61 protein-coding genes and 1 pseudogene (1 of these 62 only partly in view) are annotated in these 56,418 nt (G+C 41.9%); 25 read left to right on the top strand and 37 right to left on the bottom strand.

What is annotated here, in order from left to right; genetic code table 11:
- Both nfuA and OIZ54_RS17975 read left to right on the top strand, forming a co-directional pair.
- Positions 1 to 529: the 3' portion of a Fe-S biogenesis protein NfuA gene (gene nfuA, locus OIZ54_RS17980; RefSeq protein ID WP_096042447.1), read on the top strand. It extends 47 nt beyond the left edge of the window; only the last 529 of its 576 coding nucleotides appear in the window; its start codon lies beyond the left edge, outside the window; its stop codon occupies positions 527 to 529.
- 6 nt (positions 530 to 535) lie between these two features.
- On the top strand, positions 536 to 805 hold the full coding sequence (locus OIZ54_RS17975) for a hypothetical protein (RefSeq protein WP_029774191.1): 270 nt from the start codon (positions 536 to 538) through the stop codon (positions 803 to 805).
- 9 nt (positions 806 to 814) lie between these two features.
- Here OIZ54_RS17975 and OIZ54_RS17970 read toward each other — a convergent pair whose 3' ends face one another.
- Complete coding sequence (locus OIZ54_RS17970; RefSeq protein WP_264390986.1) at positions 815 to 2,086, bottom strand: MATE family efflux transporter; 1,272 nt, start codon at positions 2,084 to 2,086, stop codon at positions 815 to 817.
- 42 nt (positions 2,087 to 2,128) lie between these two features.
- Here OIZ54_RS17970 and OIZ54_RS17965 point away from each other — a divergent pair, with 42 nt between their 5' ends.
- A complete protein-coding gene (locus tag OIZ54_RS17965; RefSeq protein ID WP_264390984.1) occupies positions 2,129 to 3,154 on the top strand; it encodes a polysaccharide deacetylase family protein in 1,026 nt (341 codons plus the stop codon).
- A 3-nt stretch (positions 3,155 to 3,157) separates the two neighbouring features.
- Here the strand turns inward: OIZ54_RS17965 and OIZ54_RS17960 are convergent, their stop codons facing one another.
- From OIZ54_RS17960 to OIZ54_RS17900, 13 genes are all read right to left on the bottom strand, one after another.
- Positions 3,158 to 4,189 (bottom strand): protein-glutamate methylesterase/protein-glutamine glutaminase, encoded by a 1,032-nt coding sequence (locus OIZ54_RS17960; RefSeq protein WP_055255281.1) that lies wholly within the window; start codon positions 4,187 to 4,189, stop codon positions 3,158 to 3,160.
- Positions 4,190 to 4,197: 8 nt separating this feature from the next.
- Positions 4,198 to 4,821 (bottom strand): chemoreceptor glutamine deamidase CheD, encoded by a 624-nt coding sequence (gene cheD, locus OIZ54_RS17955; protein ID WP_029774194.1) that lies wholly within the window; start codon positions 4,819 to 4,821, stop codon positions 4,198 to 4,200.
- Entirely contained in the window at positions 4,805 to 5,635 is an 831-nt protein-coding gene (locus tag OIZ54_RS17950) for a CheR family methyltransferase (protein ID WP_054983326.1), read from the bottom strand. The genes cheD and OIZ54_RS17950 overlap by 17 nt, the downstream gene beginning before the upstream one ends.
- Before the next feature lie 60 nt (positions 5,636 to 5,695).
- Positions 5,696 to 8,401 (bottom strand): methyl-accepting chemotaxis protein, encoded by a 2,706-nt coding sequence (locus OIZ54_RS17945; RefSeq protein ID WP_264390982.1) that lies wholly within the window; start codon positions 8,399 to 8,401, stop codon positions 5,696 to 5,698.
- Positions 8,402 to 8,449: 48 nt separating this feature from the next.
- Positions 8,450 to 8,935: a chemotaxis protein CheW gene (locus tag OIZ54_RS17940; protein ID WP_055255280.1), complete on the bottom strand. Its 486-nt coding sequence runs from the start codon at positions 8,933 to 8,935 to the stop codon at positions 8,450 to 8,452.
- Entirely contained in the window at positions 8,932 to 11,019 is a 2,088-nt protein-coding gene (locus OIZ54_RS17935; protein ID WP_264390979.1) for a chemotaxis protein CheA, read from the bottom strand. Before OIZ54_RS17935 ends, OIZ54_RS17940 begins: the two co-directional genes overlap by 4 nt.
- Before the next feature lie 14 nt (positions 11,020 to 11,033).
- The gene (locus tag OIZ54_RS17930) at positions 11,034 to 11,396 is read right to left on the bottom strand and encodes a response regulator (protein WP_029773320.1); all 363 of its coding nucleotides are present in this window, start codon (positions 11,394 to 11,396) and stop codon (positions 11,034 to 11,036) included.
- An 8-nt stretch (positions 11,397 to 11,404) separates the two neighbouring features.
- Positions 11,405 to 11,677 (bottom strand): STAS domain-containing protein, encoded by a 273-nt coding sequence (locus OIZ54_RS17925; RefSeq protein WP_264390977.1) that lies wholly within the window; start codon positions 11,675 to 11,677, stop codon positions 11,405 to 11,407.
- 163 nt (positions 11,678 to 11,840) lie between these two features.
- Entirely contained in the window at positions 11,841 to 12,458 is a 618-nt protein-coding gene (locus tag OIZ54_RS17920) for an SCO family protein (protein WP_264390976.1), read from the bottom strand.
- Positions 12,455 to 13,384: a heme o synthase gene (cyoE, locus tag OIZ54_RS17915; protein ID WP_264390974.1), complete on the bottom strand. Its 930-nt coding sequence runs from the start codon at positions 13,382 to 13,384 to the stop codon at positions 12,455 to 12,457. The genes OIZ54_RS17920 and cyoE overlap by 4 nt, the downstream gene beginning before the upstream one ends.
- 11 nt (positions 13,385 to 13,395) lie before the next feature.
- The gene (locus OIZ54_RS17910; RefSeq protein ID WP_264390973.1) at positions 13,396 to 14,385 is read right to left on the bottom strand and encodes a COX15/CtaA family protein; all 990 of its coding nucleotides are present in this window, start codon (positions 14,383 to 14,385) and stop codon (positions 13,396 to 13,398) included.
- Between the two features lie 30 nt (positions 14,386 to 14,415).
- The gene (locus OIZ54_RS17905) at positions 14,416 to 14,910 is read right to left on the bottom strand and encodes a transmembrane cytochrome oxidase associated protein (RefSeq protein ID WP_264390972.1); all 495 of its coding nucleotides are present in this window, start codon (positions 14,908 to 14,910) and stop codon (positions 14,416 to 14,418) included.
- Positions 14,900 to 15,640 (bottom strand): SURF1 family protein, encoded by a 741-nt coding sequence (locus OIZ54_RS17900; protein WP_264390971.1) that lies wholly within the window; start codon positions 15,638 to 15,640, stop codon positions 14,900 to 14,902. The genes OIZ54_RS17905 and OIZ54_RS17900 overlap by 11 nt, the downstream gene beginning before the upstream one ends.
- Positions 15,641 to 15,654: 14 nt before the next feature.
- On the opposite strand from OIZ54_RS17900, the gene OIZ54_RS20305 reads away from it, so the two are divergent.
- Positions 15,655 to 15,966 (top strand): DUF2909 domain-containing protein, encoded by a 312-nt coding sequence (locus OIZ54_RS20305; RefSeq protein WP_085065488.1) that lies wholly within the window; start codon positions 15,655 to 15,657, stop codon positions 15,964 to 15,966.
- On the opposite strand, the gene OIZ54_RS17890 is transcribed toward OIZ54_RS20305, so the two are convergent.
- The 5 genes from OIZ54_RS17890 to lexA all read right to left on the bottom strand — a co-directional run bounded on the left by OIZ54_RS17890 (position 15,866) and on the right by lexA (position 21,125).
- Positions 15,866 to 16,741, bottom strand: a complete 876-nt coding sequence (locus OIZ54_RS17890) for a cytochrome c oxidase subunit 3 (RefSeq protein ID WP_004588217.1) — start codon at positions 16,739 to 16,741, stop codon at positions 15,866 to 15,868. The two genes, OIZ54_RS20305 and OIZ54_RS17890, sit on opposite strands and share 101 nt — an antisense overlap.
- A gap of 35 nt (positions 16,742 to 16,776) precedes the next feature.
- A complete protein-coding gene (locus OIZ54_RS17885) occupies positions 16,777 to 17,307 on the bottom strand; it encodes a cytochrome c oxidase assembly protein (protein ID WP_004588216.1) in 531 nt (176 codons plus the stop codon).
- Positions 17,307 to 18,899 (bottom strand): cytochrome c oxidase subunit I, encoded by a 1,593-nt coding sequence (gene ctaD / locus OIZ54_RS17880; protein WP_096042455.1) that lies wholly within the window; start codon positions 18,897 to 18,899, stop codon positions 17,307 to 17,309. Before ctaD ends, OIZ54_RS17885 begins: the two co-directional genes overlap by 1 nt.
- Positions 18,899 to 20,035, bottom strand: coding sequence for a cytochrome c oxidase subunit II (coxB, locus tag OIZ54_RS17875; protein WP_264390968.1), 1,137 nt, complete (start codon positions 20,033 to 20,035; stop codon positions 18,899 to 18,901). The genes ctaD and coxB overlap by 1 nt, the downstream gene beginning before the upstream one ends.
- A 472-nt stretch (positions 20,036 to 20,507) precedes the next feature.
- The gene (gene lexA / locus OIZ54_RS17870) at positions 20,508 to 21,125 is read right to left on the bottom strand and encodes a transcriptional repressor LexA (RefSeq protein WP_004588213.1); all 618 of its coding nucleotides are present in this window, start codon (positions 21,123 to 21,125) and stop codon (positions 20,508 to 20,510) included.
- Between the two features lie 177 nt (positions 21,126 to 21,302).
- Here lexA and OIZ54_RS17865 point away from each other — a divergent pair, with 177 nt between their 5' ends.
- Positions 21,303 to 21,743, top strand: a complete 441-nt coding sequence (locus OIZ54_RS17865) for a PaaI family thioesterase (protein WP_004589367.1) — start codon at positions 21,303 to 21,305, stop codon at positions 21,741 to 21,743.
- A 10-nt stretch (positions 21,744 to 21,753) separates the two neighbouring features.
- On the opposite strand, the gene OIZ54_RS17860 is transcribed toward OIZ54_RS17865, so the two are convergent.
- Positions 21,754 to 22,134, bottom strand: a complete 381-nt coding sequence (locus OIZ54_RS17860) for a hypothetical protein (RefSeq protein WP_004589368.1) — start codon at positions 22,132 to 22,134, stop codon at positions 21,754 to 21,756.
- A 231-nt stretch (positions 22,135 to 22,365) separates the two neighbouring features.
- Here OIZ54_RS17860 and OIZ54_RS17855 point away from each other — a divergent pair, with 231 nt between their 5' ends.
- Together OIZ54_RS17855 and OIZ54_RS17850 are read left to right on the top strand one after the other, a co-directional pair.
- Positions 22,366 to 22,617: a Rho termination factor N-terminal domain-containing protein gene (locus tag OIZ54_RS17855; protein ID WP_029773325.1), complete on the top strand. Its 252-nt coding sequence runs from the start codon at positions 22,366 to 22,368 to the stop codon at positions 22,615 to 22,617.
- 143 nt (positions 22,618 to 22,760) lie between these two features.
- On the top strand, positions 22,761 to 23,477 hold the full coding sequence (locus OIZ54_RS17850) for a hypothetical protein (protein ID WP_121638119.1): 717 nt from the start codon (positions 22,761 to 22,763) through the stop codon (positions 23,475 to 23,477).
- On the opposite strand, the gene OIZ54_RS17845 is transcribed toward OIZ54_RS17850, so the two are convergent.
- Positions 23,452 to 23,802: a VOC family protein gene (locus OIZ54_RS17845; RefSeq protein WP_264390965.1), complete on the bottom strand. Its 351-nt coding sequence runs from the start codon at positions 23,800 to 23,802 to the stop codon at positions 23,452 to 23,454. The genes OIZ54_RS17850 and OIZ54_RS17845 overlap by 26 nt on opposite strands.
- Positions 23,803 to 23,928: 126 nt before the next feature.
- Here OIZ54_RS17845 and OIZ54_RS17840 point away from each other — a divergent pair, with 126 nt between their 5' ends.
- The 3 genes from OIZ54_RS17840 (at position 23,929) to OIZ54_RS17830 (ending at position 26,684) form a co-directional block, all read left to right on the top strand.
- Positions 23,929 to 24,588: an endonuclease gene (locus tag OIZ54_RS17840; RefSeq protein ID WP_256851684.1), complete on the top strand. Its 660-nt coding sequence runs from the start codon at positions 23,929 to 23,931 to the stop codon at positions 24,586 to 24,588.
- A 108-nt stretch (positions 24,589 to 24,696) separates the two neighbouring features.
- Complete coding sequence (locus OIZ54_RS17835) at positions 24,697 to 26,316, top strand: S41 family peptidase (RefSeq protein ID WP_248451803.1); 1,620 nt, start codon at positions 24,697 to 24,699, stop codon at positions 26,314 to 26,316.
- The gene (locus tag OIZ54_RS17830) at positions 26,316 to 26,684 is read left to right on the top strand and encodes a hypothetical protein (RefSeq protein WP_004589374.1); all 369 of its coding nucleotides are present in this window, start codon (positions 26,316 to 26,318) and stop codon (positions 26,682 to 26,684) included. The genes OIZ54_RS17835 and OIZ54_RS17830 overlap by 1 nt, the downstream gene beginning before the upstream one ends.
- Positions 26,685 to 26,744: 60 nt before the next feature.
- Here the strand turns inward: OIZ54_RS17830 and hmpA are convergent, their stop codons facing one another.
- The 3 genes from hmpA to OIZ54_RS17815 are packed head-to-tail and all read right to left on the bottom strand — an operon-like array spanning position 26,745 to position 29,448.
- The gene (hmpA, locus tag OIZ54_RS17825; RefSeq protein ID WP_264390964.1) at positions 26,745 to 27,926 is read right to left on the bottom strand and encodes an NO-inducible flavohemoprotein; all 1,182 of its coding nucleotides are present in this window, start codon (positions 27,924 to 27,926) and stop codon (positions 26,745 to 26,747) included.
- Positions 27,927 to 27,946: 20 nt separating this feature from the next.
- Positions 27,947 to 29,179 (bottom strand): NnrS family protein, encoded by a 1,233-nt coding sequence (locus OIZ54_RS17820; RefSeq protein ID WP_264390963.1) that lies wholly within the window; start codon positions 29,177 to 29,179, stop codon positions 27,947 to 27,949.
- A complete protein-coding gene (locus OIZ54_RS17815) occupies positions 29,179 to 29,448 on the bottom strand; it encodes a hypothetical protein (RefSeq protein ID WP_264390962.1) in 270 nt (89 codons plus the stop codon). The genes OIZ54_RS17820 and OIZ54_RS17815 overlap by 1 nt, the downstream gene beginning before the upstream one ends.
- Before the next feature lie 160 nt (positions 29,449 to 29,608).
- On the opposite strand from OIZ54_RS17815, the gene norR reads away from it, so the two are divergent.
- Positions 29,609 to 31,165 carry a nitric oxide reductase transcriptional regulator NorR gene (norR, locus tag OIZ54_RS17810; RefSeq protein ID WP_264390961.1) on the top strand — a complete coding sequence of 519 codons (1,557 nt, stop codon included), beginning with the start codon at positions 29,609 to 29,611 and terminating at the stop codon, positions 31,163 to 31,165.
- Here norR and OIZ54_RS17805 read toward each other — a convergent pair.
- Entirely contained in the window at positions 31,158 to 32,057 is a 900-nt protein-coding gene (locus OIZ54_RS17805) for a LysR family transcriptional regulator (RefSeq protein ID WP_264390960.1), read from the bottom strand. The two genes, norR and OIZ54_RS17805, sit on opposite strands and share 8 nt — an antisense overlap.
- Positions 32,058 to 32,174: 117 nt before the next feature.
- On the opposite strand from OIZ54_RS17805, the gene OIZ54_RS17800 reads away from it, so the two are divergent.
- Positions 32,175 to 32,741: an NADPH-dependent FMN reductase gene (locus OIZ54_RS17800; RefSeq protein ID WP_029773331.1), complete on the top strand. Its 567-nt coding sequence runs from the start codon at positions 32,175 to 32,177 to the stop codon at positions 32,739 to 32,741.
- 3 nt (positions 32,742 to 32,744) lie between these two features.
- On the opposite strand, the gene OIZ54_RS17795 is transcribed toward OIZ54_RS17800, so the two are convergent.
- The gene (locus OIZ54_RS17795; protein WP_024033928.1) at positions 32,745 to 33,188 is read right to left on the bottom strand and encodes a TerB family tellurite resistance protein; all 444 of its coding nucleotides are present in this window, start codon (positions 33,186 to 33,188) and stop codon (positions 32,745 to 32,747) included.
- Positions 33,189 to 33,286: 98 nt separating this feature from the next.
- Between OIZ54_RS17795 and OIZ54_RS17790 the strand changes: the two genes are divergently transcribed.
- Positions 33,287 to 33,661 carry a hypothetical protein gene (locus tag OIZ54_RS17790; RefSeq protein ID WP_004589382.1) on the top strand — a complete coding sequence of 125 codons (375 nt, stop codon included), beginning with the start codon at positions 33,287 to 33,289 and terminating at the stop codon, positions 33,659 to 33,661.
- 1 nt (position 33,662) lies between these two features.
- Here OIZ54_RS17790 and OIZ54_RS17785 read toward each other — a convergent pair whose 3' ends face one another.
- On the bottom strand, positions 33,663 to 34,256 hold the full coding sequence (locus OIZ54_RS17785; protein WP_029773333.1) for a hypothetical protein: 594 nt from the start codon (positions 34,254 to 34,256) through the stop codon (positions 33,663 to 33,665).
- Between the two features lie 43 nt (positions 34,257 to 34,299).
- A complete protein-coding gene (locus tag OIZ54_RS17780; protein ID WP_264390959.1) occupies positions 34,300 to 35,286 on the bottom strand; it encodes a hypothetical protein in 987 nt (328 codons plus the stop codon).
- A gap of 340 nt (positions 35,287 to 35,626) precedes the next feature.
- On the opposite strand from OIZ54_RS17780, the gene OIZ54_RS17775 reads away from it, so the two are divergent.
- On the top strand, positions 35,627 to 37,138 hold the full coding sequence (locus OIZ54_RS17775) for a DUF3360 family protein (protein ID WP_024033931.1): 1,512 nt from the start codon (positions 35,627 to 35,629) through the stop codon (positions 37,136 to 37,138).
- An 83-nt stretch (positions 37,139 to 37,221) separates the two neighbouring features.
- Here the strand turns inward: OIZ54_RS17775 and leuD are convergent, their stop codons facing one another.
- From leuD to fabR, 5 genes are all read right to left on the bottom strand, one after another.
- Positions 37,222 to 37,821: a 3-isopropylmalate dehydratase small subunit gene (gene leuD, locus OIZ54_RS17770; protein ID WP_004589386.1), complete on the bottom strand. Its 600-nt coding sequence runs from the start codon at positions 37,819 to 37,821 to the stop codon at positions 37,222 to 37,224.
- Positions 37,821 to 39,221 carry a 3-isopropylmalate dehydratase large subunit gene (leuC, locus tag OIZ54_RS17765; protein WP_024033932.1) on the bottom strand — a complete coding sequence of 467 codons (1,401 nt, stop codon included), beginning with the start codon at positions 39,219 to 39,221 and terminating at the stop codon, positions 37,821 to 37,823. The genes leuD and leuC overlap by 1 nt, the downstream gene beginning before the upstream one ends.
- A gap of 54 nt (positions 39,222 to 39,275) precedes the next feature.
- Positions 39,276 to 40,352, bottom strand: coding sequence for a 3-isopropylmalate dehydrogenase (leuB, locus tag OIZ54_RS17760; protein ID WP_264390956.1), 1,077 nt, complete (start codon positions 40,350 to 40,352; stop codon positions 39,276 to 39,278).
- Positions 40,349 to 41,902, bottom strand: a complete 1,554-nt coding sequence (gene leuA / locus OIZ54_RS17755) for a 2-isopropylmalate synthase (RefSeq protein ID WP_004589389.1) — start codon at positions 41,900 to 41,902, stop codon at positions 40,349 to 40,351. The genes leuB and leuA overlap by 4 nt, the downstream gene beginning before the upstream one ends.
- Before the next feature lie 405 nt (positions 41,903 to 42,307).
- Positions 42,308 to 42,928 carry an HTH-type transcriptional repressor FabR gene (gene fabR / locus OIZ54_RS17750; protein WP_004589390.1) on the bottom strand — a complete coding sequence of 207 codons (621 nt, stop codon included), beginning with the start codon at positions 42,926 to 42,928 and terminating at the stop codon, positions 42,308 to 42,310.
- 127 nt (positions 42,929 to 43,055) lie between these two features.
- Here fabR and OIZ54_RS17745 point away from each other — a divergent pair, with 127 nt between their 5' ends.
- Positions 43,056 to 44,189: an acyl-CoA desaturase gene (locus tag OIZ54_RS17745; RefSeq protein WP_054983308.1), complete on the top strand. Its 1,134-nt coding sequence runs from the start codon at positions 43,056 to 43,058 to the stop codon at positions 44,187 to 44,189.
- A gap of 13 nt (positions 44,190 to 44,202) precedes the next feature.
- On the top strand, positions 44,203 to 45,633 hold the full coding sequence (sthA, locus tag OIZ54_RS17740; RefSeq protein WP_264390955.1) for a Si-specific NAD(P)(+) transhydrogenase: 1,431 nt from the start codon (positions 44,203 to 44,205) through the stop codon (positions 45,631 to 45,633).
- Between the two features lie 68 nt (positions 45,634 to 45,701).
- On the opposite strand, the gene hemE is transcribed toward sthA, so the two are convergent.
- Positions 45,702 to 46,766, bottom strand: a complete 1,065-nt coding sequence (hemE, locus tag OIZ54_RS17735; protein WP_024033935.1) for a uroporphyrinogen decarboxylase — start codon at positions 46,764 to 46,766, stop codon at positions 45,702 to 45,704.
- 524 nt (positions 46,767 to 47,290) lie between these two features.
- Between hemE and OIZ54_RS17730 the strand changes: the two genes are divergently transcribed.
- The gene (locus tag OIZ54_RS17730) at positions 47,291 to 47,761 is read left to right on the top strand and encodes an Rsd/AlgQ family anti-sigma factor (protein ID WP_004589394.1); all 471 of its coding nucleotides are present in this window, start codon (positions 47,291 to 47,293) and stop codon (positions 47,759 to 47,761) included.
- 58 nt (positions 47,762 to 47,819) lie between these two features.
- On the opposite strand, the gene fkpA is transcribed toward OIZ54_RS17730, so the two are convergent.
- Positions 47,820 to 48,566, bottom strand: a complete 747-nt coding sequence (gene fkpA, locus OIZ54_RS17725) for an FKBP-type peptidyl-prolyl cis-trans isomerase (protein ID WP_004589617.1) — start codon at positions 48,564 to 48,566, stop codon at positions 47,820 to 47,822.
- Between the two features lie 204 nt (positions 48,567 to 48,770).
- Here fkpA and OIZ54_RS17720 point away from each other — a divergent pair, with 204 nt between their 5' ends.
- A complete protein-coding gene (locus OIZ54_RS17720; RefSeq protein ID WP_264390952.1) occupies positions 48,771 to 49,769 on the top strand; it encodes a WD40 repeat domain-containing protein in 999 nt (332 codons plus the stop codon).
- Entirely contained in the window at positions 49,756 to 49,968 is a 213-nt protein-coding gene (locus OIZ54_RS17715; protein ID WP_089348931.1) for a SlyX family protein, read from the top strand. Before OIZ54_RS17720 ends, OIZ54_RS17715 begins: the two co-directional genes overlap by 14 nt.
- Positions 49,969 to 49,991: 23 nt before the next feature.
- On the opposite strand, the gene OIZ54_RS17710 is transcribed toward OIZ54_RS17715, so the two are convergent.
- Positions 49,992 to 50,195, bottom strand: a complete 204-nt coding sequence (locus OIZ54_RS17710) for a YheV family putative zinc ribbon protein (protein ID WP_004589620.1) — start codon at positions 50,193 to 50,195, stop codon at positions 49,992 to 49,994.
- A gap of 132 nt (positions 50,196 to 50,327) precedes the next feature.
- Here OIZ54_RS17710 and OIZ54_RS17705 point away from each other — a divergent pair, with 132 nt between their 5' ends.
- The 6 genes from OIZ54_RS17705 (at position 50,328) to OIZ54_RS17680 (ending at position 55,981) form a co-directional block, all read left to right on the top strand.
- A complete protein-coding gene (locus tag OIZ54_RS17705) occupies positions 50,328 to 52,247 on the top strand; it encodes an ATP-binding cassette domain-containing protein (RefSeq protein WP_264390950.1) in 1,920 nt (639 codons plus the stop codon).
- Positions 52,234 to 52,656, top strand: coding sequence for a TIGR02444 family protein (locus OIZ54_RS17700; protein ID WP_264390949.1), 423 nt, complete (start codon positions 52,234 to 52,236; stop codon positions 52,654 to 52,656). The genes OIZ54_RS17705 and OIZ54_RS17700 overlap by 14 nt, the downstream gene beginning before the upstream one ends.
- A gap of 562 nt (positions 52,657 to 53,218) precedes the next feature.
- Positions 53,219 to 53,365 carry a hypothetical protein gene (locus OIZ54_RS17695; protein ID WP_167381755.1) on the top strand — a complete coding sequence of 49 codons (147 nt, stop codon included), beginning with the start codon at positions 53,219 to 53,221 and terminating at the stop codon, positions 53,363 to 53,365.
- A gap of 111 nt (positions 53,366 to 53,476) precedes the next feature.
- Positions 53,477 to 54,469 (top strand): hydrolase, encoded by a 993-nt coding sequence (locus tag OIZ54_RS17690; RefSeq protein WP_264390948.1) that lies wholly within the window; start codon positions 53,477 to 53,479, stop codon positions 54,467 to 54,469.
- Positions 54,466 to 54,720 (top strand): YheU family protein, encoded by a 255-nt coding sequence (locus tag OIZ54_RS17685; RefSeq protein ID WP_004589625.1) that lies wholly within the window; start codon positions 54,466 to 54,468, stop codon positions 54,718 to 54,720. Before OIZ54_RS17690 ends, OIZ54_RS17685 begins: the two co-directional genes overlap by 4 nt.
- A gap of 64 nt (positions 54,721 to 54,784) precedes the next feature.
- Entirely contained in the window at positions 54,785 to 55,981 is a 1,197-nt protein-coding gene (locus OIZ54_RS17680) for a dipeptidase (RefSeq protein ID WP_096740415.1), read from the top strand.
- 353 nt (positions 55,982 to 56,334) lie between these two features.
- Here OIZ54_RS17680 and OIZ54_RS17675 read toward each other — a convergent pair.
- A pseudogene (locus tag OIZ54_RS17675) lies at positions 56,335 to 56,418 on the bottom strand (elongation factor Tu); the annotation flags it as partial.

The following is a 56,418-nucleotide window of genomic DNA, read 5'->3' as shown; positions in this document are numbered from 1 at the left end:
AGCAGATCAAGCACAACAAACTAATATTCGTGTGTTTGTTGTAAACCCTGGTACATCACAAGCGGAATGTGGTGTTTCTTATTGCCCAGAAGACGCCGTAGAAGACAGCGATATTCGTCTTAACTTTAATGGTTTTGATGCCGTAGTAGACACAGAAAGCGCTCCTTTTTTAGAAGAAGCTGAAATTGATTTTGTTACCGACAAAATGGGCACTCAGTTAACTTTAAAAGCGCCTAATGCAAAGGCACGTAAACTAGGCGATAACGCATCGCTAAATGAGCGTGTTCAACACATGCTAGAAACCGAAGTAAACCCACAGCTAGCTAACCACGGTGGCCAAGTAAGCCTAGTTGAAGTAACCGCTGAAGGTATTGCAGTACTTCAATTTGGTGGTGGTTGTAATGGCTGTTCTATGATCGATGTAACGCTTAAAGAAGGCATCGAGAAAGAAATGATTGCAAAGTTTGATGAAATCACCGGTGTTGCCGACATTACCGAGCACCAAGCGGGCGATCACTCTTATTACTAAGCAATAATGTTAAAGCCGCTTATTTATCGCTTAGGGAGTAACCCTAAGTTGAGTTTAACGCGCTTTTTTCGCGGCTTAGCACTGTTTGTGCTAGCCGTGATATTTATTGCCCTTGGCTACTACACCCACTTTAGCTTACAAATTATAGGTGTGGTTATTTTAATCCCGGCATTATTTTTTGCTGCATGGGGTTATAGCGGTATTTTTGCCAATCGTTTCTCGCAAGTTTTAAAAGATATGGGGCCAAAAGATCACGACCCCGACCTATGGAAATGACACGCTCGCTTAATCTAGCAGCTGATTAGTTGCTTTTAACTGCAAATACTTAATAATTAACGTAACGCCGCGCATAAGCATAAAGCAACTCATAGCCAGCCATAACGCATTATTTTGCCACTCTATAAACACCCAAAACACCCCGAAAAAGCCAACAGCAGCTGAAAGAATCATACTGTTACGCATATTTTTTGCCCGTGTAAGCCCTACAAATACGCCATCAAACAAAAAGCAGCTCATTGCTAACATAGGCAATACTATTACCCACGGTAAGTAATTTGTCGCAGCTTCTATCACCGCGGGTACATTGGTTAAAAGCTTAATAATAGCGCTGCCAAATACAGCAAAAAATACGCTGTATAACACGCCAAAAAGCATACCCCAAAACACACTTATTTTTACCCACAATCTAATGTTATTAACGCTTCGCTGGCCTTTAGCTTGACCAACTTTGGCTTCGCTTGCATAGGCTATTCCATCAAGTGCAAAGCTTACTAACATTAAAAAATTAAGTAACACGGCATTTGCTGCAAGCGTTGTTTCGCCTATGCGGGCGCCATAAAAGGTCATAAAGCTAAAGCATAATTGCAAAATTAAAGAGCGAATAAATATATCTCTATTTAAACTAAGTAGCTCTGCCATTTTGCTAACACTGAGCCAGTTGGGCACGCTTAGCTCCACGCCTTGCTTTTTAGCGAGCTTAATCACTAGTAGCAACGCAAAAGCCAACGCGCTGTAATCTGCAATTAACGACGCCCACGCTGCTCCCGCTACTGCCCAGTCTAAATACACCACAAAATATATATCGAGCACTATGTTGGTAATATTGGTCACTAACAGCAAGTAAAATGGCCCTCGCCCATAATGTACGCCAAGCATCCAGCCAAGCAGCACTAAATTACAAAGTGCGGCAGGGGCACTAAATATACGAATACTAAAATACTGATATGCTTGAGCAAGAACCTCGCTATTTGCGCCTGATAAAAATGCAATGGCTTGTTTTATGAAGGGCGATAAGGCAATAAGCGCTAACGCCACACACACGGCGAGTAATAAGCTGCGTTTTAAAAGCGCTGCCAACTGTGTTAAGTTATTTTGCCCGTATGCTTGGGCCACTAACCCTGTGGTGCTCATACGTAAAAAACCGGCGAGCCAAAATAAAATAGAAATAACAGCTGAGCCAAGTGCGATGCCCGCTAAGTAATGTGCGCTACCTAAGTGGCCAATAACAGCGGTATCAACAATTCCTAACAGTGGGACAGTAATATTTGATAATATCATTGGACCCGCTAGCAACAGCAAGCTTTTATGGTGTGCCTTATTATGTTTAAGAAATTGTTTCATTTAGTTTTAATTACTCTCATTTGTTTATCAGTACGTGCTCATGCGGCGGTTATTTTACAGTATCACCATGTAAGCGAAACCCTTCCGGCTGTGACCAGTGTAAGCGCAAATACGTTTACCAAGCATTTGAGCTACTTAAAAGAGCATAATTTTAATGTTATTGCACTAAATGAGCTAATAAGCGCTATACAACAAGGCAAAACCTTACCTGAGAAAACAGTCGCTATCACCTTTGACGATGGTTACAACAATAACTACGAACAAGCAGCGCCTATTTTAGAAAAATTTGGTTACCCCTATACTATTTTTGTAAACCCTACCCTTATTGATGAAGGTAAAGGCTACGTAATGGGGTGGGATAAATTAAAAGAGCTCGCAGGCAAAGGGGCGTTAATTGCCAATCACACTACCCAGCATGACTACCTGCATATTAAGCTAAAAGATGAGAGCGATGCACAGTGGCAAGCACGTATAAAACAAGATATTTTGCATTCTCAACAGCGTATTAAAGAAGAAATAGGCCACGATTATAAATACCTAGCGTACCCGTATGGTGAGTTTAATAACAAACTACAAGCGCTTGTAGAAGAGCTTGGCTTTATTGGCATTGGTCAGCACTCAGGCGCTGTAAATAAAAACGCTAACTTTACCCGCTTACCGCGTTTTCCAGCCTCTGGCTTTTACAGTAAATTAGATACGTTAATTACAAAATTAAACTCTCGGGCGTTTAGTATTAAAACCCTAGATTACCAAGACAGTGTAACCTCACAAAACCCACCAACGCTCAGCATTGAATTTGAAATGGGTGATTTTCATAAAAGTCAGTTTGCGTGTTATGTATCAAGTGTTGGGCAGGCTAAATTAACTTGGATAAACGACACAACTGTAAAAATTGACTCGCCAAAGGCGCTAAATAAAGGCCGTTCACGCTTTAATTGTACCGCCCCTTCTATTGAGCACCCTGGTAGTTACTATTGGTTTTCGCAGCCGTGGGTTATTCAGTAGCAATTACACCTTTATAGCCTGATGCAATAAGCGCTGGGTTACTTTATCAAGTGCAACAATTTCGTGGGCGGCACCTAAATCAACCGCCGCTTTGGGCATTCCCCACACCACAGAAGAAAACTCATCCTGTGCAATGGTGTAACCACCCGCTTGTTTAATGCTAAGCAAGCCCTTTGCTCCATCGCTCCCCATACCGGTTAGTAGCGCTGCCACAATGTTTTTTGCACCGCACTCAAGTAACGAGTTAAATAATACATCTACCGCCGGTTTATGGCGGTTAACAGGCTCAGAATCATCAAGCTCGCAATATAAACTTGCCCCTCTTTTTTTTATGCTTAAGTGTAAACCACCTGGGGCTATATAAGCCCATCCCGCAGTGAGCTTGTCGCCGTGCTGCGCTTCTTTTACGTTAATTGCACAGGTGCGGTCCATACGCTGGGCAAACGAGGTACTAAATACCGGAGGAATATGCTGGGTAATCACAATCGCAGGGCAATTGGTCGGCATTTTTATAAGCACTTCTTTTATTGCTTCTGTGCCCCCTGTTGAAGCCCCTATCGCTATTACCTTGTTTAATAAAAATTGTGCATTGCTAGGTAAAGGCTCGCTCACTGTGCTTACCTTTTTAAAACTTCTTACCCTTGCACCTGCTGCCACGCGCACTTTTTGCTGCACAACATATGCATATTGACTCATTTGCTGCTTAACATTCACGGTCGGCTTGGCAATAAAATCCACGGCACCAAGCTCAAGCGCTTCTAAGGTGATAGGCGAGCCTTGCTGGGTTAGTGTAGAAATCATCACAACGGGCATAGGTCTTAAGCGCATTAGGTTTCTTAAAAAGCTAATGCCGTCCATTTTTGGCATTTCTACATCGAGGGTAAGCACATCTGGATTGAGCAATTTAATCATTTCTCGTGCTTGATAAGGGTCTTCAGCACAGCCAACAACCTCGATATCGCTAGCCTGAGATAATATTTCGCTCAGCAAACGCCTTATCAGTGGTGAATCATCTATTATCAGAACTTTAACCATTACGACTCCTAAAACAGCTCTATGTTAGTCTCGGTGGCTTTATCTTGTTGCTTAAGGTTTTGCAGGTAGCGCACTTCGCGTTTTTCAATTGTGTTGTTGTGCAAATTCTTCAGCTTTTTTACGTGGACTTTGCCCGTATGCGGATGAAAAAAAATTTTTCGAGGCCACGGCCCCCCCATATCTTGTGCGACAAGATTGAGCGACTCTTCCTGAATATACGCATTGGCAAAGCTAATATTACCTATCCCTATGTCGGTCATTGCGCTAATTATTTTGCCGCCACCAAAGAGTTTTATTTTTAAATTTTTTCGCGCAGCACCACCTTTGAGTACTTCGTTGATCAGGTATTCCATTGCCCAATTTCCGTAGCGGCAGCTCAAACTATGGGCACTGTTTAATTCTAGGCCTTTTTTTACCGGCAACATAAAATGATTTACGCCACCTATACCGGCTTTTTCATCGTAAACACACGCGGCTATACACGACCCAAGCACTGTAGAAATAAGCTCATCATTTTTCGATACATAAAATTCGCCAGGTAATATTTTTGCCACCACGCTTGTGCGCCCTGCATCCCAGTAACGTTTTATATGTTCAAACCCTGGGAGCACCGGCCTAAACTGTGCGTGCATTGTGTTGCTTTTGATACATGGTTTTCCCTAAATTTTTAAACTCAGAATGCTCTTTTCCCATACTCTCTGAGTGTCCTAAAAACAAATAACCGTCACGATTAAGTGCATTTGCATAACGTTTAAACAAGGTGTCTTTTGTTTCTTTATCAAAATAAATAACCACGTTACGACATAAAATTAAGTCAAACTGCCCTTTCATAGGCCATTCTTGTAAAAGGTTAAGGCGTTTAAAAAAAATGTGCTTATTTAACTGTGGTTTTACTTTATATGTTTGCCCATCTTTGCTTTTTAAAAACCACTTTTTAAGTACATTGTTTTCTAAGCCATTTACATTAGCCGCGGTATAAATACCCGCTTGTGCTTTGGCTAATACATTAGAATCTAAATCGGTTGCTAAAATTTTTACATCCCAAGAACTTGGGAATAAATCGGCAAGGGTTATTGCTAAGCTGTAAGGCTCTTCGCCTGTAGAGCAACCCGCTGACCATACGCGTACTCGTTTTGTTACTTTGTTACTGCTAAGTAACTGCGGCACTATGGTGTTTTTTAAAAACTCAAAGTGGTGGGGTTCTCTAAAAAAGGAGGTTAAGTTAGTGGTAATAGCATTAATAAATGCGTCAAACTCAGCCTCTTTATTATTGTGTAAGTACTCTAAGTATTGAGAAAAGTTTTTAAGTTTATGCTCTCTTACCCTTCTTGCTAAGCGGGAATACACCATTTCGCGTTTATGATCGCCAAGCACAATTCCGCACGCGTTATAAACTAAAGTGGCAATGTCTTTAAAATCTTTATCGGTACATAAAAATTCTTTCATTGTCATACCATCCCTTGTAAAGCAGGCTTGCTAGGGTATTAACTAGCAAGCCAGTAATGACTAAAACTCTTCCCATTCATCTGCTGAGTCTAGAAAGTTTTCGCCTTTGGGTTGGGTATTTTTTAAATAGCCACTAGGTTGGCGCGCAGGGGGCGCTGAGCGTTCAAAGTGTGTATTTGGCAATGTGTTCATGCCTTGCTGCCCGAGTGAAAAAAAGTGCAATAACTGACGCATCTCGTTTGCTTGCTCAGCCATTGACTCGCCCGCCGCAGACGCTTCTTCTACAAGGGCCGCATTTTGCTGGGTCATTTCATCCATTTGGGCAACCGCTTTATTAACTTGCTCAATACCTGCGCTTTGCTCTTCAGAGGCTTCGGTTATATCCGAAATCATTTGCGTAACACGTTGTACGCTTGAAACAATTTCTCTGAGTGTTTCGCCCGACTCATTTACAAGCACAGAGCCATCGGTCACTTTTGCAACGCTGTCTCTAATAAGCTCTTTAATTTCTTTGGCTGCTCCAGCTGAGCGCTGCGCTAAATTACGCACCTCACCAGCAACAACGGCAAAGCCACGGCCTTGCTCACCCGCTCTAGCTGCTTCAACGGCGGCGTTAAGTGCCAGTAAATTAGTTTGAAAGGCAATTTCATCAATCACGCCAATAATGTCTGCAATTTTTTTACTCGACTCGTTAATGGCCGACATACTCGTTACAGCTCTATTAACTACTTCACCACCTTGAATTGCTTTCTCGCAGGTTTCTTCGGCTAAATCGTTAGCGACTTTTGCGTTATCTGCATTTTGTCTTACGGTACTGGTCATTTCTTCCATACTTGAGGCGGTTTCTTCAAGTGATGAAGCTTGTTCTTCGGTACGCTGGCTTAAATCGGCGTTGCCTTGCGAAATTTCCTCTGCGCCACTGGCTACTAACGTGGCCGATGAGTTAATTCGATTAATCACATCGGTCAATTTATCTGCTGTGGTATTAGCATCTTGCTTGAGCTTATCAAACGAGCCTTGATACTCTTTTTCTATGCGTTTTGATAGGTCGCCATTGGCCATTGCATCAAGCATTTGCGCGGTATCACTAACGGCATCATCCACAATTTCAACTAAGCTGTTTAAGCCCTGCGCTAAGCGTAAGAAAAAGCCTTCTTTACCTTTTTCCTCTACTCGGGTTTCTAAATCGCCATTACCTGCATCGCTGACTAATTGTGCAATTTCTTTTTCTATTGCAACTTCGCCCGTTCTATCTTCCCACTCAACTACGGTGCCTATGCGTTCTTGTTCTGGTGTAAAAATAGGGTTTGCAACTAAACCAAAGGTGCGCCCGCCTACTTTTATTTCGGCTCGGTAAGTTGTTGTAAGTTTAGCTAGTAGGTTTTGTTGATGAGCCGGATTTTTATGGAATATATCTATGTTTTGCTGCATTAAATTGGTGCTATCAAAGTTTGGCAGCTCCTTTTTCAAATCATCTTCGGCAATACTCATCATCGATTTAACCGCGTTGTTCATGTATACAATTACATTTGAAGCATCGGCTATCATGGTGTTTGTTGCTACGGTATCAAGCGCTTGTTTTACTCTTAAGTTTTCTTGTGCTTCAGCACGTTCTTGCTCTGCTTTTGCTACGCTATCTGTAATATCTTCCCACTCAACAATGGTGCCTAAATGCTTACCTCCATGGTTTATCCACGGTGTAGCAATTAAACTAAAAATAAGCCCCGCTAAACGTAACTCAGTTTTATAAGGTTGTTTTAAGTTTTTTAATAGTTCGCGTTGATGAGCTGGGTGCTTATGAAAATCATCAACACACGTGCCTATTAAATTATCAACAGAAAAACTAGGTAGCACACCTTGCAACTCAGTTTCTCGCGCTTTGAGCATTAACTTAACCTGATCGTTTACAAATACAATATTTAGGTCTTTATCGGCAATCATTACATTGGCTTGGCAAACAGTTAACGCACTTGCTAAATCGGCAGCCTTTTTAGACTCGCGCTCTAGCTGTTTTTGCGCGGTGATATCACTGGCGTATTTAATAACTTTATAAGGCTTGCCGCTTAAATCGAAAATAGGGTTATAAGAGGCTTGGATCCATATTTCTTGCCCTTGTTTGCCTATTCGCATGTACTCGCCCGAGTCGTACTCGCCTCGTCCTAACTTATCCCAAAATTGTTTATACTCGTTTGTTTTAGCGTATTCTGGGTCGACAAATAATTTATGATGCTGGCCTTTTATTTCGCTAAGTTGATAGCCTAAACCATTTAAAAAATTGTCATTGGCAGTAATAATTGTGCCATCAAGATTAAACTCAATCACCGCCTGAGATTTACTAATTGCCTCAAGCTGGCCTTGCGCTTCAGCGGCCTGTTTCTTTTGTTCGGTAATGTCGGTAGCAAATTTAATTACTTTTAGCACTTGCCCTTGGCTATCAATAATTGGGTTATAGGTAGCTTGGATCCATACTTCTCGCCCTCCATTAGCAAGACGCTTAAACTCATTAGAAATAAACTCACCACCGCGCAAGCGTTGCCAAAAATTTTTATACTCGCTGCTTTGTGCTTCATCTGGTTCAACAAACATAGAGTGGTGCTGCCCTTGCACTTCCTCTAAACGGTATCCCATTGCATTTAAAAAGTTTGAATTAGCCGTAATTATTCTGCCACTGGGTTCAAACTCAATAACCGCTAATGATTTATTTAATGCATTAACGATTAAGTCATTACTTGATTCTGACTGCTTCGGATTACTAAACCATCCCATGCCCATCACCACCTTTATGTTTGTTTTTGTTGCTACATAGCGCTTTGGCTATATATCCATTGTTCTTTGTAAATCTATCAACGAGACCATTTTTTCGCCCACGTTCACCAACCCTGCGACATATTCACAATTACTCGAATCAGACAGGCTAGGAACGGGCTTGGCGTCTTGCTCTGCAATGCTGTAAACATCTGAAACCGCATCTACTGCGATGCCCATTATTTTTGAATCATTTTCAAAAATAACTTTTACAACAATAACAACCGTTAATGGTCCATATTCAGTGCTTGGCAAGCCAAAACGTAAGCGTAAATCTATTATTGGCACTATGGTGCCGCGAAGGTTTATCACTCCTTTAACAAAATCCGGCGCGTTGGGTAGTACGGTAATTTTTTCCCAGCTCCTGATCTCTTGCACGGTTAATATATCTACGCCGTATTCTTCGCCAGCCATAATAAAGGTTAAAAACTGCTTAACGCCTTGCTGTTGCCCTAAATCAATTTTGTTGTTTAGCTCGCTTTGCTCACTAATCATGAAGCCTCCAGAGGTGTTTTAGATTCTATGATTAGCTCTTGGCTACCTGGTTTTTTAAGCCCTGATAATTTTATTAAGCCGCTAATATCAACAATTAACGATACACGCCCGTCGCCTAAAATAGTTGCTCCAGACACCCCATCTACTTTTTGGTAATTGGCCTCTAAACTTTTTATGACTACCTGCTGCTGCGAAAGTAAGTCATCTACCAGCAAACCCACTTTTTGGTTGTCGGTTTCAACAACCACCAGCAAGGTTTTGTCTAATGACTCTATGGCGTTTTGATGATTAAAAATTTGATATAAGCGTAAAATAGGAATGTATTCGTCACGCAGCCTTAGTACATCTAAGTCTTTACCCACTCGGCTTACTTTAGTGATATCAATCTGTAGTGATTCAACAATAGAAATAAGTGGAATAATATAAGTATGCTGGGCAACTTTAACTAATTGACCATCTAAAATGGCAAGCGTAAGGGGCAGCCTAATTGTAAAGGTAGAGCCAACGCCAGGCGCTGATGAAACCTCAACCGAGCCATTTAAAGATTGAATATTGCGCTTAACAACATCCATTCCTACACCACGCCCAGATAAGTCGCTAACCGCATCGGCGGTAGAAAAGCCGGGCATAAAAATAAGCTCGTTAATTTCATCATCTGTTAAATTACAATCAGCGGTGATCAGCTCATTAGCAATGGCTTTTTCTTTAATTTTTTGCGTATTTAAGCCTTGCCCATCGTCCATTATTTCTATCACGATATTGCCGCCTTGATGAAAGGCATTTAAGGTCACGGTGCCCACTGGGTCTTTACCTGCGGCAACCCGCTGTTCAATTGTTTCAAGGCCATGGTCGAGCGAATTCCTGACTAGGTGCACCATAGGGTCAGATATTTTTTCCATTACCGTTTTATCTAGCTCGGTTTGCTCGCCTAATAATTTTAACTCCACCTGTTTATTTAGTTTTTGCGCTATATCGCGCACTAAACGCGGAAACCGGCTAAATACAAAGTTAATCGGTAACATACGAATACGCATAACATTTTCTTGCAGGTCTCGGGTATTGTGCGCCAGTTGTGCCAAACCTTCTTGTAATGACGTAATGGTTGATTCGCTAATTTCTTGCTCGCTCAACTGATTTAACATGGCTTGTGTTATCACCAGCTCACCGACCATATTTATTAACGAGTCTACTTTGTCTATTCCTACTCTTATGGAGGTAGACTCTGGTGCTGATGTTGGCTTTTTATCGGCTGTGGGTTTGCTTTTAGGTTTGTCGGGTGCTTTTTGAGCATCGCTAATAGGCGGTGTTTGAGCTGTGCTATCGCTGCTCTTTTCATCAGCGTTTGCGGTGTGAGAAGTGTCTTCATCAAATAACCCGCCACAAAGCTCTATTTTTATATCGGCATCATCTTCTACCCATTCAAATACCTCTTTAATAGCGGCTTCTTTTTCGCTGGTATTTAAAAAAAAGCGCCAGTGTAAGTAGCACTCGTCACTGCTTAAATCTTTAATATCTGGGATATCGTCTAAAAAGGCCTGTGTTTCAAGCTCGCCGAGTTCAGCTAGTTCGCTGATCATAAATAAAGGCTCGTTGCCTGTTTTAAAAAGGTGATGATGCGGTTTAAAATCAATTTGAAAGGTATTTACCTCAGCAGCAGCCGTGACTTCGCTTGCCTCGCTTGGGGCTGAATCGGCTTGCATTTCCAGTACAATTTCAAACTGTTTTTTTAAGGTTGTAGCGTGTGATAAATCAGGCTCTTGCTCTGCTTGCAGCTCACCGAGCAACCCACGCAAGCAATCAACAGCTTTAAGCATTAAATTAACGTGCTCGGTGGTGAGTTCGCGCTCACCTTGGCGTATTTGATCCAGTAGGGTTTCTAGCACATGGGTAAACTCAGCAACAGAGTTAAAGCCAAAGGTGCCACTGCCCCCTTTAATTGAGTGCGCAGCTCTAAAAATAGTATTTATTGTTTCTAAGTCTTCTTCGCCGGGCTCTAAATTTAATAGCTCGGCCTCCATTGTATCTAGGCCTTCAAAACTTTCTTCAAAGAACACTTCAAAAAATTGACTTAAATCTATACTCACGCCGCACTCCTCAGTTAACGAATTACTTTTTTAAGTACCGCTAGTAACTGATCCGGGTTGAAAGGCTTTACAATCCAGCCTGTTGCGCCAGCTGCTTTACCTTCTACTTTTTTATCTAATCCTGACTCTGTGGTTAGCATAAGTAGCGGCGTAAATTTGTAATCAGGAAGGCCTCTGAGCTCTCTGATAAGCGTAATGCCATCCATAATGGGCATATTTACATCTGAAATTACCGCATCAAAACTTTGCTGCTTGGCAATCGCGAGGGCTTCGCTGCCATCTTTTGCTTCGGTAACATCAAAACCTGCGGTTTTAAGCGTAAAGCTCACCATTTGACGCATTGACGCAGAATCATCAACCGCTAAAATTTTCTTCATATAAACCTCTAACCTTTACTTTCAAGTGTTAAATATTTACTTAAGCCAAGTTGATTAATGGCGTTTTGAAGTGCATCACTGCTGCCTACCCATACAATTTTATGGTGTATGGTAAGTAGGTGTTTTTGTAAGGCACACAAAAGTTGAATTGACGCGGTATCGGCTGAAACAACCTCACTGACATCTAAACAAATATCGTTGTTACTATTGAGTTCTTGTAATAAATCTTGGTGAAGAGTCTCTACTTGCATAATCGCAAGTTCGCTTGGAAGTTTTAGCATTTTTTCAGGACTTTCCCTGTCAATTCAATTCATAACAAAAGCTTAGCCTTAGTTATTAAAATTGCCATAAAAGGCTCAAAAAAATTAATAAAACTTTTAAAAGTGGCGCTAAAAAGCAAAAAAGGAGCCTAAGCTCCTTTTAAAATGCGTGAAAAGTTTAAAACTAGTTTTTATAGTAATCCGCTATTTGTTTAAATTCGCTAATGAGTTGAGTGGTATTAATAAGGGGCACCTTTCCTTGTTGGAACTCAGGCTTAAATATGGCTCTTACCGCTCCATTTGCATCAACTAAAGCCACCGAAGCACTATGATCGACCGCATATTCTGATTCTTGCGAGTCACTAATGGCATAAATTAGACCAAGCTCTCTAACCACTGGGAATAGGTTTTTGTGCTCACCCGAAACAGCTAAAAAGTCAGGATTAAAATAATCAATATACGCTTTGCGCTTTACCGGCGTATCGCGTTGAGGGTCTACCGACATAAACCAAATTTGCAGTGGGTATTCGTTATGTAACTTTTTATACACGCTGTTTAGTTTAGCAAGCGTTAATGGGCAAATATCTGGACAACTGGTATAGCCTAAAAACACTAAGTTCCACTGCCCCAAAAATTGCGCTTTGGTGACTAACTCACCGTTTTGGTCGTTAAGTGTAAAATCAGAAAGAGGCTTGGCTTGCTCATACACTAAGGCTTGCACATCGGGCGCACTATTTTGCTCTGAGCAAGCGACTAGTAAAAACGAAAAAATTACAACTAAGCTAATCCGTAACTGCTTCATAAAGGGAGCCATTTATCTATAAATAAGATCACGAAGAGTACCATTAAATGCACAATTGAAAAGCGAAATAAGTCCATTGCGGTGTCATCGCTAGGGGCTAATTTAAGCTTAACCGCTTTATACAAAAAGAGTGCATTGAGCACACATGCGCCGACTAAATAAATACCGCCCGACATACCAATTAAATAAGGTAATACACATACAAGCGCCAGTAATATGGTGTAAGCCACAACACAGGTTTTGCAAAAATCGATACCGTGAGTCACTGGCAACATAGGAATTTTAGCGCGTTCGTAATCGCTTTTGCGTGCTATTGCCAGTGCCCAAAAATGCGGTGGGGTCCACGTAAATATAATCATTACGAGTAACCATGGCGCGGCTGCCATTTGATTGGTTTCAGAAACCCAACCCAATAAAGGCGGCATTGCGCCAGCTAAGCCACCAATTACAATGTTTTGCGGTGTGGCACGCTTTAAAAAAGAGGTATAAATAAAAGCATACCCAACTAATGCAAACAAAGTAAGTACGGCCGTTAGAGTGTTTGCCCAAAGCATTAGCATTATAAAACCAGCAACCCCTATCACGCCTGCAAAGCTTAGCGCATGGGTTTTACTAAGCCGGCCTTTGGCTACAGGGCGGTGGCGTGTACGCGCCATTTTTGTATCTATTTCGCTATCAACAACATGATTTATTACCGCCGCAGCGCCAGAGAGCAAACCAATGCCTAATAAACTAATAAATTGTACTGCAATGCCTCGCCCTACATCAGGCGCCAGTGCCAAGCCAACCCAAGCAGTAAGTACCAACATAGCCACTACTTTAAACTTGCTAATAGCTAAGTAATCTTGCAGTAAATTATAAGCACGTTGAATAAAAGGGTGTGCGCTAATAACCCGTAGTTCTTTTTTGTCGAGTGTGAGTGCCATAATTATTCCCCTTAAGTGCGTGCTTTTAGGTAGTAACACAACCTAACCATAGTCAATAACAAGATAGCTGCCATTAAATTGTGCGCCAGCGCCACTCCAAGCGGAAAGTGCCAATGTACCACCGCAAGCCCCAAACTAATTTGGCAAAGTAGCGCAACAAGCACGCTGACAGTACAGTGTTTTATTTTTGCAGATTGCGCCTGACTGTATATACGCCACATAATCAGCGCTAACACAATGCATGTAACTAGCGCCCAAATTCTGTGTAGTAGATGAATAGACATACGCGCCTGTTGCGATAGCACTCCGTACTCATAATTACTGTGCTCAAGCGGCAGCTGAAACACACTACTGAGTGAAAATGGCTGCGCATAACTACACAGCGGTAAGCCATTACAGTGTGGCGCTGCATAATTTGCTGCAAGCCATCCTCCTAATGCAATTTGAATAACCAACACAGTCAATGCAACTAAGCTCAATGAAAAATAGCGTTTAGCGCTACTATCTCCGCCGTCTATGGGTTTAGTAGTTAAACGCAGGTATAAAAGAGTGATTAGCGATAAAATACTAAATCCCCCCAGCAAATGCCCCATTACAATGAGCGGTTGTAAGTTCATTGTAACGGTCCACATACCCAGCGCAGCCTGAAATATAACTAACAACAATAAGGCTAGCGGTAATTTAACCGGCGTGTTTGAGTAATGGCGCTTTACAAAAGCCAATACAAATAGCGCTAAAATAAGCAATCCCAGCGCGCCTGCAAAGTAACGGTGGATCATTTCTTTCCACGCTTTGGCGGTTTCAAACATCATATCTGGGTAACTTTGGGTAGCTAGTGCGATATCGGCTTCATGCTTTGGTACAGTTAAAAAGCCATAGCAACCGGGCCAATCAGGACAGCCAAGACCTGCGTCACTTAAACGTGTATAAGCACCTAGCCCTACCACCAACAGCGCAAGTAACCCCGTTGCAAGTACCCAGTTTTTATAATTTTTATACATAGGAATCTCCCATTAACAATGCGCTATTAATTAGCTTGAACGAGAATAATTAAGCAGTTTTTTTAAATCTTTTAATAAACCTTTTTGCACTAAACGGTTTTCTTGTGGCAGCTCTTTAAACGGATACTCAAGCACCACTAAACCCATATGATCGATTAAATATAGGCTAGCGGGCTGCAAATTTTGTTGCGCGTTAAAGGTTTTCCAAGGAATGTTTTTAACTTTAGGCGCTCCCATTACAGCCATATCAACCTTGCCCTGATTTTTTCCTAAGGCGATATATAAGTTATTAAGCGCATTGAGCTGCTCATTGCACGAAGCGTTACATTTATTGGAGTAATTAAGCGCAATTGTCCATTGCTTAGGGTTATGTTGCTGCCAGTTTTCAAGCTTTACTTCGTGCTGTAATAACTCGCCATTATTGGTAATGGCGCTCGGCAACCAGTCTAGTTTTAGCGCACCGTATGCAAGTACTAGCGGTACAGCGCAACATACAACAAACAAAGCCAAGGGGTTATTTTTCATTGTTAGTCCTCTTTTTACTGGCAAAAATGGCCACCACTACACAGGCTAAGGCTATTAAAAACCATTGCACTGCATACGCTTGGTGCTTTTGCGGACTCATCACCACCGCTTTATAATGCGGTATAGCTAGCGCATCTCCTGCACCTTGACGATAAGCCATAAAATTAAATAACGATTGATTACTCTGCTCACTTAGCTTTTGTAAATCTATTGATTGAATTCGTTTTTGAAGGTCTTGTTTTGTCGAATCGGTTTGTAAGTTAAAGCTCGTTAAGTTTTGCTCTTTTATCTGCGCTTTAAGCGTAATATTACGTTTAGGAAGTTGAATGTTAGGTAGTTCGCTGCGTGAAATAGGTGCTTTTACCCACCCTAAATTAACGAGTAAAGCGTCACTTGCTTGGCTTGGCTTAAATAACACCAATAAATCGTAACCAACTTGCCCTTGGTAAACTTGGTTATCTAAAAGCCAGTATTGCTGATTTATTATTTTTCCGACAAGCTTAACCACTACACCTGTTTTATTCCACTTTGAAGGCATTGCCTGTAATTGCTGCCAGCTCATTACGCCTTGGGTTTGCATGTTAGCTATAGCTGTTAGCTGTTGCTGCTTTTGCTCAGCCCTTGCTAATTGCCAATACCCTAAACGTACACATACCAGCACCACAGCTACCACAACGCAAAGTGCGATAAATGAGCTAAGCTTTTGTTTACGCCTTAAAATTAACTGCATAAAGGGTCAACCCAGTGATTATTAAAATTATTATTGTGCTGCTGTTACTATTTATACTTTTCAACTTGTTTAGAGCGCTATTTATTATGGTGACCGATAAATCTGGCGGTCGGCCTATGTCGCATTTTTTAGGCCGTCGCGTGCTGTTTTCTGTGGTGGTTTTGGTGATGGTGATAGCCGCTGTAAAACTTGGTTTTATAAAGGCTAATCACTCACCATTAGCCGTTACAACACATACACAAAAACAAATAAACACAGCCACACCACATCAACAAAATGCCAGTACCAAGCCGCTGCTTGAAACGCAAAATGTTTATCTTTCGTAAAGTGGCCTTTTAAAATACGCACAAATACAACAAATAAAATGATGGCGCCAAGGGTCACATGCATGCCATGAAAACCTGTCAGCAAAAAGAATGTATTCCCGTAAATGCCTGCATCTAGTGTTAAGTTTAAGTCGTTGTAGGCATAAATATATTCTTCTACCTGCAATGCTAAAAAGCACACACCCAATAAAATGGTTGCCCCTAGCATCACCTTTAGCGGTTTACGTTTATTGTTTTCAATGGCTACGTGAGCAAAATGCAAAGTAACCGAAGACGCTAATAAAATAAGCGTATTAATAAGGGGTAAGCCTTGCCACCCCATAGCTTGCGTGGTTTCACCTGCTGGTGTGGTTAGTAGTGGCCATACGGCCTCAAAGGTAGGCCAAAGCACCTCGTTGGTCATCGCATTATTCCCAGCGCCGCCAAGCCAAGGCACCGACAATATGCGGGCGTAAAATAATGCGCCAAAAAAGGCCATAAAAAACATAACTTCAGAGAATATAAACCAGCTCATTCCTTGTCGAAATGAGCGGTCCATTTGCGCTGAATATAAGCCCTGGTCAGACTCGCTAATTACATTTTTAAACCAGCTAAAAATCATATACAGCAGCACTGCAATGCCTGCATATAGCAGGTACACACCGCTGCCCCCTTCACTTTCTAAGTTCATGACTGTTAAAGCCGCACCCACTGCAATAAAAAATAACGCCACCGCGCCCACTATGGGCCACGGGCTTTGCTCGGGTACGTAGTAGTTTTCATAATCTTGATTCATGTTACTTGCTCCTAGTTTTACACTAGACATGCAGGCTAGTTATTACTTGCTACTAGCTGCTCACTAATATCAAATACGGTGTACGATAAAGTTAGCTCTTCTACATCGCTCGGCAGTGCGGTATCAACATAAAAAAGCAGCTTAAACTCAAGCTCTTCACCCGCTTTTAGGGGTTGTTGATCAAAGCAAAAGCACGCTATTTTATGTAAGTACTTGGCTGCCTTTCCGGGCGATACAGAAGGTACCGCTTGCATTACTTTATCAATATCACTGGTGTTTTTTGCGCTAAACATTACCTCTCGCATGGCACCTGGTTTCACATCAACACTGTATTCTTTAGATTTAACAATAAACGGCGCACCACTTTGCGCATGGGTTGTAAAGCTCACACCTATTTCTCGATTTTGTGCAACCTGTGTACTTTGTTTAGCTTGCTCAAGTGATGGCTTGCCATTAAGCCCAGTTATGTCGCAAAACACGTCATATAAGGGCACTAAGGCAAATGCAAAAGCAAACATACCTATACAAATAAGAATTAGGCGCTTTAATAGCGGTGCATGTGTCATTATTTAATTTCCGGCGGCGTAGAAAAAGTATGATACGGCGCAGGAGAGTCCACTTCCCACTCTAAACCTTCAGCACCATCCCATACTTTTGCAGGGACTTTATCGCCCCCTCTGGCACATTTAATTAACACCGCCACAAAGAGTAACTGCGATAAACCAAAGGCAAACCCACCTATGCTTATGATTGCGTTAAAATCAGCAAACTGCAGGGCGTAATCGGGAATACGGCGCGGCATACCTGCCAGCCCTACAAAATGCATAGGGAAAAACAATACATTTACGCTTACCAGCGATAACCAAAAATGCCACTTAGCCAAGGCAATGTTGTACATGTTGCCCGTCCACTTAGGCAGCCAATAATAAGCCCCCGCCATAATCGAAAATATTGCCCCCGTAACTAACACGTAATGAAAGTGCGCCACCACAAAGTAAGTATCGTGATACTGAAAATCAGCAGGCGTTATAGCCAACATCAGCCCCGAAAAGCCCCCTAAAGTAAACAGCACAATAAAGGCAATACTAAATAGCATGGGCACTTCAAAACTTATTGACCCTCGCCACATAGTGGCTACCCAGTTAAATACTTTTACCCCTGTAGGCACCGATATCAGCATGGTCGCGTACATAAAAAATAGCTCGCCAGCAACGGGCATACCGGTCGTAAACATATGATGCGCCCACACAATAAAGCTCAGTAATGCAATAGAGGAGGTTGCGTAAACCATTGAGGCATAACCAAATAGTTTTTTACGTGAGAATGTAGGCACTATGGTCGAAATAATACCAAAGGCGGGTAAAATCATGATGTACACTTCGGGATGACCAAAAAACCAAAATATGTGCTGAAACATCACCGGATCGCCGCCACCTGCCGCATCAAAAAAGCTGGTTCCAAAGTATTTATCGGTGAGCACCATAGTGACCGCTCCGGCCAATACGGGCATAACAGCAATTAATAAAAATGCGGTTATTAGCCATGTCCAAACAAATAATGGTAGTTTCATCCATGTCATGCCTGGGGCCCGTAAATTAACAATGGTCACAATTACGTTTATTGCGCCCATAATTGAGCTAATCCCCATAATGTGCACTGCAAACACAAACATTGCAGTGTTGTCGTTACTGTACGTTGTTGAAAGCGGCGCATAGAACGTCCAGCCAAATGCGGGGCCGCCTCCAGGCATTAATAACGAGGCCAATAAAATTAAAAAAGCGAAGGGTAAAATCCAAAAGCTCCAGTTGTTCATTCTGGGCAGTGCCATATCTGGCGCGCCAATCATGAGCGGTACCATCCAGTTAGCAAGCCCTGTAAAGGCTGGCATTACAGCACCAAACACCATAATTAAACCGTGTACTGTGGTCATTTGGTTAAAAAAGTGTGGGTCTACCAATTGTAATCCTGGCTGAAATAACTCAGCCCGAATAACCATGGCCATTGCACCGCCAATTAAAAACATAGTCAGCGAAAAAATTAAGTACATGCTGCCAATATCTTTATGGTTTGTTGTGTATAACCAACGTTTAAAACCTTTGGCTGGGTGGTGGCCGTGGTGAGCGTCATTGGCGTTAGGTTGTTCTACTATGCTACTCATTAGTTCGCCTCCGCATCAAGTGCTGCCTGAATTTCACTAGGTTGGATGACATCACCCGTTTCATTACCCCACGCATTACGTTTATAGGTAATTACCGCTGCAAGTTGTTTAATTGAGAGCTGCTTTGCAAATGCTTGCATTGCAGTTCCTGGGCGGCCATGAATCACTACATCAATGTGATCTTTTATATCACCCAAAACAATGGGGCTGCCTTTTAGCGCAGGAAATACGCCCGGTAAGCCCATACCTGTGGGTTGATGACACGCAGCGCAACTTGCCATATACACTTGCTCACCTAGTGTCATTAGCTCTTCTTTAGGAATTGTTGTCTCAAGCAGTGCTGCATCAGCAAGTGCGGCTTTTTGCTTAGCTTGCTTAGCATCTGCAAGCCATGCGTTAAAGTCCTCTTGCGATTTAGCTTCAACCACCACGGGCATAAAACCATGATCTTTACCGCACAGCTCTGCACACTGTCCTCGGTAAATACCTTCTTCGTTAATGTTGGTCCACGTTTCGTTGATAAACCCCGGATTGGCATCTTTTTTAACGGCAAAATCGGGTACCCACCAAGAGTGAATAACATCATCAGAGGTCATTAAAAAACGCACCTTTTGATTAATTGGCAGTACTAAAGGTTTATCAACCTCAAGTAAGTAATTAGGGTTTTTATTAGTAAGGTTGGCTATTTCGTCTTGAGGGGTAGATAAAATAGAGTAAAACTCTACGTCTTCGCCCATGTATTCATAATGCCACTTCCACTGTGACCCTGTAATTTTAATGGTTAAATCGGCCTTACTGGCATCTTCCATCGCAATGAGGGTTTTAGTGGCAGGGATTGCCATGGCAATTAAAATAACAAACGGAATGGCAGTCCAAAGAATTTCTACTTTGGTACTTTCATGAAATTGGGCAGGAACTGCCCCTTTAGATTTACGGTGATGAATCAGTGCCCAAAACATTATTGCGAACACTATCACCCCAATCACACAACATATTAAAAATATGGTCATGTGTAGCTGATATACATTATTACTTATATCGGTTACGCCCTTGCGCATATTGTATTGGCTATTAGCCAGCACTTGCTGCGGGAACATAATCAACACAAGCCACAAGGTAGAGGTCAGTTTACCCATGTGACGGCTCCTTTGATGCTATTGCGAATGCAAAGCGAAGAGGCATACGGCTTAAACGCCAATTCGTTATTTTTATTTTTTAACCAATCTTATTTTTGATTGGTATCGCTAGGACAACAAAAGGTTTGTGTATATTGTGTGTTCTCATAACTAAAAAGCTGTGAGTTATTGTTAGTCCAGCACATTAATGATTAGCTAAAAAACGTACAACAAGCAAGTTTTAGTATAAAAAACAATCAAGTGATATTTTAAGATTGACTAAATGACGGCGTATTAAATTGTTATTTAACAGCCAAGACACGAGCAAAATTAAGGGATGTAACACGCTTAGGGAGATAAAAGTATGAGTGAAAAAAAGTTTACAGCCTAAATAATTTTAGGGCGCTTTGAGATGGTGGAAGGTCTGTTTTTAAAACAAAAATGCACACTTAAAAGTGCGCATTTATAAATATTACTTAAAAATAGTTAAAAATTACATCCAGTCGGCATTTCTTATTACGCCAACAGCTAACCCTTCAATATTAAAAGATTCGTTTTCAAGGTCTACTTCAATTGGCGTAAACTCTTCGTTTTCGGCGTGTAATAATACTTTTCGGCCTGCTTTTTCTAGGCGTTTTACGGTTACGTCTTCATCTACTCGTGCAACCACAACTTGGCCGTTTTCTGCAGTTTGAGTACGGTGTACGGCAAGTAAGTCGCCATCCATAATACCTATATCTTTCATACTCATGCCGTTAACACGCAGTAAAAAGTCGGCGGCTGGTTTAAACATAAGTGGGTCTATTTTACAGTGACTCTCAACATGTTCTTGCGCCAAAATAGGCGAACCCGCTGCAACTCTACCTATTAATGGTAGCCCTAGTTGCTCAGGCTCTTCTTCTTCAACCAATTGAATACCACGGCTTGCGCCTGGTTTCATTTTAATAACACCTTTTTTGGCAAGCGCTTTTAAGTGCTCTTCTGCGGCATTGGCACTTTTAAAACCGAGTGTTTGCGCAATTTCGGCACGTGTAGGAGGCATACCAGTGTCTTTAATAAAAACTTTTATTAGTTCGAGTATTTGAGCTTGGCGTTTAGTTAATGGTCGCATACAACTGGTTTTCCATACAGTACATTTAACTGTGAGTATATACAGTTAAATAAAAATCGCAAATTTAAATTGTGCTTTAAAATAGCTAAATACACCGCGCCTGGATAAATTTTAGGTAATTACAGACGTTCAGTATTTAAAATGCTATAAATTTGCTTTCAATATAAAGGAGTAATTATGAGTATTTGGCATCAACCCATCACATTAGAGCTTTGCAAACAGTTAGATGAGGGAATAAACGGCCAAGGCACGCTAATGAAAACCATGGGCATAGAAATAACCGAAATAGGAGATGATTACCTAGTGGCTACCATGCCTGCTATTCCTGAGCATCATAATCCTATTGGTATGGTACATGGTGGCGCAAATGTGGTACTTGCCGAAACCGTAGCAAGCTACGCCGCTAACTTTGTCGTGGACTTTACAAAATTTTATTGTGTTGGACAGGAAATTAGCGCCAGCCACTTAAAGGCCTCTCGAAATGGCACTTTAACCGCCGTTACTCGTGCATTTCATATTGGTAAGCGCAGTTCTGTATGGGAAATAAAAATAACCAATAGCCGCGGCGAGCTTTGCTGCGTATCAAAAATGACCGCAGCGGTTGTCGAGCGCAAATAATTAACTATGGCTACTTTTCGATAGGGTAAATCGTTATTTCCATACCAGCGCCAATGGCAGATATACGTAGCAATGTATCTGCATGTAGAGCTTGGTTAAAACACTTAGGCGACGTGCCCGACTCAAAGCCTATATCAAACGTTCTGCGCGAACAGCTTAGCCACTGTTTAAGCGCATTACGTGAACACGACTCTATTAATTCACATAAGTGGTTGATTGCTTTGTCTGGCGTGGTTATATCACCTGAGGCTTCAATACGCGCCAATTGACGATATTCGTCTTTGTCATAATGCAAAACCATCGCGTTTTTCTTTAAGTCTGCCACTAGGGCGCTAATATCTTGTTTAGACTCAAGCTCTAGATCTACATTTAAAAATTGAATTTCCGACATTGTCTGCTTTTTACCCTCTTATAGTTTCATCGCAAACTTTAACGCAGTTTTACTTTTATACCAAATCAACAAAGCGCTAAACATGGCTTTATTCATAGAAAATACCTGTTTAAACGCCATTGGCACCTAATTTGCCTTATAAAACGAGTTAGGCTAGTTACGCTTAATTTTACCGTTTATGTATGAAAGTTATACACACACTGTGTAATTAAACGCTTCAGGAGGACAATTATGGTAGATCATGGCCCGCAAATTAAAAACGACGATCAGTACGATGCGCTTCGAGATGAAGGCATGAGCAAACAAAAAGCCGCGCGCATTGCTAATAGCAATACTCATAAAACCGCAGTTAAAGGCGGCAAAGCCTCAAAGTATGAGCAGCGCACTAAAAAGCAGCTGTACAATAAAGCTAAAGAGCTCGGCATTAGCGGCCGCTCTAAAATGAGTAAACAAGGGCTAATAAATGCCTTACGTGAGCATTAAACACAGCCTCACTGATTTTTTACCGCTCCTTTTTATTATTTTTATAAAGTTAGAGTAAGCTTATGAATAACTGCGACAAAATGCCGCAGTAAAAGCATGGGCTGCTGTAATACACTAACGCTAAAAATAATAAGAAGCACAAAATGAGAAAACAACTATTTAAGCGCGCTCGAAAACTACATAAGTGGCTAGGCTATTTACTTGCCTTACAAATTTTAGCTTGGCTGTTAGGCGGCTTAGTAATGAGCGCGATACCACTTGAATACGTACACGGTAAGCACCTTGCTAAGCGCACACTTACAAACCCATTTACTCAAGCAGACTACCCTACATCACTCGATAATATTACTGCCCAAGTGCCTAACCCCACGCAAATAGTGTTTGAGCACTTTTTAACGACCCCGCTTATTACTGTTATTAATACTGACGAGCAGCAAAGCTTTAATGGTTTAACGGGCCGCCCTTTTCAGCCACCTACTAAAATACAAATTACCGCTAATGCACAAGCGCATTTACTCATCGACGCTAAGCCAATTAGCACAACGCTTTTAAAACAAGGCACTCGAGAGGTGGGATACAAAACAAATGTGTGGCAAGTACAATTTAACGACACCTTTAATACCACGCTGTATTTAAATGCAATTAACGGCAAAGTTATCACCGTTCGCAGCACACTATGGCGCATATTCGACTTTTTTTGGATGCTACACATAATGGATTACGACGAGCGAGAAGATTTTAACAACCCGCTTCTCATCAGTTTTGCAGCCACCAGCGTACTATTTTGTTTATGCGGTATTATTTTATTAATACAAAACGTTAGGCTAAAAAAACTTACACGTGTTGGTCAATCAAAATAGGGTTGCCGTCTGGGTCGGTCATAATAAAACTTTTATCACCCACAGGCTCAACCTGGATATGAGCGCTTTGAAAATATTCGCTAAGCGTATCAACATCCTTAAACTCTGTAACGGTTTGTGCGTTTTGATCCCAGCCAGGATTGAAGGTCAGCATGTTTTTATCAAACATACCCGAGAACAAGCCAATTAAATGCTCACCGTTTTTCATCACTAGCCAGTTTTGCTCTATCTCACCTGCAAACTCGCTAAAGCCCAGCTTTTCGTAAAACGCTTTTGAGGCTCTAATATCTTTAACCGTTAAACTTATTGAAAAAGCACCTAGCATAGTCATCTCCTCGCTATTTTTTATATCAGTATAGAGTGTACTAAGCATTGCGGATTAAAATTTGTTCAGGCTTTATCTTTTAGCAGCAAAACTTTAGACTAGCGCCTCCTGTAGTTCACGTATGTGATGGATATGCTTAAATTTATTTTGGCCTTTGTGGCTTGTTGTATTTGTTTTTCTGCATCGAGTGAAGAATTTACCCGTTTTTCAACGGCTAAAAGGCACTTAATTAAAACCCTACCCGAAAACGCCAAAAGCCTTTACTGCGGCTGCGACATTAAAAAACAAGGTAAAAAGCTAATCCCCGACCCTAGCAACTGTGGTTATATTCCACGTAATACGTTAACTTCCTCTGGCAAGGTTAATGTACGTGCACTGCGTATAGAGTGGGAGCATATAGTGCCGGCGTGGGAATTTGGTCACCAGCTACAATGCTGGCAAAACGGTGGTCGTAAAAACTGTCGAAAGGTCAGTGCTAAATTTAGAAAGATGGAAGCCGATATAAACAATTTAGCCCCCGCAATTGGCGAAATTAACGCAGATCGTTCTAACTATCGCTTTGGTATGCTTAGCGAAAACGCTACCCAATATGGCCGCTGCCAAGTAAAGGTTAACTTTAAACAACGCGTTGTAGAGCCTCCTTTTTATGCCCGTAAGCGCATTGCCGACACCTACGCCTATATGCAAAAAACATACGGCTTAAAAATATCAGCTAAACAACAAAAGCTATTTGATGCCTGGCAAAAACAAGCATTTGCAGATAAAAGCAGCGCAAGTAAGCTGTAGCACACCTAAATGTATACACTCATTTACATAATTTAGAACCTAATACGTTGAATAAATGAGCGGGTGTTGTAGTATTTTAAACAACTTATTTACAAAAAGTAGTTTTGTATGTTTAAAAATAATAAAGCAACACTCGCTATTATTGCTGCACTTTCAAGCCTAACGCTTGTGGGCTGTGGCGGTGGTAGCAGCATGAATGAAACGCCCGACCCAGTCGTCACACCTCCTGCTAGTTCAGCCCCAACTTGGACGGCAGGTGTATTTGAGCCATCGGAGGAGTTAAAAAACTTTTGCGAAAACCCACGCACAGGTAACGATCCGTTTAATAATAATGAGCCTTACCCAGACCAAGCCGGTTCGGCCCTTTACGAAAAGCTTTGGCTTCGCTCGTGGAGCGACGAAACCTACCTTTGGTATGATGAAATAGCCGATAACGACCCTGAAAACTTTGCTACAGTGGCCGATTATTTTGCCCAACTAAAAACCGAAGAACTAACCGACTCTGGTGCTAAAAAAGATAATTTTCATTTTTCAGAGCCTTCTGAGGACTACTTTCAAGAAGCGCAATCAGGTGTAACCTCAGGCTATGGTATAAATTGGGCATTTATTGGCGACCCAGCTGATAGAATTTTACGTGTTGCCTATCTAGAAGACGACTCACCAGCAAGCCAAATTGGTTTTCAACGTGGCGATACTGTACTTGAAGTTGATGGCGTAAGCATTAATACCAGCACACAAGCAGGCGTAGATACCTTAAACGAAGGATTATTTAGCCCCACTAATGGCGACTCGCACACCATCGTTGTGCGCAGTAACGATGGCGCTGAAAAAACCTTTAACGTAACTGCCGGCAACATAGAGCAAACACCTGTACAAAACGTAAAAACCATTACTACTGCAAATGGCACTAGCGTAGGGTACATGCAGTTTAATAGCCATATAGGTATTGCCCAAGAAGGCTTAATTGCTGCAGTTAATAAATTTAAAACCGATAACGTAGAAGAGCTTGTTATCGACTTTAGATATAACGGAGGCGGTTTATTAGCGCTTTCTTCGCAGCTGGCTTACATGGTGGCGGGCAGCGCCAACATTCAAAACCGGATTTATTACCAAACTCAGCAAAACGATAAACAACCGGTAGAGTCGCCTTTTCCATTTATAGATGAAGAAATTGATTACTCAACTTTTTTTAGCACTGGCGAAAGCCTCCCCGATTTAAACCTATCTAAGGTGTATGTGCTTAGTACATCGGGTACGTGTTCAGCCTCAGAAGCCTTTATTAATGGCTTAAAAGGCATTGACGCCGAGGTAGTGCTCATTGGCGACACAACCTGCGGTAAACCATACGGTTTTACCCCAACACATAACTGTGGCACCACCTATTACACCATTCAATTTAGCGGTATTAACAGTAAAGGGTTTGGTGAATATGCAGCAGGCTTTACGCCAACGCCTACACCACAGTTTGATGCTGATGTAAAAGGCTGTGTAGTCAGTGACGACTTTGATAATCAACTAGGCGATCCAAACGAAGGGATGCTCTCTACTGCGCTTTATCATATTGATAATAACGGCACGTGCCCTGTTAGCACCGCCTCTGCAAGTATTAAAACGCAAGTACAAAGCGCTGCTGGCGATAGCAAGCAGCTATTACCTTTAAACGCACCTAATAACGTTAACCGTGGCAATATGGATTTAACCTGGCCTACGTTAAATAAGGATAAGTAATGGCTAAACTACTGGCAATATTAACCTTATTATTTATTGGAGGCTGTAACAGTATGAGTAATGCCACTGCTAAGCCTGCACTACTTACCGAGGTAAACCCAGGCGTTATAGCCACGCTCCAGCAAGCGATTATAAAAGCAAAGGGCGGCACACTAGTTACACTGGCCGACACCGTTTTTACTAAACGCAGCGAGTTATTACTAAGCCATGGAAATAGTAAAGACTCTAATGGTATGCCCATAATGGGCGCGCATAATATCAAGCCAGAAAAGTTTGTTTTACAAATAATCGGCAAGCAGTGCGTGCTTTATTATCCTAAAAAAGATATGTCTATTGAGCTTAAAAACGTAAGTTGTAAAGCACAATAAAATACTATTAAAAAGGCACACAGCATTAATACTGTGTGCCTTTATCGTTTTTCACTTGGTTTATAAGTCTTGATGCGGACCAAACACTTCGTAATGAATATGCTCGTTTTTAACACCTAGTGCCAGTAACTGGCTTTTCACAAACGCCATAAACCCAGCGGGGCCACATAAGTAAAAATTACCATTTGTAAGAGGTAGCTGTGTTTTTATGGCAGTTAAGTCCATTAACCCTGTAAAATCAGCCCCTTCACTACTTTGATTAAACCACGTAATAGTTTGCAAGCTGTTATAAGCCGTACTTAATTCATTTAAATAGTGTGCAAACGAGTGCTGCTGCGTATTTTCGCACGCATGTAAATACATAATATTTTGCTTAGGGTTATCGCTTAATAGCGTTTCGAGCATCGCAAGCATTGGGGTTTGCCCTACACCTGCTGAAATAAGCACTGTAGGTTGAGTACTATTTCGTAAAAAGAAATCACCTGCAGGCGGGTACAGTTCAACTACGTCGCCTTGAGCTAGTGAGTGTAAATAATTAGACACCATGCCAGGCTTTGGCTGTAGCTCTTTTTTAACGCTAATACGGTAGTTTTTACCGTTACTTTTTTGCGAAATAGAATACTGGCGAATTTCTTCATATTCAGCGCCCTCTGGCTTAACTTTAATACCTAAATATTGGCCAGGTTTATGGGTAATAACCGCTTCGCCATCAACCGGCGTAAGTGTAAAGCTTGTTACTAGCTCAGATTCAACTTGCTTGTTGGTTATTTCAAATTGGCGAGTACCGGCCCAACCACCCAGTGTGTTTTTACTGTGTTCATACAAAGCCGCTTCTTCGGTAATACAAATATCAGCAAGCAGTGCGTAAGCTTCACGCCATGCGTATTCTACATCTGGCGTAAACTGCTCTGGTATTAGCTCTTTTAAGGTGCCAATTAAGTGAGCACCAACAATGGGGTAGTGCTCTGGTAAAATATTTAAACTGGTGTGCTTATGGTTAATGCGCGCTAATGCCTCTTTTAACACCGCTAAGTTATCAATATTTTGGGCGTATGCCGCTAAGGCGTTAAACAAAGCAAATTGCTGGCGGCCAGTGTCTTGATTCGCCATATTAAAAATATTTTTAAGCTCTGGATTATGGCTAAACAAACGCTTATAAAAATGATCGGTAACAACCGTGCCGGCTTGCGCTAATAACGGAACGGTGCTTTTAACAATCTCAATGGTTTTATCAGATAACATAATGTATTCCTGTAGGTAAACTAACCACGACGCCCATCAACACGACGGCGCATTAATATAGGTGTGCAGTAAATTAAAAATAATAAAAAAGCCATTAACCACAGCAAGGCACTGATCTGCCAGGCAAAGTGTGGCCCAATAATTAAGGGGAGTATGGAGCGAGTAATAGCTGCCACCAGCACAAGCGCAAAAGCAACAGATATATATTTAGGTGTATTAAGGGTACGCCCTGTATGCCCAAGCGATACACGGGTCATCATGGCTAAAATCATCATCCCTATTGTGCCAATAGTGATAAGGTGGAGCGCATCTTTAAAATGTATTACGCTTGTGTAAAAGCTAAATGCAATCATCATTAAGCCAACACCTAAAGCAAGATAAGAAAAATGCAAAGACCATAATAAAGGCACTTTTAGCACTTTTGCGTCCCACCAAAACCCAGATCGAATTAAGTGAAGCGCAGCCACTATTGCAACAATAAATGCAGGGCTAATTGAGCTTAAAAATAACTTGCTGATAAAAAATAAAGTAATTGCCAATATTGATAAATACAGTAGCGCTTTATCAATTTTAGGAGTGCGTGTTTGCTCGCTAAGCAATAAACCTTTAGCAGTAAAAAAGGGAAGTACCCGCCCTGCAACAATGCCGACCAGTAAACTGACAACCAGTACCGCAGTGTCAACCACAGCTAATGCAAGCTGCTTGTTGTTATTTAAAACAAGGAGTAAATAAAGTGTATTGAGGACGCACAACACGCTTAAAATAGCTAAAAACTGATAGTTATTTTTACTGCGTGCTGTAAATAGCATATTAGCCAGTGCCGTAATTGCACCTACCCACCATGCTAGCTGTAGCAAAATGACAAGCCATAAATTAGCGTTAGCAAAATTTGGCATCTCTATAAAAAACGCTAAACGCGCACTTACCCATATTAAAGTAAGTAGCATAAGTGCTTTGCCACTTATACTTCCAACGCCCGTCCATGTTTGTGCCGCCGTAAGTAAAAAACCTACAGCAACCACTCCTGCAAAGCCAAACAGCATTTCATGCGCGTGCCAAAGTGTAGCCGGTATGGTTAAGTGCCAACTAGCATAGCCCGTTAAAATAAGTAGCCAATACCCTATCGATAAAAATGCCAGCAAACCGCCGGCTAAAAAGTAGGGTCTAAATGCAAGCATCCATAACGGCCATTTTGTTACTTGATGAATAGCTATGTGCGCTGGCATTGGCTCTGCTAAATTTAGTGGGCGCATTAGCGTACTTCCTGCCCTAAACCATATTGCGCAACACAACGCAGCACATAACTAACTTTTAAAATAGCTGCCACTACAATCGTACTAATATGCGCTGATATTTGTACCTGCATCGAATAGTGCTCTGCGTACGGGTAACTAATTAAAATACTCACAACCATACAAATAGCGCTAAGCCCTAATACTGCATTAGCAGTAAATAATAGCGATTTAAAAAATGCGCCTAACTCAACCTGGTTGTTTACATTATTTAGTGTAAGTGTGTTCATAACTACCTCAGTAACCATTAACGTTACTTAGCTATTACACATAGTGTGCCAATAAAATAAGACATTAATATTCAGCAAGTTAAATATAAACACTTTACAAATTGAGTCTTTATGACACACTCTAATTTAAATCATAAAAACACAAATAGGTCATTTTGACATGAACCAGCAATTCAACCTTACCCAAGTGGCTTTAGAGCTTGCCCAAAGCACGCTGCACGAGCACAGCTTTGATCAATTATTGGCAACGGTTGAACGTGTAATACCTAGCGATGCCAGTGCGTTACTTGTTGTGCAGGGCGAGCAACTTAAACCCTTAGCCATCAAAGGTCTGATGCCCGACAGCCTTGGCAGACGCTTTAAAATAGCAGAGCACCCTCGATTAGCGGCCATTTGTAGTGCAAGCCACGCATTACAGTTTGCACACGACTGCCCCCTGCCCGACCCATACGACGGCCTACTGCTGGCCAAAACGGGCGATATTCCTGTGCATGCTTGCTTAGGTTTACCCCTTTACGATAAAAGCACTTTGCTAGGCGTGCTTACATTCGATAGCTTAAACGCAAATGCCTTTTGCAGTATTAGCGCAGATACGCTCAGCACATTACAAACGCTGTGTAGTGCACATTTTAAAACGGCTCTGGAGCTTGCCCACTACAAACACCATGCACAGCATTCAAACGCCCTTGTGCAAGAGTTAACGCGTGATGCGCTTACTCGCGATGGCGGCGAAATTATTGGCCAAAGCCCAGTAATGCAAACGCTTAAAAATGAAATAAAACTCGTAGCGGCCTCTAATTTTAGTGTATTGGTGTTAGGAGAAACGGGCGTAGGAAAAGAGCTAGTAGCGCATAATATTCACTTAAATTCTGCCCGAAAAGATCAACCGCTGATTCACTTAAATTGTGCTTCACTCCCCGAAAACCTTGCAGAGAGTGAGTTTTTTGGCCACGCCAAAGGCTCATTTACTGGCGCACAAAATGCCCGCCAAGGTAAGTTTCAGCTAGCTGATGGCGGCACGTTATTTTTAGACGAAATTGGCGAGCTACCATTGGCTATGCAAAGCAAATTATTGCGTGTGTTGCAAAGTGGTGAAATACAAACAGTAGGAGAAGACACGCCAAAATATGTGGATGTAAGGGTAATAGCAGCCACTAATCGTGATTTAAAACATGAGGTAGCACAAGGTCGCTTTAGAGCCGATTTATATCACCGGCTAAGTGTTTACCCTATTACCGTGCCGCCACTTAATAAACGCGAGCACGACATAACTTTACTGGCTGGTTATTTTATTGAACAAACTGCCCGTAAATTAGGTATTAAACAATTAAAGCTAAGCACTGAAGCGCAAGTATTGCTCAACCAATACAGTTGGCCTGGTAATGTACGCGAGCTTGAGCATGTTATTAGCCGCAGCGCATTAAAAGCTAAGCAAAGCCAGTGGCAAAACCCAATAATAACAATTACAAGCGAGCACTGCGATTTAACCCCACAGCTAAGTAATACAGTACAAGTTAACACGCAAAAAACCATTCACACTGCCTGGAATCAGCCCTTAAAACAGGCCGTTGAATCTTTGCAATTTACGGTTATTACCGAGCAATTAAAACAGCATAATTATAATTGGGCAGCTACTGCACGAACCCTTGAACTCGACAGAGCCAACCTAGTTAGGCTTGCCAAACGCTTAGGCATTAAAGTTAAAAAAACTATTTAACGTGTGGCATGTTACTAAAGTAGGTTTTTAATAACGCAGCAAAGGCTTGCACTTTGGCCGTGCGGTGTACTAAATGGTGAGTAACCAACCAAGAGTCAAACTCCCAATGTAATTTGTCGTGCAATATAGGCACTACGTCGGGGTTATTTTCTATCGCGCTTTGATGCAACCCCCCTATGCCTAAGCCTTTAATAACCGCGCGCGCCGCTTCTGAGGTTTCTGATACTCTTAATTTAATTTGCGACTGAGGAATAAACTCATCAACCCAGCTAAAGTACGGTACACGCGCATTAAACCCCGCAATACCCGATATAAAATTATGCTGCTTTAAGTCATCTAAGGTTTTTGGCATGCCGTGTTTAGCAATATAACGTTTGTGGGCATATAGGCCGGCCGATAGCTTAGCTAAGTGCTGCGCTATATAGTCGCCTTCATCAGGTTTGGGGCCTACACGTATTGCTATATGAGCTTGTCCGTGGTCAAGCCTTAAGCGCTTTTGCTCTAAAATCACTTCTAGCTGCACTTGCGGATGCAATGTTTGAAATTGCTCACACACGTTGCTTAGCATATCCATAAAACCACTTACGGTAGTCAGTAACAAGCTCCCTCTGAGCTCACTATCGGCTGCGGCAATGGCATTATGTAAACCTTCGAGTGAGTTATCTATTGCTTGTGCGGTTTCAAATAATTTTGCCCCGCTTTCGGTTACTTTATATCCGCGCGCATGGCGATGAAATAACCGTACATTTAAGTTTTTCTCTAAGTTATTTATGCGCCTCAACGCTGTGCTATGGTGCACACTTAGTGCCTCTGCTGCGGCGGTCAAAGTACCTAGCCTTGCCACTTCAAAGGCAACTTTTACGTCTTGCCAGTCGTCAAATTTTATTGCCACGCTACCCGCCTTCTACTTATGTGCATATACGCACATAAGTGTTGCGTTTATTCGGGTTTTCTACAAGCAAAAATTTGCTACATTAGTGTCATACCCAACCAATAAAAGGTCTAAATTATGTCAGCACCAAAAATTATCGCGCTCGCGGGTAGCCTGCGTAAAGACAGCTTTAACCAAAAACTTATTAACGAAGCAGCTCGTTTTGCTCTGCAAACCGGTGCTGAAGTGGAAGTAATTACACTCGCTGAGTTAAATTTGCCATTATTTAGCGAAGACATTGAAGCGCAAGGCACACCCACCGATGCCCAACTATTAAAAGATAAACTGCGTAATGCTGATGGTATTTTACTAGCAAGCCCAGAGTACAACGGCTCAATTACTGCTGCGCTTAAAAATGCAATTGATTGGGCATCGCGAACTGAGCAAGGCGCAGTCCCCGCATTTCGCAACAAAGTAGTGGCGTTATTTGCTACATCACCGGGCGGTTTGGGTGGGCTGCGCGGCTTAAACCATGTACGCGATATTTTAAGCGGGATTGGCTCGTTAGTACTTGCCGATCAGCTCGCTATCCCATCAGCATTTACTGTATTTGACGAAGACGGAAAAATTAGCGACCCTACCACAGCAGAAAAAGTTAGCGTATTAACGCAGCAGCTCGTTTCTGTTGCTAGTAAATTAAGCTAATTTTTACGATTGTGTCGCTGCTAATTTAGCAGCGATAAAATCGGTGTGCGCTACATATAAAAGCCCAGCCACTTTGCGTATTACATACTCTTCTTGAGGATCTATCTCTCCATCGGCATACGCCAATCGCCATAATAGCTCAATTATTTCAATGCGCTGCGCCGCACTGCAGTGATCGTTAATCTGCTTAGAAAATTGAAAGTAATCAATAGCCCCATCTAAGCTACCAGCGGCATTGTTGGTGAGCTCATCAACTTCCGATTCTGTTAAATTAAAGTATTTTTTTAAGGTTACAGTCAGGGTGTGTTGTTCATTATGGTCGAGCTTAGAATCAGCACGCATTACTTCAATAAGCAGCGCAGCAACCGCTGTTTTTAGATCATGCTGCTCTATGCTTGGCTGTTGCTCGTCAAAAGCGGCAAACAGTTGTTTTATTTGTTTGAACATCACATATTCTCTTTTTGGGTGTTAGACTTAACTTAAATACATCGCACTTAATGCTTTATTAATGGGCATTAAGTTCGCAAATTAAAGGATACATTTTTATGAAAGGCTTATACACACCGCATTTAGTTGTTGGCGCTGCATTGCTAGCCTTTTCTGGTATAGGGAGCGCCTTTGCAGAGGTGGGCGAAAAAGAAAAGTCATACGACTTTGATAACAAGGTACATTACTACCAAACCAAAATTGGTGAAGACAACTATAAAATAGAAATACAATCAGACGACTACAAACATTTTGCTAATCAAAGTATGTTTTTACTGCGCCACGCAGACAGATTATGCCGCGGCAGAACCTTTATGTTAAAAGTGCTTGAAGGCGTGCAAGAGTACGAACGTTTTCCTACTAAACCACGCGCTTATCAACCACCATTAAACGTTTTACTACAATGTGACGCACCCGAGAAAAAAGAAAAATAGTTTATTTTTCGTAGCCCCACGGCGCTGCTGGTGGAGTAATTGGTTTAGTTAAATCAAAGTCCACCTTAAACTCGCGCCCTTGGCGAATTAACCGATACGTAAATACTTCAGGATAAATATACATTTGCCATGTATTACCTGCCGACTGCGCTATCCCTTGTGCTACAAATAACTCTTTAGAGTATTGATCGGCCGGGAAAGACTGCATTTGTGCAAAACCCGCATCAAGAGTATGACCGCCATACATAGTTGAAGCATCGTCGCTGCCATCTTCATGGCGATGATCATGCTTTAAGCTCAAACCACTGCCCGTTTTAGTAATGATCCATGTACGCGATGCATCATCTCCCACATGAAATGGTACTTGTAGCTCGCTATCTGTGCATTTACGAACATGCATAATTAGTTTTTTATTCTCAAATGAGCTTGGGCCTTTTGCGTTATCTACGCTTACTTTGCCCTCAAACGCTTTACCACAATGCGCAGCTATATTATTAAAAAACGCATCGTGTGTTGGTATAGATACCAAAGGCGCAGGACGCGCGATAGCCGCTGATGAGGCAAGTAATAACGTTGCTGCCGTTAATAATTTCATAAAGTACTCTTATAATAGTTTTTTAATACCATAGCGGTTTAAGTTAATAATGGGAAATAGCTGCGACAAGTGGCTTTTCTGCTCTGTTTTTCATTAATGTTAAAAGTGAATAATGGAAGTCTTGAAAAATCACCTCACCCCATATTCGCGAATAAACACCAAAATTTGTATTATCTTGCACAGTCGTTTTTAAAGTTAAAATCGTATTGCCGCTTTTATCTTCACTTAACGCATACCCACCATAAAGAGGTGAAAAGTATTCGCCGCCTAGTTTTACGTGTTTATCGAGTGCATCATCGGGAATAGCATCAGGGTCTATCTCAAATCTATAAAGCATCTGTTTATTTGGCTGCCAATCCGTAATCACTTCTTTAAATGCAACTCCTTTTTGCCATTTACTCGTTCTAACAGCCCCAACCCCCGTAGCATTCATATTTGCCTCTAAAGGTTTAGGTACACCTATTAATTGGGTAAGCGAAAATGGCAATTCTTGTGGCTCTATGGTGCTTACATTTGCAAGCTGCTGCCAAACACGGTTTATAGGCGCTTCAATAACTATAGAGTTGGTGACTTCGTACGTTTTTGATAAGTGTAAATAATTTACCTCAATAGGTGAGAGCAATACAGGAAGCAAAACTATTGAAAGTAAAGGCCTGTTAGCGTTTTTTGTTTGGCGGTTTTTAATAAAGCCTGCCAGTAAACCACCCATACTTGCAAAGAGCATAAAGGCAGGCAAAGCCATTGCCACACAAATACTGCCTTCAAGCAGTGTAATAACGCTTACAAGTAAAAAAACAAAAATTGGCTGCCAAGCAATTGTCACCATTTGCCTTTTAGTTAATGTATTTGAGCTTTTAAATTCAAAATGAATACGAATATAGCCAATTGCAACGGGCACTAAAAACATAAATGAAATAGATACAAGGCTACTTAAATTATAAGTATCAAGCAGCTCCACAAACAGCCGCATAAATATGCCGTAAAGCGTACCAAGTAAAATACCAATTGATTTAGGAGATTGAATTTGCATTGTATTTCTTATTATTTGAGTAACCATTGAACCTAGCAGATGCGCTATTTCAGTTCAATTAAAATACATAAACCACTGCTTAGACTAAAGGATAACAGCCTTTTTTTTACAATGTTTCACCAAATTAGAACACATAAAAAACAAATCAACACACTGATTTTAAACAAAATATACTTTACATTTAAGAATACCAACACAATGATTTAGCATAAAATAAAGCCATACACGACCTTTTGCCTATACATTCCTGAGTAAAAGCTGATCTACTCTGCTCCTTCACTATTCATTTGCTTTAACAAAAGCCGTATTAATAAATAAGCAACGAGTAACAGGAGGGACTATGTCAGTAACCCCAAAGGGTAACGAGCCAGAAAAAACAAGCGCATCCCACGTAGATGATGCCAACAGCTATCAAAATAAGCATAAAGCTAGTTCAGAGTTTAATACCCGCGACGAATACCTAGAGCACGAGCTGCAAATTATGCAGCCTAAGCGCTGGCGGCCTAATTTACCATTTAGAGACTACCGCTTTGAATTTGAAGACACGATTCCTGCCATGGCGGGCACCATTGGTAAAGTCGTTATGGTGGGTGCTATTGCCGCTACTTTTGCAGCGCCACTAGGTTTAAGCGATGCGTTTGTGTTAGAAAACGTACGCTATGAATTACTGATTGTTTCTATTTTTATTATTTTGTTTTCAGGCTTTATCTTACCTACCGCTAACTTAGCGGGTACTCATGGGCCACTTATTCCTCTTATCCCTATTGTGGTTGCCGCTGGCGGCCATCCTATGGCGTTTGGCTTACTGATTGGTGCCTTTGGCTTTATTTTAGCCATAACCAAAGGAGGGAGCTTGCTGGCACGCTTAACCAGTAAAGGTGTGTGCGGGGGCTTACTTATATATTTAGGCTTTATTGGCACAATTTCGCAGGTTAAAAAGCTGTTTGCATGGGCTGAGGCCATTGATATGGCGCACATTGCATTTATTGTTATTTTGGCGACCATTTTATTGTATGCGTTACTTGAGCACTTTAAAAAGCGCTGGTTGGCTGTGCCGCTTAGCTGCCTTATTGGCGGTGTGGTTGCATTTGCACTAGGTGCGCCGTTTGAATTTAATACTGCGCCGGGCTTACCAAATATGAACCCAGCTTATTGGTGGGGCGAAAACACAGGCTGGATGCTTGGCCTACCTACGCTTGAAAGCTTTGTGGTTGTGCTGCCGTTTGCGGTATTGGCTGTGGCTATGTGGTCACCGGATTTTTTAGGGCATCAAGTATTTCAAAAAATTAGTTACCCGCAACGCACTGAAAAAGTTCAAATGAACATAGACGACACCATGCTAAGCGCATCGGTTAGACAAACCTTTGGCTCGCTGGCCGGTGGTGCTAACTTTACCTCATCGTGGGGGACTTACATTGTCCCTGCCGCTATTGCTAAACGCCCTATTCCAGCAGGCGCCATTTTAACAGCCGTATTTTGTATTATTGCGGGTTTATGGGGCTACCCGATGGATTTAGCCATTTGGCAACCTGTGCTGTGTGTTGCGCTTATTGTAGGTGTGTTTATTCCGCTACTTGAGGCAGGTATGGAAATGACACGCGAAGGTAAAACAACGCAATCGGCCGCTATTGTTGTGTTTGCCTCAAGCTTGGTTAACCCTGCTTTTGGTTGGTCACTGACTATGCTGCTTGATAACTTAGGCTTAATTGGCTGTAAAGAGCGCAGTGCTAATTTAACTAAAATGAGCCGCTGGGTTATTCCGCTAATTATGTTTGTTATTTTAACTACCGTTATGGCTATTGTTGGTATGCTGCCAGGTATACCTGCGCTAATGGCAGATTTTAGACATTAATAATTAGAAAACTTAAACATAAAAAAAGCGCGGCTTATATACTCAGCCGCGCTTTGTTTTCATATGTAATTAATTGCTTTTCGTTACTGCCAAGGGCGCTCAGCAGCAAGTTGTTTTTCAAACGCATCAATTTGTGGATTTAGCGTTTCGGTCACACCAATAAAATCTAAGCCACTTAATAAACGCTCTTTTACGTCTTTACGAATATCAAAACTAATTGGCGCAAACTTATCGCTTGTTAGTGTTTGGTTTTCAAGATCGATTTGAATGTTTATATCGTCGTGCTGCTCGCTAAGTACAAACAATTGCTCAAGCGTATCAGCCGGCAGCGCAATGGCTAGCATTTGGTTGTTGCCACAGTTATTAAAGAAAATATCAGCAAAGCTTTCCGCTAAAATTACTTCAAAACCATATTGCTTAAGTGCCCACGGTGCATGCTCGCGTGATGAGCCACAACCAAAGTTGTCGCGGGTTAATAATATTTGCGCGCCTTGGTAGCATGGGCGATTTAAAATAAAATCAGGATTTGGTTCGCCGTTTTCTAGGTAACGCCAATCGTAAAACAGTGCTGCATCAAAACCATCACGGCTGGTTGATGTTAAAAACTGCTTTGGAATAATTTGGTCTGTATCTACATTGTTTTTATCAAGTGGGGCCATTAAGCCACTAAAAAATACGCTCATTAGGCTTCTCCTCTTATATCAACAAAGTGACCATGTATTGCAGCTGCGGCTGCCATTGCAGGGCTTACTAAGTGCGTACGCCCGCCACGGCCTTGGCGGCCTTCAAAGTTACGGTTAGACGTAGATGCACAGCGTTTGCCCGCTTCTAAGCGGTCGTCGTTCATTGCTAAACACATTGAACAGCCCGGCTCGCGCCACTCAAAACCTGCCGCTTTAAAAATATCGGCTAAGCCTTCGTCTTCGGCTTGCTTTTTAACAAGGCCAGAGCCCGGTACGATAAGTGCTTCAATGCCTGCGACTACTTGCTTCCCTTCAACAATTTTTGCCGCGGCACGTAAATCTTCGATACGACTATTTGTACATGAGCCAATAAAGACTGTATCTACTTTTGCGCTTGATAATTTATCGCCGGCTTTTAAGTCCATGTATCTAAGTGCGCTGCGTATAGCATCGGCTTTAATTAAATCTGGTTCTTGGTCAGGATCTGGTATGCATTCATCAACGCCAATTACTTGCTCTGGGCTTGTACCCCACGTAATTTGCGGCTGAATGTCGTCAGCTTCAAGCTCAACACTCAAGTCAAACTCTGCGCCTTCGTCTGATTTTAAGGTTTCCCAGTATTCAACTGCAGCGTCAAAGTCAGCGCCTTTAGGTGCAAATGGGCGACCTTTTAAGTAATCATACGTGATTTGATCTGGTGCTATTAAACCTGCTTTTGCACCCATTTCAATACTCATGTTACATAACGTCATGCGGGCTTCCATTGAAAGTGCTTCAATGCCTTCACCACAAAATTCAGCAACATAACCTGTACCGCCAGCTGTACCTAACTTACCAATAACCGCCATAATTAAATCTTTAGAGGTTACAGTTGGGCGAAGCACACCGTTAATTTGAATTTTTAACGATTTTGCCTTCTTTTGCTGTAGCGTTTGCGTTGCTAATACGTGCTCAACCTCAGACGTACCAATACCGTGCGCTAATGCGCCAAACGCGCCATGCGTAGAAGTATGGCTATCACCACATACAATGGTAGTGCCAGGCAGGGTAATACCTTGTTCAGGCCCCATTACATGCACTATGCCTTGGTTAATTGAGTTTAAATCGTAAAGTACAATGCCAAACTCTTTACAGTTAGCATCAAGTGCCATTAACTGGTTTTTAGATACTTCGCTTGCTGCATCAAGTGATCGGCTTTTAGTCGATACGTTATGATCCATTGTTGCAAAGGTTTTTTCTGGGCAACGTACCGTACGGTTTTTTTCACGTAGGCCTGCAAAAGCCTGTGGTGATGTCACCTCGTGTACTAAATGACGGTCAATATAAAGTAAATCAGTTTGCTCGTTTATGCTGGCAACGGTATGTGCTTGCCAAATTTTGTCGTATAACGTTTGGGCCACTTGCTAATTCCCTACTTTGTTAAGTCGCAGCATAACGGTGCTGCGATTTATATATTAAATACGTGAAACGATGGCAGCTGCCACATCGCTTGTGCTGTATCCACCTTGTGGGTAGATATCTGGCGTGCCAACGCCTGCTTCTACGGCTTCGGCTACGGCTTTTTCAATGGTGCGCGCTGCTTCGTCTTGCCCTAATGAGTAACGTAGCATAAGTGCAGCACTTAAAATTTGCGCAATCGGGTTTGCAACCCCTTTGCCAGCAATATCTGGCGCTGACCCACCGGCTGGTTCGTATAAACCAAAGCCCGATTGATTCAAGCTGGCCGATGGTAATAAGCCCATTGAGCCTGTGATCATCGCACACTCATCTGACAAAATATCACCAAATAAGTTATCGCAAAGTAGCACGTCAAACTGGCTAGGCTGTTTAACTAATTGCATAGCTGCGTTATCTACGTATATGTAATCTAGGCTGACTTCTGGGTAGTCTTTGCTTACTTCGGTAACTACTTCGCGCCATAATACGCTTGATGCAAGCACGTTTGCTTTATCAACCGAGGTTACATGGTTACTACGTAATTTTGCTGCCTCAAAGGCAAAACGGGCAATGCGTTCAATTTCTTTACGCGAGTAAGTTTGTGTATCAAATGCAGCTTCTTTAGCGCCTTCGCCGCTTCGGCCTTTTTCACCAAAGTAAATGCCGCCTGTAAGCTCGCGTACACATAAAATATCAAAGCCTTTTTCGCTAATATCTGCACGTAATGGCGATGCTGCGCTAAGCGCTGGTAAAAGTTGTGCTGGGCGTAAGTTACAAAACAAACCAAAGTGCTTACGAAGCGGTAAAAGCGATGCACGCTCAGGTTGCTCGTTAGGGGGTAGGTTTTCCCATTTTGGGCCACCTACTGAGCCAAATAAAATGGCATCGGCGTTTTCACACGCACTTAGCGTTTTTGGTGGTAATGCTTCACCAAATTCGTCAATGGCTGCGCCACCAATAGCATGATGCTGACGGTTCAGGGTAAAACCAAACTTATTGCTTACAGCATCAAGTACTTGCTCTGCTGCTGCCATTACTTCTGGGCCAATACCGTCGCCTGCTAATACGGCAACGCTGTAGTTTGTTTTACTCATCCTGCTTTCCTTTGTTGTTTTAAATCAGACACTTTTTGTGCACGATAAATTAAGTTGTAAACACGGATCATGGCGCGTACCGACGCCTCTACCACATCCGCAGCAATACCCGCACCGTGATAAGGGCGGCCATCGTATTTAGCAATAATGTTTACTTGACCAAGCGAGCTTGCGCCTTGACCAGTGGCTTCTAAATTGTATTCAATCATTTCAACGCTCATACCGGTTAAGCGCTCAATAGCCGCAAATGAGGCTTCAACAGGGCCATTACCTGTAGCAGCTTCTTGTTTTGCTTCGCCATCAATTAACATTCCAATGGTAGAGCTGGCTACCGACTGTGAGTTAGACGCTGAGTTTACAAACTCTAATTGGTATTTTTCGTCTTTGTCGTTAATTTGATTAAAGTAAATCATGGCTTCAAGGTCGTAATCGTATACGGTACCTTTTTGATCAGCTAACGCTAAAAAGCTCTCGTATAAGCTGTCCATATCGTAGTCAGCTTTTTGATAACCTAACTCTTCTAAGCGGTGCTCAATAACATGACGACCCGAACGCGAGGTCATATTTAATTGGTTATTTGGCACACCGACGCTTTCTGGCGACATAATCTCATAAGTATTTTGCGCTTTTAATACGCCATCTTGGTGAATGCCCGAGCTATGTGCAAAGGCGTTTTCGCCCACAATCGCTTTATTTGGCTGTACCGGCATATTGCATATTTTTGCCACTTGGCGAGATGCGCGATAAATTTCTTCGCTTTTAATATCGGTGTGTACGTTTAAGTGGTCTTTGCGCATTTTCATGATCATCGCCACTTCTTCAAGCGAGCAGTTACCCGCACGCTCACCAATACCATTTATTGTACATTCAATTTGGCGAGCACCGGCTTGTACCGCGGCTACCGAGTTAGCTACAGCTAAACCTAAATCGTTATGACAATGTACACTTAAACGCGCTTTATCTATATTTGGCACGTTATTCATTAAATGGCGGATCATTGCGGCGTATTCGTCTGGCGTTACAAAGCCAACGGTATCAGGTAAATTAATAGTAGAGGCACCGGCGTTAATTGCCTGCTCAACAATTTTACATAAATCCCAGTGTGGCGTACGCCCGGCATCTTCACACGAAAACTCAACATCATCAGTGTAGTTACGCGCTAATTTAATTGATTTAACCGCCATGGCCGTTGCATCGTCTAGGCTCATACGTAATTTGTGTTCAAGGTGCAAAGGGCTTGTGGCAATAAAAGTATGAATACGGCTTTGCTGTGCTGTGCGAAGCGCCTCACCACAGGCTTCAATGTCTTTTGCTACTGAACGTGCTAAACCACAAATAATTGGGCCTTTGACTTCGGTTGCAATACGTTGTACCGAGCGAAAATCAGCGGGGCTCGAAACCGGAAAACCCACTTCCATCACATCCACGTTCAAGCGGCTAATAGTATGCGCTAGCTGAATTTTATCGTCTTCTGTAAGGCTTGCTTTAAGTGCCTGCTCGCCATCACGTAAGGTGGTATCAAAAATCCATACTTTATCTTTGTCTTGCATAACTGCCCCTCATTCCTCTGTTACCCAAATTTCAATTTATCCCAGCCGCGAGATAATAAAAAACCCCGCAATTGCGGGGTTTTTAGTGTTTAACTCGATGCAAACACACTAATCCCCGCTCACTGACCATAGCAGTAAGAGGTTAAGTTTTAGTGTAATTAAACGAATATTTTGCATCTTGTTTCTTGTGTGTGTGTTCAGTGAGGCCTATTTTTAACATTACAAAGCAGTTGGTGCAAGCATAAATATTCCAAACAAAGGAATGAAAACCCTACATTAAAGAAATTTATATACCCAAAAATAGCACATTCAGGTTTTATAAATCACACAGCTACACTTTTTAGCTTAAATTAATGTGTTGAGTAAACTTGCGTGTTTAGATTAACTTATTGCTAATTTTTTAAGCTAAACCTGATTATTTGTTTCACGTATATAATGACCTGCACCGCGGGTAATATAACGTAGCTGCCAAATAACCCGCTCAATGAGTTCTTCGCGTTGTTGACCTTCTATATCAAGTGCTTCAGCGCCGGCATTAAATACTAGTGTTACCATGGCTTCGGCCTGAATATAAGCGTGAATTGAATCACACTTGGTTTCGCTTTCTAAATAATGCGCAAGTTCTAGAATAAAGTGTTTTACTTCGCGTGCAACAGCGGCCCTAAAAGCTTTTGAGGTGCCAGAACGTTCTCGTAGCAGTAATCTAAATTGGTTGCTTGAGTTATCAATAAACTCCATAAAGGTAACAACCGAGGTATTTATTACGCTGCCGCCACTGGCTATACGTCTGCGGGCTTGGCGCATAAGCTGGCGAAGGGTTAAGCCTGCTTCGTCGACCATGGTTAAACCTAGCTCGTTCATATCTTTAAAGTGGCGATAAAAAGAGGTGGGGGCAATACCGGCTTCGCGGGCAACTTCGCGTAAGCTTAAATTAGAAAAACTATGATCAGCACTAAGCTGATTAAATGCCGCCTCAATTAAAGCTTGTCGTGTTTTTTGTTTCTGTTGTGCTCTAACACCCGACATCCACAGCTCCCTGAGTAATTTTATATGAAGTTTTAATGATAATTAGCCGAATTGTCTAGTCTAATACTTGACGCCAAGAGATTGAAACACTATTTTAGCTTACAGTTGTACGCTGAGAGTAAAAACGATGAATAAACCACCGATTATTTGGACAAACGTCCTATTTTTTAGCCTAACCTTTTTGGCGGCTGTCACACTTGTACCTTGGTACGGCATTAGTTACGGATTTACCAGCGCGCATTGGATTGCATTTGTAGGCTGTATGTTTTACGCAGGCCTATCTATCACTGCCGGATACCACCGATTATGGGCGCATAAAGCCTATAACGTACACCCTGCAATAGAATTTATTTTTGCCCTTGGTGGCGCATTTGCTTTGCAAAACAGTGCGTTGCACTGGAGTAGCGATCACCGTATACACCACGGCCAAGTAGATGACCCAGTAAAAGACCCTTACGCCGCAACTAACGGCTTTTGGTACAGCCATATTGGCTGGATGCTACGTGATTACCAAGGCGACAGTTATAACGATTACAGTAATTGTCGCGATTTACAGCGCAATAAAATTGTTATGTGGCAGCATAAACACTACTTAAAGCTTGTTATAGCCATGAATGTCGGTTTACCGCTTGTGCTTGGTTTATTAGTAGGCGATGTGTGGGGCATGCTACTACTTGCAGGTTTATTACGCTTAGTATTGAGCCAGCATTTTACCTTTTTCATTAATTCATTGGCTCATATTTGGGGATCACGCCCATACACTGAAAAAAACACCGCACGCGATAATGGCTTTTTAGCGTTATTTACTTATGGCGAGGGTTACCATAACTTCCACCATATTTTTGCAAGCGATTACCGTAACGGTATTAAGTGGTTTCATTACGACCCAACAAAATGGATGATCCGCTCTTTAGCAGCACTCGGTTTAGCCAGTAAATTAAAGCGCACCCCGGTTGAGCGCATAGAAAAAGCCAAAGCCGAAACGCTAATGAGTAAAACGCAAACGCGCCTTTCAAAATTGCCTTTAGCGCAAGATAAGCTTACATTATTACAACAAGAGTACGATTTACTGCTGAAAAAGCTGCAAAATTACTGTTCACTACAAAAACAAGTGTTAGAAGCTAAAAAAAATAACATGGCAAAGCAGTGTGAACAATCAGCATTAATGACACAATACCATGAGCTGGAAGCCGCCTGGGAAAATCAAAAACAGGCATGGCTAGCACTTAATGCGAGGTTATTAAAAGCCTCTTTTAATTAATTTAGGAGTGGCTGTGGCCAAACAACCAGAACAAAAAAAAGCACCCGTAGTTTACCAATATGACGCAATAATTATTGGTACGGGCCCTGGCGGTGAAGGCACCGCCATGAACCTATCTAAAAACGATAAAAAAGTAGCGGTTATTGAGCGCCAACAAGCTGTTGGCGGTGGCTGTGTACATTGGGGAACAATTCCTTCAAAAGCATTACGCCACTCGGTTAGCCGCTATATTGAATACAAAGCAAACCCACTTTTTAATGTTGGCGAGCACCCTAGCCGCTTAACGTTTCCTGATATTTTAAGCCATGCAAGTTCTGTTATTTCTAAGCAGTCAAACTTACGTAGCAGCTTTTACGACCGTAACCGCATTTATATGTACCAAGGCGATGCGAGCTTTGTAGATAAACACACGGTCGAAATTAAGCGCCTTGATGGCTCAGCAGAGCGTATTACCGCTAAAACCATTGTAATTGCTACTGGCTCGCGCCCATACCGCCCACCTGAGGTCGACTTTAGCCATTCACGTATTTACGACAGCGATACTATTTTAGGCCTAGAGCACGATCCACAACGTGTACTTATATACGGTGCGGGTGTTATTGGCTGTGAATACGCTTCAATCTTTAAAGGCTTAGGCGCTAAGGTAGATTTAGTAAACACGCGCGACCGCTTATTAGCCTTTATGGATGCAGAAATTTCTGACGCGCTTAGCTACCACTTTTGGAACAGCGGTATTGTTATTCGTCATAACGAAGAGTTTGATCGTATAGAAACGCGCTCAGATTGCGTTGTAATGCATTTAAAATCGGGCAAGCGTGTAAAAGCCGACTGTATTTTATTTGCTAACGGGCGCACAGGTAATACCGATACGCTAAACCTTGAAGCTATTGGTTTAAAAGCCGATGGTCGAGGCCAGCTTAAAGTCAACGAAATGTACCAAACTGAGGTAGACAACGTTTACGCAGTAGGTGATGTAATTGGCTACCCAAGCTTAGCGAGTGCTGCATTTGATCAAGGCCGTATAGCTGCCGATGCTATTGCCTGCGGTAATTGCGAAGATAAGCTAATTATAGATATACCGGCCGGTATTTATACCATTCCTGAAATGAGTTCGGTAGGTAAAACAGAGCAACAGCTAACCGCTGCAAAAGTACCGTATGAAGTTGGTCGTGCTCAGTTTAAGCACTTAGCTCGTGCGCAAATTGCGGGTACAGAAGTTGGTAGTTTAAAAATATTGTTTCACAGTGAAACAAAAGAAGTACTTGGCGTGCATTGCTTTGGTGAGCGTGCCTCAGAAATTGTTCACATTGGCCAAGCCATCATGGAACAAAAAGGGGCAGGCAACACCGTTGACTACTTTGTAAATACCACATTTAACTACCCAACGATGGCAGAAGCCTACCGTGTTGCGGCGTTAAATGGATTAAATAGGTTATTTACATAAGCCTATAACCGCGCAGCAAAAAGCCCGCTAATTAGCGGGCTTTTTAATAGCTATTAATACTACGGTTGTTATTTGTGGTATTGCGCGCTTAGCTCATGTACTGCATTGATAAATACACCGGCGTTTTCTGGGTCTACATCTGGTGTAATACCGTGGCCTAGGTTAAATACGTGGCCGTCACCTGTGCCAAAGTCTTCTAAAATAGTGCCTACTTCTTGGCGGATACGATCAGGCGTACCGTGCAGCATTGACGGGTCCATATTACCTTGCAATGCAACTTTATCGCCTACACGGCGTTTAGCGTCGCCAATATTAATAGTCCAATCAAGACCTACTGCATCACAGCCTGTTGCTGCAATTGCTTCAATCCACTGGCCACCATTTTTGGTAAATAGCGTTACCGGTACTTTACGACCGTCGTATTCGCGAATTAAACCATCAACAATTTTATGCATGTATTGCAGTGAGAATTCGTTGTAATCGCGCGGGCTTAATACGCCGCCCCACGAGTCAAATACCATTAACGATTGCGCACCAGCTTTTACTTGTGCGTTTAAGTAATCAATGACTGAATCAGCTAGTTTATCTAGTAATAAATGTAGTGTTTGCGGCTCTGCAAACGCCATTTTTTTAATTTTACCAAATACTTTACTGCTTCCACCTTCAACCATGTAAGTTGCTAGTGTCCACGGTGAACCCGAAAAGCCAATTAGTGGCACTTCGCCTTTAAGTTCTCGGCGAATAGTACTTACTGCGTTCATTACATAACCAAGCTCGTCAGTTGGGTCTAGCTTAGGAATCTTTTTAACATCAGCAAGTGACGAAATAGGGTTTTCAAATTTAGGGCCTTCACCGGTTTCAAAGTACAAACCTAAACCCATAGCATCGGGAATAGTTAAAATGTCACTAAATAAAATAGCAGCATCTAACGGGTAACGGCGAAGGGGTTGTAGTGTTACTTCACACGCAAGCTCAGCATTACGGCACAGGCTCATAAAATCGCCCGCTTGTGCACGTGTAGCACGGTACTCTGGTAAATAGCGTCCTGCTTGGCGCATCATCCATACCGGTGTTACATCAACGGGTTGTTTTGCAAGTGCACGTAAATAACGGTCGTTTTTTAATTCGCTCATAGCGTAAATAATCCTGAGGCTTATAGAAATTGTTCAAGATTGTACCACCATATTCTCCGGCTCTCTATCGCTAAGCTCGTAAAACATGTGTTACAGCTAACAGAACCTAGTTTGTTGCTTATTTAGTCACATTTGAGTATTAAATAACCAAAAAGAACTAACAATAAAAACTTTTTGTTAATATGTTTGCAACATAACAAAAACCTTGGTATTGTTTGTCCCGCGTTAACAAGAACAACAATAAAAATCTTAAACAACAATAACAAAAATATTTATAATAAAAATAACAAAAATCTTCTATAACAATAAGAAAGCTTGTATTAACAGGCCAAAACAAGAAATTAAGCCACCTTAACCGGTGGTTTTTTCTTGCCTGCAATAAAATAATAATTTACCTACAATAAATACACACATGCACCAGCTCATACCTTTTACTTGTTGATATACACTTAAATAAAATATATCTTGATGTATAAGAAAATTTAAATTTAACCATAAAAGTGACCCAGCTTAGGAGAACAGTAATGCTGACGCGCGTAGAGAAAGCTCAACAAAAATGGGGTGGTAGCCATACTGTCATTGATAAATGGTTAAACGAGCGCCAAGAGTTAATTGTACTTTATTGTAAAATGGCTGGGTTTTCGCCATACGACAAAAAAGATCACGCCTTACCAGAGCCAGAACAAATTCAATCATTTTGCCAAATTTTAATGGATTACTTATCTGCCGGCCATTTTGAAGTGTACGATGACATTGCAAAAGCCTGCGAAAGCAAGGGCCTTGAAAGCCAAGAGCTGGCAAATACAATTTACCCGCGCATTTCTAGCACAACAGATATTGCTTTAGACTTTAACGATAAATACGCAGAAGTAGATAAAGAGGACTTACTAGCAGAGTTTGATAACGATTTGTCGGTACTTGGCGAAACGTTAGAAGCGCGTTTTGAACTAGAAGATGAGCTAATAGATAATTTGTTTTCTAACCACACAGATTAATAAAATAGCCTACAAAAAAGGGACCGTTATGGTCCCTTTTTGCGTTATAAGCTACCGCTTATTGCGCAGGTGCTTCGTCATCTTGTATTTCAAGTAGTTCTACTTCAAAAACAAGCGTTGAGTTAGCTGGAATTTTACCTAGGTCACGATCGCCGTAAGCAAGTTCAGAAGGAATAGTGAACTTGTACTTAGACCCTACTGACATAAGCTGTAAACCTTCAGTCCAACCTGCAATTACACGGTTAAGAGGGAAAGTAGTTGGCTCGTTACGCGCATAAGAGCTATCAAACTCAGTGCCGTCTAATAAAGTACCTTTGTAATGTACTTTAACTACGTCTGTTGCTGCTGGCTTTTCGCCTTCGCCTTCGCTAAGTACTTCGTACTGTAGACCTGACTCAGTTACTGTTACGCCTTCTTTTTTAGCATTTTCTTCTAGGTATTTTTTACCTGCTTCTTTGCTTTTTTCAGACTCAACTTTAGCTTTAGCTTCTTGCTTTGCACGCACTGATGTATCTAGCTCAGTTAGCACTTCACGGATTTTTTCTTCATCGATTTTTGCATTACCAGCAAGCGCGTCTTCAAAACCACGAATTAATAGTGCTTGGTCTAGTTCAATACCAATCTCTGATTTATCAGCTAGGTCTTTATTTAAAAAGTTACCTACTGATGCACCAATACCGTATGCTTGTTGCTGCTCTACAGTGTCTAATTTAACTTCAGCTTGTTCTTGTTTTGCTTCTTGATTACAAGCTGTAAGCGCTAAAACCGACGCTGCAATCAATGACAATCTAATCGTCTTTTTCATTTTAAATCTCCGACACACTTTGCAGTTGTCATTTATTGTATTATTACTAGTTAAAGATTAACGGCCTACATGATAGGCTGCTTGTTTAATAACTAACTAAATTAAAACCTAACCTATTATAGTGATTAGACAAACACCCTAGGCCTTCAACGTGACCTAGTCTAACCTCTCAGTCACTAAGAGTTAAGAGGAAATACCTGTAATATGTCGATATTTCGTACTTTTTTAATCGCTTTTAGCTGTTTATTAGCCCTAGCTTGTAGCGATCAAAAACAGCAAGCTGCACAACGCTTTGAACACGCAGCACAGGGTGCGTTTTCCTCGGCAGTATCTAACGATGGTAAATACAGCCTAGTCTCCTCCATTCACCATGGGGTCGCCCTGTGGGATAATCAACAGCAGGTGCTAAAATATCAATGGCTTCAACAGCAATCACAAGAAAGCCTAGTGTATGCTGTGGCTATTGCATTTGATAATAGCGTGGCCGTTACCGCCGAAAAAACCACCTTTGCCGTGTGGGATATTAGCAGCGGCGAAAACCGCGGCTATTATAAAATTCAACAAGCCACTATTCGCGATATTGCGATAAGTAACCAAGGCCGCAGTGTTTTATACGGCAGAAGCGACGGCGTAGTGGTATTTTTAAACCTAGAAACCGGACGCCGCATTGAGTTTTTAGGCCACCAAGACAAAGTAAACACCGTTGATTTATCGCCTAATGGGCGCTACGCCTTAAGCGGCTCAAACGATTACGTTGCTTATTTTTGGGATACACGTACAGGGCAAGTAATTCATCGCTTTAATCACCCGACTCGTGTTACCCAAGTAACCCTAGACCCACAAGGTCGCTACGCATTTACCGCAGATAGTATGAAGCAAGCACATGTATGGAAGCTGACTACAGGTGATCTTGTGAGTAAACTGGCGTATATTGCGCGTCAGAAAATTTTTACTGCGGTACGCTTTAACGAACAAGGCACATTGCTGGCCACAGGCTCGCCCAATAAGCGCGTTGACTTATGGCAGTTACCCAGCGGAGAAAAAATTCAAACTTGGCAAGTCACACCACGTGAAGGCAGTAAGCCTAAATCGGCTGTGGTGCTAGATGTAACGTTTATAGATAACGGCAAGTCGTTGTTAACCGAGAGCTCAAGCGGAATCGCAGAGCACTTTACAATACGAGAAGCAAATGAACACAATTGAACACCGCTTAATGGAGCTTGAAGCTAAAGTCGCTTTTCAAGACGAAACAATTGATATATTAAATGACGAGCTAAAAGCGCACCAACAGCAGCTTGCAAAAATGAAGCGCCAAACGGAGCTACTAGCAGAAAAGCTTAAAGAATCGCAGCAACCTTCGTTAATGTCGCAGCTACAAGAGCCGCCTCCACCACATTATTAAAACGAGCTCAAAATAAAACCGGGTTAATCGCCCGGTTTAAATACACCAATTACTTGTTCAAATTGGCGAGTAGATGCCTGAACTGCGTTATCGGGCTGTGCCATTTTATGGCCGCACTCTACACACTCTACTTTTTCAACATCATGTTCTCTGTATAGCATCATGGTGTCCATGGCTTTGCACTCAGGGCACGATGCACCAGCAATAAATCGCTTCTTTTGTCTCACAACATTTTTCCTGTGGTTTGAACTGCACATATTTTATCGTATAACTTCCTAGGTTGATACGCTTGATAAGAGCAATACGTTCTATGGTATGATAGCGCCAACTTAACAAGGGCATAGCAAAGTAACGTATTCATGATCCAAATCTCAGAAATAGAACTACTTCGTGGCGGAAAAGCCTTATTAAAAAATGCCTCGGCTACTTTATTTCCACAACACAAAGTAGGCCTTGTAGGCGCTAATGGCTGTGGTAAATCTACGTTATTTAGTTTATTAAAGTCTGAGCTACAGTTGGATGCCGGTGATTGCAGCATTCCTAAAGATTGGTCTATTGCCTCTGTAAAACAAGAAACTCCCGCCCTTGAAATAAGCGCTATTGATTACGTACTGCAAGGTCACCCTGAGTATTACGCACTACGTATTGCCCTGCGTGAAGCTGAGCAAACCAACGATGGCGACACACAGGCCAAAGTACATATTCAGCTTGAAAATATTAAAGGCTACAGCATAGAGTCAAAAGCGGGCGAGTTGCTGCACGGATTAGGCTTTGCTAATCACCAAATAGAAAACCCAGTAAGCGCCTTTTCGGGTGGTTGGCGTATGCGCTTAAACCTAGCCCAAGCACTTATTCGCGATGCTGATTTACTGCTACTCGATGAACCAACAAACCACCTAGATTTAGACGCAGTGTATTGGCTTGAGCGTTTTTTACGCGCCTATACAGGTACATTAGTGCTTATATCGCATGACCGTGAGTTTTTAGATGCGGTGGTTGATCAAATTTGGCATGTAGATAAACAGCTTATTAATGTTTATAAAGGTAACTACTCGCAGTTTGAGCGCCAAAAAGCAGAGCGCTTGTTACAACAACAAGCAATGTTTGAAAAACAACAAGAGCAAATTGCCCATCTTGAGCAGTTTATAACTCGCTTTAAAGCCAAAGCCAGTAAGGCCAAACAGGCACAAAGCCGTGTAAAAGCGCTCGAACGTATGGAAAAACTGGCACCTGCGCATGCCGACTCACCGTTTGACTTTGAATTTGCCGAGCCAACAGCCCTGCCTAACCCGCTAATGACCCTAGATAAAGCAAAAGCAGGTTATGGCGATGTTACTATTTTAAATAATATCGCGCTAAACCTAGTTCCTGGCAGTCGTATTGCGTTACTCGGTCGTAACGGCGCGGGTAAATCAACGCTTATAAAGCTATTAGCGGGCGAGCTTGAGCCGCAAGCAGGTAAAGTGGTTCAGCACCATGGCTTAAATATTGGTTACTTTGCGCAGCACCAACTTGAATCGCTTGATTTAAAAGCCAGTGCAGTGACTCATATTCAGCGCTTAAACCCACAAGCCACAGAGCAATCACTCCGTGACTTTTTAGGTGGCTTTGCCTTTATCGGCGATAAAGCACTTGAGCCTGTAGCGCCTTTTTCGGGTGGTGAAAAAGCCCGCTTAGTGCTTGCTATGCTGGTATATCAAAAGCCTAACTTACTACTGCTTGATGAGCCGACTAACCACCTTGATTTAGAGATGCGCCACGCGCTAGTAATGGCACTGCAAGGCTTTGAAGGCGCTATGGTTACCGTATCGCACGACCGCCACATGCTTAAAAACACCGCTGATGAATTTTATTTAGTAGATGATGGTAAAGTGACTCAGTTTGGTTACGATTTAGATGCGTATTACCAATGGTTACTCAATGCCAATAAAGAAGCCGCTAAAAGCCAGCAACCTGACGAGCCAAAAGTAAACCCGGGCGTTAACCGTAAAGAGCAAAAGCGCCTAGAAGCCGAATTTAGAAAAGCGATTCAACCGCTTAAAAAGCAAATTGAAAAGCTTGAAAAACAACTCGACAAATACTCTGCAGAGCTTAGCGAAGTAGAAGTCGCGCTTGGCGATAACGAACTCTACAACGACGACAATAAAGCCCAGTTAAAAGAGTTAATTGCTAAGCAAGCAACGCTCACACCTAAACTTAACGACATTGAAGAAGCGCTACTTATGGCGCTTGAAGAAATGGAAGAAAAAGAACAGGCCTTTGCTGATGAACTTGCTTAATAGCGATAACTTTTGGCAATTTGCCTGCGCTTTTTACGCAAAGCCAGGGCAACAACAAACCTTGCTGGCACTGCAAAACCAGCAAGGTAAAAACGTTAATCTGTGCTTATTTTTGCTGTACTTAGATTCACTTAAACTAAGTATTAATGCCGAGCAGCTCAGTACGTTAATAGCGTCTATTAAAGAGTTTGATACGCAAGTACTTAAGCCACTGCGCGCCACACGCAAGTTTTTAAAAGCTAATCAAGAAAGTATCAGCAACTATGTAAAAATACGCCAAGAGCTATTAAGCGCCGAGTTAAAGCTTGAAAAGCAACAACAGCAAATACTGATTGATACAGCGAATAGACTTAGCTTTTTAGAAGCTGTAAAGCCAAACAATATTGAGCTGTATGTGAAAGCGACTTAGGCTGTCAGTTTTTACACCCTCCTCTAAATGTTCATTCTTTTCTCTTTGTGCAAAAAAACCTTTAAGTAATTTATTCACAAAGAGGTTAAGAGGCGCTGCGCTTTTAGAGGAATATAAAAGCCAAGCTAATATCACTAGAAATATAAGCCTAGCCTCTGTTGGCTCGTGGCTATCTTTCTCATTTACTTCTCATTCTTTTCTCTTTGTGCAAAAAATCTTTAAGCCAATTAATCACAAAGAGGATTAGAGACGCTGCGCTTTTAGAGGAAAATAAAAGCCAAGTTATTATCGCTAGATAATATAAGCCTAGCCGCTACTGGCTTGTGGCTATATTTTCTCATTTACTTCTCATTTTTTTCTCTTTGTGCAAAAAATCTTTAAGCCGATTGATTCTTCAAAGCCTATAGGCGCTGCAGTAGAAACTGAATAGCTCCTAAAACATGATCTACATCAACTTTACTTGGTTACTTTTTCCACGCAGGGAAATAGTTTGATCTCGATCACATTATGCTTTGCAAAGTCACTTTATGATGTCTCCATCAACTGAACGAGGAGATTAATCATGAACGTATTCTTTAGAGACTTTTTTAGCGACCCAGTTTTATTTATGTCTTTTGGGATTTTAGGCATCGTGATTTCTCTTTGCCTATTTTACGCTTTTTACTTTATTAAAAAAATTAGCGAGGCTGAAGTTCCCGAGCATCATTAAGCACGACGCACAAAGCGCCTACTCAGGTTACTGATTAGGCGCTTTTTATTTTATAAAGCGAAAAATTTGGTACACTAACGTTTCGTTTTTTTCATAGTGCGTAGTACAAACATGATCAATAAGTTTAAACCAGCATGGTGGATGACCAATCGTCACGTTCAAACCATAATGCCGCGTTTTTTCCGTCCATTTCACAATACGTCCTACGAACTTGAGCAACTTGATACGCCCGACGGCGATTTTATTGAACTTGCATGGTCGCTGCCTCATAACGAAAACGCTCCCCTTGCTGTGGTTTTACATGGCCTTGAAGGCAACATAAATAGCTTTTATGCCAAAGGCATGATGAAAGCCTTAAAAAAGCAAGGCTATGCCGTAGTACTTATGCACTTTAGAAACTGCTCAAGTGAAGTTAACCGCTTACCGCGCGCTTATCATAGTGGCGATACCGCCGACTTAGCTTTTTTTATAAATCATTTAAGGGAGCAATTTCCCAGCCGCCCTATTATGGCTGTTGGTTTTTCGTTAGGGGGCAATGTACTGGCTAAATACCTAGGCGAAGAGCGAGAAAACTGCCCATTAAGTGCTGCAGCCGTGGTTTCGGCTCCTTATGATTTATCATCATCAAGCGATGTTATTCGTAAAAGCTTAGGCAAAATTTACCAAAAGTACTTGCTCGATAGAATGAAAAAATCAATGCAGCGTAAATTGCCACAAATTAAGCAGCAAATACCTATTACCTCTGAGCAGTTAATGAAAATTGACGATTTGCTAGAGTTTGATAATCAACTAACCGCTCCACTGCATGGCTTTGAAAACGCACACGATTACTATCGTCAAGCCAGCGCAATGCCCTACTTAAAACATATTGCGATTCCTACGTTAATAATTCATGCCAAAGACGACCCAATGTTGTCGATTAAAGCCGTGCCAAGTAGGCAAGATGTGAGTGAGCATGTTACCCTGAGCGTCTCTGAAAAAGGCGGCCACGTAGGGTTTATTAGCGGTAATAATCCGTTTAGGCCGATATTTTGGCTTGAACAAGCCGTCCCTCATTATTTTGGCCAGCACGTCCCCACTAAAGCGAGCAGTAAGCAGTTATGATTATCCCTTTTGAACAACTTGATAAAGACACCCTCTACAACCTAATTGAAAGCTACGTGCTTCGTGAAGGCACCGATTATGGTGAGCAAGAAGTGAGTATTCAAAGTAAAGTAGCGCAGGTTAATCAGCAGCTTAGAAATGGTGAAGCGATGGTGTTTTTTTCTGAGCTACATGAGTCAGTCACTATTATTTCAAAAAATGAATTTAAAGCACTGCAAAGCGAAGAGCATGAAGCACAGTCGTTTGATTAGCGCCTAACACTTGTAACTTTTGAGCTGAACGTACACAATGGCTTTTTACCCAAAGAGCCAAAACATGATAAAACTCAGCACTCTAGTGGTAGCCATATCACTAGCTTTAACACCACAAGCCTTTGCAGAGCAAGTAAAAAGCCCATCAGACAAAGCAGTAAAACTAGCAAAAGACACTATTTTAATCGACACCCATATTGATGTACCTTATCGCATCCACGAAAAATGGGTTGATGTAACTAAAGCCACCGAAGGCGGCGACTTTGACTACCCTCGCGCAGTACAAGGGGGGTTAAACGCCCCTTTTATGTCGATTTATATTCCTGCTCACTTAGAATTTGAAGGCAAAGGTAAAAGCTACCAGCTAGCCAATCAAATGATTGATAGCATGGAAGCCATTGCACAGCGCGCCCCTGAAAAATTTGCTATTGCTAGCTCAACTGCAGATATAGAAGCGCAATTTGAGCAAGGTAAACTGTCAATTGCGATGGGCATGGAAAATGGCTCGCCAATTGAAGGAAAAATGGAAAACCTTCAGCACTTTTTTGACCGCGGTGTACGCTACATCACACTTGCGCACTCGCAAAGCAACCATATTTCTGACTCATCATACGATATTCGCCGTAAATGGAAAGGTTTAAGCCCATTTGGTAAAAAGCTAATTACTGAAATGAACAACGTCGGTATGCTAATTGACGTATCACATATATCAGATGATGCGTTTTATCAGGTAATGGAGCTATCTAAAACGCCGGTTATTGCTTCACACTCTTCACTTCGCAAATACACGCCAGGCTTTGAGCGTAATATGGATGATGACATGTTATTAGCGCTTAAAAAGAATGGTGGGGTTATTCAAATTAACTTTGGTTCAAGCTTTGTAACCTCTAAAGCCGGTGCGTGGTACAAAGACCTTAAAAGCACTAAAGAGACCGTTAAAAAAGAAGGGACTAAGCCAAGTAAAGACTTTGATGCAGCGTACCGCGCTAAAAACCCATTCCCGTTTGCAAGCCTTGAGCAAGTACTTGATCATATTGATCACGTTGTAGAGCTTATTGGCATTGATTACGTGGGCATTGGCTCTGACTACGATGGTGTAGGCGATTCGTTGCCAATTGGCTTAAAGGATGTATCTAGCTACCCTAACCTAGTGCAAGGCTTAATGGACAGAGGTTACAGCGATTCAGACATTAAAAAGATTTTAAGCGAAAATACGCTAAGGGTTTGGAAGCAAGCCGAAGCATATGCGAAAAAGCACTAGCGTGTAAGCTGTAAGCTGTAAGCTGTAAGCTGTAAGCTGTCAAAAAGTTTAATTAATAGCACGGCTTAAAGTCGTGCTTTTTTATGTGTTAAGTATAATTTAACACCAAGCGACTAATAGCTGATAGCTGAAAACTAAACACTTTTCTTCAGGCATTAAAAAAACCGAGGCTAAACTCGGGTTTTTATAGAATTAATTAACTTAAACGTTAACTATTACTCATTGAACGTTGCTACGATGCACCTACGCCTAAAGGTAATAGCGCCACCTTCACATGACGTAAATTTCAGGCATTAAAAAACCCGAGGCTAAGCTCGGGCTTTTTTAGTATTAATTAACTTAAATGTTAACTATTACTCAACGATAGTTGCTACAACACCAGCACCTACAGTACGGCCACCTTCACGGATAGCGAAACGAAGACCTTCGTCCATCGC

The organism is Pseudoalteromonas sp. A3, assembly GCF_025942345.1.
In the GTDB taxonomy this organism is placed as follows: domain Bacteria; phylum Pseudomonadota; class Gammaproteobacteria; order Enterobacterales; family Alteromonadaceae; genus Pseudoalteromonas; species Pseudoalteromonas atlantica.
Note: the sequence above shows the minus strand (reverse complement) of the source record. Positions and strands in the feature narration are given on the sequence as shown.

Coding starts and splice junctions, on each gene's coding strand:
- OIZ54_RS17975 (WP_029774191.1), top strand. CDS start 536: ATGTTAAAGCCGCTTATTTATCGCTTAGGGAGTAACCCTAAGTTGAGT.
- OIZ54_RS17970 (WP_264390986.1), bottom strand. CDS start 2,086: ATGATATTATCAAATATTACTGTCCCACTGTTAGGAATTGTTGATACC.
- OIZ54_RS17965 (WP_264390984.1), top strand. CDS start 2,129: ATGTTTAAGAAATTGTTTCATTTAGTTTTAATTACTCTCATTTGTTTA.
- OIZ54_RS17960 (WP_055255281.1), bottom strand. CDS start 4,189: ATGGTTAAAGTTCTGATAATAGATGATTCACCACTGATAAGGCGTTTG.
- cheD (WP_029774194.1), bottom strand. CDS start 4,821: ATGCACGCACAGTTTAGGCCGGTGCTCCCAGGGTTTGAACATATAAAA.
- OIZ54_RS17950 (WP_054983326.1), bottom strand. CDS start 5,635: ATGAAAGAATTTTTATGTACCGATAAAGATTTTAAAGACATTGCCACT.
- OIZ54_RS17945 (WP_264390982.1), bottom strand. CDS start 8,401: ATGGGATGGTTTAGTAATCCGAAGCAGTCAGAATCAAGTAATGACTTA.
- OIZ54_RS17940 (WP_055255280.1), bottom strand. CDS start 8,935: ATGATTAGTGAGCAAAGCGAGCTAAACAACAAAATTGATTTAGGGCAA.
- OIZ54_RS17930 (WP_029773320.1), bottom strand. CDS start 11,396: ATGAAGAAAATTTTAGCGGTTGATGATTCTGCGTCAATGCGTCAAATG.
- OIZ54_RS17925 (WP_264390977.1), bottom strand. CDS start 11,677: ATGCTAAAACTTCCAAGCGAACTTGCGATTATGCAAGTAGAGACTCTT.
- OIZ54_RS17920 (WP_264390976.1), bottom strand. CDS start 12,458: ATGAAGCAGTTACGGATTAGCTTAGTTGTAATTTTTTCGTTTTTACTA.
- cyoE (WP_264390974.1), bottom strand. CDS start 13,384: ATGGCACTCACACTCGACAAAAAAGAACTACGGGTTATTAGCGCACAC.
- OIZ54_RS17910 (WP_264390973.1), bottom strand. CDS start 14,385: ATGTATAAAAATTATAAAAACTGGGTACTTGCAACGGGGTTACTTGCG.
- OIZ54_RS17905 (WP_264390972.1), bottom strand. CDS start 14,910: ATGAAAAATAACCCCTTGGCTTTGTTTGTTGTATGTTGCGCTGTACCG.
- OIZ54_RS17900 (WP_264390971.1), bottom strand. CDS start 15,640: ATGCAGTTAATTTTAAGGCGTAAACAAAAGCTTAGCTCATTTATCGCA.
- OIZ54_RS17890 (WP_004588217.1), bottom strand. CDS start 16,741: ATGAATCAAGATTATGAAAACTACTACGTACCCGAGCAAAGCCCGTGG.
- OIZ54_RS17885 (WP_004588216.1), bottom strand. CDS start 17,307: ATGACACATGCACCGCTATTAAAGCGCCTAATTCTTATTTGTATAGGT.
- ctaD (WP_096042455.1), bottom strand. CDS start 18,899: ATGAGTAGCATAGTAGAACAACCTAACGCCAATGACGCTCACCACGGC.
- coxB (WP_264390968.1), bottom strand. CDS start 20,035: ATGGGTAAACTGACCTCTACCTTGTGGCTTGTGTTGATTATGTTCCCG.
- lexA (WP_004588213.1), bottom strand. CDS start 21,125: ATGCGACCATTAACTAAACGCCAAGCTCAAATACTCGAACTAATAAAA.
- OIZ54_RS17865 (WP_004589367.1), top strand. CDS start 21,303: ATGAGTATTTGGCATCAACCCATCACATTAGAGCTTTGCAAACAGTTA.
- OIZ54_RS17860 (WP_004589368.1), bottom strand. CDS start 22,134: ATGTCGGAAATTCAATTTTTAAATGTAGATCTAGAGCTTGAGTCTAAA.
- OIZ54_RS17855 (WP_029773325.1), top strand. CDS start 22,366: ATGGTAGATCATGGCCCGCAAATTAAAAACGACGATCAGTACGATGCG.
- OIZ54_RS17850 (WP_121638119.1), top strand. CDS start 22,761: ATGAGAAAACAACTATTTAAGCGCGCTCGAAAACTACATAAGTGGCTA.
- OIZ54_RS17845 (WP_264390965.1), bottom strand. CDS start 23,802: ATGCTAGGTGCTTTTTCAATAAGTTTAACGGTTAAAGATATTAGAGCC.
- OIZ54_RS17840 (WP_256851684.1), top strand. CDS start 23,929: ATGGATATGCTTAAATTTATTTTGGCCTTTGTGGCTTGTTGTATTTGT.
- OIZ54_RS17835 (WP_248451803.1), top strand. CDS start 24,697: ATGTTTAAAAATAATAAAGCAACACTCGCTATTATTGCTGCACTTTCA.
- OIZ54_RS17830 (WP_004589374.1), top strand. CDS start 26,316: ATGGCTAAACTACTGGCAATATTAACCTTATTATTTATTGGAGGCTGT.
- hmpA (WP_264390964.1), bottom strand. CDS start 27,926: ATGTTATCTGATAAAACCATTGAGATTGTTAAAAGCACCGTTCCGTTA.
- OIZ54_RS17820 (WP_264390963.1), bottom strand. CDS start 29,179: ATGCGCCCACTAAATTTAGCAGAGCCAATGCCAGCGCACATAGCTATT.
- OIZ54_RS17815 (WP_264390962.1), bottom strand. CDS start 29,448: ATGAACACACTTACACTAAATAATGTAAACAACCAGGTTGAGTTAGGC.
- norR (WP_264390961.1), top strand. CDS start 29,609: ATGAACCAGCAATTCAACCTTACCCAAGTGGCTTTAGAGCTTGCCCAA.
- OIZ54_RS17800 (WP_029773331.1), top strand. CDS start 32,175: ATGTCAGCACCAAAAATTATCGCGCTCGCGGGTAGCCTGCGTAAAGAC.
- OIZ54_RS17795 (WP_024033928.1), bottom strand. CDS start 33,188: ATGTTCAAACAAATAAAACAACTGTTTGCCGCTTTTGACGAGCAACAG.
- OIZ54_RS17790 (WP_004589382.1), top strand. CDS start 33,287: ATGAAAGGCTTATACACACCGCATTTAGTTGTTGGCGCTGCATTGCTA.
- OIZ54_RS17785 (WP_029773333.1), bottom strand. CDS start 34,256: ATGAAATTATTAACGGCAGCAACGTTATTACTTGCCTCATCAGCGGCT.
- OIZ54_RS17780 (WP_264390959.1), bottom strand. CDS start 35,286: ATGCAAATTCAATCTCCTAAATCAATTGGTATTTTACTTGGTACGCTT.
- OIZ54_RS17775 (WP_024033931.1), top strand. CDS start 35,627: ATGTCAGTAACCCCAAAGGGTAACGAGCCAGAAAAAACAAGCGCATCC.
- leuD (WP_004589386.1), bottom strand. CDS start 37,821: ATGAGCGTATTTTTTAGTGGCTTAATGGCCCCACTTGATAAAAACAAT.
- leuB (WP_264390956.1), bottom strand. CDS start 40,352: ATGAGTAAAACAAACTACAGCGTTGCCGTATTAGCAGGCGACGGTATT.
- leuA (WP_004589389.1), bottom strand. CDS start 41,902: ATGCAAGACAAAGATAAAGTATGGATTTTTGATACCACCTTACGTGAT.
- fabR (WP_004589390.1), bottom strand. CDS start 42,928: ATGTCGGGTGTTAGAGCACAACAGAAACAAAAAACACGACAAGCTTTA.
- OIZ54_RS17745 (WP_054983308.1), top strand. CDS start 43,056: ATGAATAAACCACCGATTATTTGGACAAACGTCCTATTTTTTAGCCTA.
- hemE (WP_024033935.1), bottom strand. CDS start 46,766: ATGAGCGAATTAAAAAACGACCGTTATTTACGTGCACTTGCAAAACAA.
- OIZ54_RS17730 (WP_004589394.1), top strand. CDS start 47,291: ATGCTGACGCGCGTAGAGAAAGCTCAACAAAAATGGGGTGGTAGCCAT.
- fkpA (WP_004589617.1), bottom strand. CDS start 48,566: ATGAAAAAGACGATTAGATTGTCATTGATTGCAGCGTCGGTTTTAGCG.
- OIZ54_RS17720 (WP_264390952.1), top strand. CDS start 48,771: ATGTCGATATTTCGTACTTTTTTAATCGCTTTTAGCTGTTTATTAGCC.
- OIZ54_RS17715 (WP_089348931.1), top strand. CDS start 49,756: ATGAACACAATTGAACACCGCTTAATGGAGCTTGAAGCTAAAGTCGCT.
- OIZ54_RS17705 (WP_264390950.1), top strand. CDS start 50,328: ATGATCCAAATCTCAGAAATAGAACTACTTCGTGGCGGAAAAGCCTTA.
- OIZ54_RS17700 (WP_264390949.1), top strand. CDS start 52,234: ATGAACTTGCTTAATAGCGATAACTTTTGGCAATTTGCCTGCGCTTTT.
- OIZ54_RS17695 (WP_167381755.1), top strand. CDS start 53,219: ATGAACGTATTCTTTAGAGACTTTTTTAGCGACCCAGTTTTATTTATG.
- OIZ54_RS17690 (WP_264390948.1), top strand. CDS start 53,477: ATGATCAATAAGTTTAAACCAGCATGGTGGATGACCAATCGTCACGTT.
- OIZ54_RS17685 (WP_004589625.1), top strand. CDS start 54,466: ATGATTATCCCTTTTGAACAACTTGATAAAGACACCCTCTACAACCTA.
- OIZ54_RS17680 (WP_096740415.1), top strand. CDS start 54,785: ATGATAAAACTCAGCACTCTAGTGGTAGCCATATCACTAGCTTTAACA.